49 protein-coding genes (2 of these 49 running past the window's edge) are annotated in these 57,303 nt (G+C 61.6%); 24 read left to right on the top strand and 25 right to left on the bottom strand.

Annotated elements, in window-relative coordinates; translation table 11 throughout:
• The 6 genes from CZ345_RS14160 to CZ345_RS14135 form a co-directional block, all read right to left on the bottom strand.
• Window positions 1–323, bottom strand: the 5' end (the start) of a protein-coding gene (locus tag CZ345_RS14160; protein WP_077073738.1) for a prephenate dehydrogenase/arogenate dehydrogenase family protein. Its footprint begins 514 nt before the window's first position; only the first 323 of its 837 coding nucleotides appear in the window; the start codon lies at window positions 321–323; its stop codon lies off the left edge, out of view.
• The gene (gene aroA, locus CZ345_RS14155) at window positions 320–1,639 is read right to left on the bottom strand and encodes a 3-phosphoshikimate 1-carboxyvinyltransferase (protein ID WP_077073737.1); all 1,320 of its coding nucleotides are present in this window, start codon (window positions 1,637–1,639) and stop codon (window positions 320–322) included. Before aroA ends, CZ345_RS14160 begins: the two co-directional genes overlap by 4 nt.
• Window positions 1,640–1,642: 3 nt before the next feature.
• Window positions 1,643–2,785, bottom strand: coding sequence for a prephenate dehydratase (pheA, locus tag CZ345_RS14150; protein WP_077073736.1), 1,143 nt, complete (start codon window positions 2,783–2,785; stop codon window positions 1,643–1,645).
• Window positions 2,786–2,787: 2 nt separating this feature from the next.
• Entirely contained in the window at window positions 2,788–3,759 is a 972-nt protein-coding gene (locus CZ345_RS14145) for a 3-dehydroquinate synthase II family protein (RefSeq protein ID WP_144277410.1), read from the bottom strand.
• 14 nt (window positions 3,760–3,773) lie between these two features.
• Complete coding sequence (locus CZ345_RS14140; RefSeq protein WP_077073734.1) at window positions 3,774–4,580, bottom strand: 2-amino-3,7-dideoxy-D-threo-hept-6-ulosonate synthase; 807 nt, start codon at window positions 4,578–4,580, stop codon at window positions 3,774–3,776.
• Between the two features lie 312 nt (window positions 4,581–4,892).
• Window positions 4,893–5,690, bottom strand: a complete 798-nt coding sequence (locus tag CZ345_RS14135) for a 2-amino-3,7-dideoxy-D-threo-hept-6-ulosonate synthase (RefSeq protein WP_077073733.1) — start codon at window positions 5,688–5,690, stop codon at window positions 4,893–4,895.
• A gap of 564 nt (window positions 5,691–6,254) precedes the next feature.
• Between CZ345_RS14135 and CZ345_RS14125 the strand changes: the two genes are divergently transcribed.
• Genes CZ345_RS14125 through trpA form a run of 6 tightly spaced genes read left to right on the top strand, consistent with a single transcriptional unit; the run spans window position 6,255 to window position 12,719 of the window.
• The gene (locus CZ345_RS14125; protein ID WP_077073731.1) at window positions 6,255–7,676 is read left to right on the top strand and encodes an anthranilate synthase component I family protein; all 1,422 of its coding nucleotides are present in this window, start codon (window positions 6,255–6,257) and stop codon (window positions 7,674–7,676) included.
• Window positions 7,657–9,243 (top strand): anthranilate phosphoribosyltransferase, encoded by a 1,587-nt coding sequence (gene trpD, locus CZ345_RS14120; protein WP_077073730.1) that lies wholly within the window; start codon window positions 7,657–7,659, stop codon window positions 9,241–9,243. The genes CZ345_RS14125 and trpD overlap by 20 nt, the downstream gene beginning before the upstream one ends.
• On the top strand, window positions 9,240–10,058 hold the full coding sequence (locus CZ345_RS14115) for an indole-3-glycerol-phosphate synthase (protein WP_077073729.1): 819 nt from the start codon (window positions 9,240–9,242) through the stop codon (window positions 10,056–10,058). Before trpD ends, CZ345_RS14115 begins: the two co-directional genes overlap by 4 nt.
• Window positions 10,048–10,737: a phosphoribosylanthranilate isomerase gene (locus CZ345_RS14110; protein WP_077073728.1), complete on the top strand. Its 690-nt coding sequence runs from the start codon at window positions 10,048–10,050 to the stop codon at window positions 10,735–10,737. Before CZ345_RS14115 ends, CZ345_RS14110 begins: the two co-directional genes overlap by 11 nt.
• Complete coding sequence (gene trpB / locus CZ345_RS14105; protein WP_077073727.1) at window positions 10,734–11,903, top strand: tryptophan synthase subunit beta; 1,170 nt, start codon at window positions 10,734–10,736, stop codon at window positions 11,901–11,903. Before CZ345_RS14110 ends, trpB begins: the two co-directional genes overlap by 4 nt.
• Window positions 11,904–11,948: 45 nt before the next feature.
• On the top strand, window positions 11,949–12,719 hold the full coding sequence (trpA, locus tag CZ345_RS14100; protein WP_077073726.1) for a tryptophan synthase subunit alpha: 771 nt from the start codon (window positions 11,949–11,951) through the stop codon (window positions 12,717–12,719).
• Window positions 12,720–12,775: 56 nt separating this feature from the next.
• Here trpA and CZ345_RS14095 read toward each other — a convergent pair whose 3' ends face one another.
• The 6 genes from CZ345_RS14095 to CZ345_RS14065 form a co-directional block, all read right to left on the bottom strand.
• Window positions 12,776–14,251 carry a histidine-type phosphatase gene (locus CZ345_RS14095; RefSeq protein ID WP_077073725.1) on the bottom strand — a complete coding sequence of 492 codons (1,476 nt, stop codon included), beginning with the start codon at window positions 14,249–14,251 and terminating at the stop codon, window positions 12,776–12,778.
• Between the two features lie 72 nt (window positions 14,252–14,323).
• Window positions 14,324–14,653 carry a ferredoxin-thioredoxin reductase catalytic domain-containing protein gene (locus CZ345_RS14090; RefSeq protein WP_077073724.1) on the bottom strand — a complete coding sequence of 110 codons (330 nt, stop codon included), beginning with the start codon at window positions 14,651–14,653 and terminating at the stop codon, window positions 14,324–14,326.
• On the bottom strand, window positions 14,631–15,059 hold the full coding sequence (locus CZ345_RS16345; protein WP_162274982.1) for a glutaredoxin family protein: 429 nt from the start codon (window positions 15,057–15,059) through the stop codon (window positions 14,631–14,633). The genes CZ345_RS14090 and CZ345_RS16345 overlap by 23 nt, the downstream gene beginning before the upstream one ends.
• Window positions 15,060–15,185: 126 nt before the next feature.
• A complete protein-coding gene (locus tag CZ345_RS14080) occupies window positions 15,186–16,685 on the bottom strand; it encodes a small ribosomal subunit Rsm22 family protein (RefSeq protein WP_077073723.1) in 1,500 nt (499 codons plus the stop codon).
• 179 nt (window positions 16,686–16,864) lie between these two features.
• A complete protein-coding gene (locus CZ345_RS14075; RefSeq protein ID WP_077073722.1) occupies window positions 16,865–17,725 on the bottom strand; it encodes a zinc metalloprotease HtpX in 861 nt (286 codons plus the stop codon).
• Window positions 17,726–18,232: 507 nt separating this feature from the next.
• A complete protein-coding gene (locus CZ345_RS14065) occupies window positions 18,233–19,117 on the bottom strand; it encodes a histidinol-phosphatase (protein WP_239446701.1) in 885 nt (294 codons plus the stop codon).
• A gap of 403 nt (window positions 19,118–19,520) precedes the next feature.
• Here CZ345_RS14065 and CZ345_RS14055 point away from each other — a divergent pair, with 403 nt between their 5' ends.
• Window positions 19,521–19,979, top strand: coding sequence for a tRNA (cytidine(34)-2'-O)-methyltransferase (locus tag CZ345_RS14055; RefSeq protein ID WP_077074119.1), 459 nt, complete (start codon window positions 19,521–19,523; stop codon window positions 19,977–19,979).
• 222 nt (window positions 19,980–20,201) lie between these two features.
• On the opposite strand, the gene CZ345_RS14050 is transcribed toward CZ345_RS14055, so the two are convergent.
• Entirely contained in the window at window positions 20,202–23,348 is a 3,147-nt protein-coding gene (locus tag CZ345_RS14050; protein ID WP_077073719.1) for a hypothetical protein, read from the bottom strand.
• 435 nt (window positions 23,349–23,783) lie between these two features.
• Between CZ345_RS14050 and CZ345_RS14045 the strand changes: the two genes are divergently transcribed.
• Entirely contained in the window at window positions 23,784–24,464 is a 681-nt protein-coding gene (locus CZ345_RS14045) for a septal ring lytic transglycosylase RlpA family protein (RefSeq protein ID WP_083717481.1), read from the top strand.
• 516 nt (window positions 24,465–24,980) lie between these two features.
• Here the strand turns inward: CZ345_RS14045 and CZ345_RS16765 are convergent.
• Complete coding sequence (locus CZ345_RS16765; RefSeq protein ID WP_144277371.1) at window positions 24,981–25,370, bottom strand: hypothetical protein; 390 nt, start codon at window positions 25,368–25,370, stop codon at window positions 24,981–24,983.
• Here CZ345_RS16765 and CZ345_RS14040 point away from each other — a divergent pair.
• The gene (locus CZ345_RS14040) at window positions 25,339–26,100 is read left to right on the top strand and encodes an SDR family NAD(P)-dependent oxidoreductase (protein ID WP_204224308.1); all 762 of its coding nucleotides are present in this window, start codon (window positions 25,339–25,341) and stop codon (window positions 26,098–26,100) included. The two genes, CZ345_RS16765 and CZ345_RS14040, sit on opposite strands and share 32 nt — an antisense overlap.
• A gap of 227 nt (window positions 26,101–26,327) precedes the next feature.
• On the opposite strand, the gene lpxB is transcribed toward CZ345_RS14040, so the two are convergent.
• The 5 genes from lpxB to cobA all read right to left on the bottom strand — a co-directional run bounded on the left by lpxB (window position 26,328) and on the right by cobA (window position 31,272).
• Window positions 26,328–27,443 carry a lipid-A-disaccharide synthase gene (lpxB, locus tag CZ345_RS14035; RefSeq protein WP_077073717.1) on the bottom strand — a complete coding sequence of 372 codons (1,116 nt, stop codon included), beginning with the start codon at window positions 27,441–27,443 and terminating at the stop codon, window positions 26,328–26,330.
• Window positions 27,444–27,451: 8 nt separating this feature from the next.
• Window positions 27,452–28,384 carry a nucleoside recognition domain-containing protein gene (locus tag CZ345_RS14030; protein WP_144277370.1) on the bottom strand — a complete coding sequence of 311 codons (933 nt, stop codon included), beginning with the start codon at window positions 28,382–28,384 and terminating at the stop codon, window positions 27,452–27,454.
• A gap of 164 nt (window positions 28,385–28,548) precedes the next feature.
• Window positions 28,549–28,989, bottom strand: coding sequence for a hypothetical protein (locus tag CZ345_RS14025; RefSeq protein WP_077073715.1), 441 nt, complete (start codon window positions 28,987–28,989; stop codon window positions 28,549–28,551).
• Window positions 28,990–29,077: 88 nt separating this feature from the next.
• Window positions 29,078–29,752 carry a phosphoribosylglycinamide formyltransferase gene (gene purN / locus CZ345_RS14020; protein ID WP_077073714.1) on the bottom strand — a complete coding sequence of 225 codons (675 nt, stop codon included), beginning with the start codon at window positions 29,750–29,752 and terminating at the stop codon, window positions 29,078–29,080.
• A complete protein-coding gene (gene cobA, locus CZ345_RS14015) occupies window positions 29,749–31,272 on the bottom strand; it encodes a uroporphyrinogen-III C-methyltransferase (RefSeq protein WP_077073713.1) in 1,524 nt (507 codons plus the stop codon). The genes purN and cobA overlap by 4 nt, the downstream gene beginning before the upstream one ends.
• Window positions 31,273–31,624: 352 nt before the next feature.
• Between cobA and CZ345_RS14010 the strand changes: the two genes are divergently transcribed.
• The 8 genes from CZ345_RS14010 (at window position 31,625) to CZ345_RS13970 (ending at window position 41,377) form a co-directional block, all read left to right on the top strand.
• Window positions 31,625–32,542 carry a respiratory nitrate reductase subunit gamma gene (locus CZ345_RS14010; protein WP_077073712.1) on the top strand — a complete coding sequence of 306 codons (918 nt, stop codon included), beginning with the start codon at window positions 31,625–31,627 and terminating at the stop codon, window positions 32,540–32,542.
• Window positions 32,543–32,558: 16 nt separating this feature from the next.
• Window positions 32,559–34,154, top strand: coding sequence for a (Fe-S)-binding protein (locus CZ345_RS14005; protein WP_077073711.1), 1,596 nt, complete (start codon window positions 32,559–32,561; stop codon window positions 34,152–34,154).
• 586 nt (window positions 34,155–34,740) lie between these two features.
• Window positions 34,741–35,481: a sulfite exporter TauE/SafE family protein gene (locus CZ345_RS14000; protein ID WP_144277369.1), complete on the top strand. Its 741-nt coding sequence runs from the start codon at window positions 34,741–34,743 to the stop codon at window positions 35,479–35,481.
• Between the two features lie 564 nt (window positions 35,482–36,045).
• Complete coding sequence (locus CZ345_RS13990) at window positions 36,046–36,996, top strand: Tim44 domain-containing protein (protein WP_077073708.1); 951 nt, start codon at window positions 36,046–36,048, stop codon at window positions 36,994–36,996.
• Window positions 36,997–37,296: 300 nt separating this feature from the next.
• Window positions 37,297–38,037, top strand: a complete 741-nt coding sequence (locus CZ345_RS13985) for a DUF4851 domain-containing protein (protein WP_077073707.1) — start codon at window positions 37,297–37,299, stop codon at window positions 38,035–38,037.
• 250 nt (window positions 38,038–38,287) lie between these two features.
• On the top strand, window positions 38,288–40,273 hold the full coding sequence (htpG, locus tag CZ345_RS13980) for a molecular chaperone HtpG (RefSeq protein ID WP_077073706.1): 1,986 nt from the start codon (window positions 38,288–38,290) through the stop codon (window positions 40,271–40,273).
• A 17-nt stretch (window positions 40,274–40,290) separates the two neighbouring features.
• Window positions 40,291–40,638 carry a DsrE family protein gene (locus tag CZ345_RS13975; protein WP_077073705.1) on the top strand — a complete coding sequence of 116 codons (348 nt, stop codon included), beginning with the start codon at window positions 40,291–40,293 and terminating at the stop codon, window positions 40,636–40,638.
• 244 nt (window positions 40,639–40,882) lie between these two features.
• Window positions 40,883–41,377 carry a (R)-mandelonitrile lyase gene (locus CZ345_RS13970; RefSeq protein ID WP_083717479.1) on the top strand — a complete coding sequence of 165 codons (495 nt, stop codon included), beginning with the start codon at window positions 40,883–40,885 and terminating at the stop codon, window positions 41,375–41,377.
• A gap of 128 nt (window positions 41,378–41,505) precedes the next feature.
• Here CZ345_RS13970 and CZ345_RS13965 read toward each other — a convergent pair whose 3' ends face one another.
• The 3 genes from CZ345_RS13965 to CZ345_RS13955 form a co-directional block, all read right to left on the bottom strand.
• Complete coding sequence (locus tag CZ345_RS13965; protein WP_077074116.1) at window positions 41,506–42,627, bottom strand: MBL fold metallo-hydrolase; 1,122 nt, start codon at window positions 42,625–42,627, stop codon at window positions 41,506–41,508.
• 91 nt (window positions 42,628–42,718) lie between these two features.
• On the bottom strand, window positions 42,719–43,366 hold the full coding sequence (locus tag CZ345_RS13960; RefSeq protein WP_077073704.1) for a flavodoxin family protein: 648 nt from the start codon (window positions 43,364–43,366) through the stop codon (window positions 42,719–42,721).
• A gap of 299 nt (window positions 43,367–43,665) precedes the next feature.
• Window positions 43,666–44,790 (bottom strand): NAD(P)H-dependent flavin oxidoreductase, encoded by a 1,125-nt coding sequence (locus tag CZ345_RS13955; protein ID WP_077073703.1) that lies wholly within the window; start codon window positions 44,788–44,790, stop codon window positions 43,666–43,668.
• A gap of 386 nt (window positions 44,791–45,176) precedes the next feature.
• Between CZ345_RS13955 and CZ345_RS13950 the strand changes: the two genes are divergently transcribed.
• The 5 genes from CZ345_RS13950 to CZ345_RS13930 all read left to right on the top strand — a co-directional run bounded on the left by CZ345_RS13950 (window position 45,177) and on the right by CZ345_RS13930 (window position 51,048).
• Entirely contained in the window at window positions 45,177–46,187 is a 1,011-nt protein-coding gene (locus CZ345_RS13950) for a PhoH family protein (protein WP_077074115.1), read from the top strand.
• Entirely contained in the window at window positions 46,174–48,645 is a 2,472-nt protein-coding gene (locus CZ345_RS13945) for an HD family phosphohydrolase (RefSeq protein ID WP_077073702.1), read from the top strand. Before CZ345_RS13950 ends, CZ345_RS13945 begins: the two co-directional genes overlap by 14 nt.
• Window positions 48,642–49,124, top strand: a complete 483-nt coding sequence (gene ybeY, locus CZ345_RS13940; RefSeq protein ID WP_077073701.1) for an rRNA maturation RNase YbeY — start codon at window positions 48,642–48,644, stop codon at window positions 49,122–49,124. Before CZ345_RS13945 ends, ybeY begins: the two co-directional genes overlap by 4 nt.
• 99 nt (window positions 49,125–49,223) lie before the next feature.
• Window positions 49,224–50,165, top strand: a complete 942-nt coding sequence (gene era, locus CZ345_RS13935; protein ID WP_077073700.1) for a GTPase Era — start codon at window positions 49,224–49,226, stop codon at window positions 50,163–50,165.
• A 169-nt stretch (window positions 50,166–50,334) separates the two neighbouring features.
• Window positions 50,335–51,048 (top strand): YggS family pyridoxal phosphate-dependent enzyme, encoded by a 714-nt coding sequence (locus CZ345_RS13930; RefSeq protein ID WP_077073699.1) that lies wholly within the window; start codon window positions 50,335–50,337, stop codon window positions 51,046–51,048.
• Window positions 51,049–51,153: 105 nt separating this feature from the next.
• On the opposite strand, the gene CZ345_RS13925 is transcribed toward CZ345_RS13930, so the two are convergent.
• On the bottom strand, window positions 51,154–51,912 hold the full coding sequence (locus CZ345_RS13925; RefSeq protein ID WP_338039511.1) for a TrmH family RNA methyltransferase: 759 nt from the start codon (window positions 51,910–51,912) through the stop codon (window positions 51,154–51,156).
• A gap of 156 nt (window positions 51,913–52,068) precedes the next feature.
• Here CZ345_RS13925 and CZ345_RS13920 point away from each other — a divergent pair, with 156 nt between their 5' ends.
• Complete coding sequence (locus CZ345_RS13920) at window positions 52,069–53,961, top strand: LysM peptidoglycan-binding domain-containing protein (protein ID WP_077073698.1); 1,893 nt, start codon at window positions 52,069–52,071, stop codon at window positions 53,959–53,961.
• 15 nt (window positions 53,962–53,976) lie between these two features.
• Window positions 53,977–55,668: a signal recognition particle-docking protein FtsY gene (gene ftsY, locus CZ345_RS13915; RefSeq protein WP_077073697.1), complete on the top strand. Its 1,692-nt coding sequence runs from the start codon at window positions 53,977–53,979 to the stop codon at window positions 55,666–55,668.
• Between the two features lie 944 nt (window positions 55,669–56,612).
• Here the strand turns inward: ftsY and CZ345_RS13905 are convergent.
• Window positions 56,613–57,008: a DUF6672 family protein gene (locus tag CZ345_RS13905; protein WP_083717475.1), complete on the bottom strand. Its 396-nt coding sequence runs from the start codon at window positions 57,006–57,008 to the stop codon at window positions 56,613–56,615.
• On the bottom strand, window positions 57,005–57,303 hold the end of the coding sequence (locus tag CZ345_RS13900) for an ABC transporter permease (protein WP_077073695.1). 814 nt of this gene lie beyond the right edge of the window; only the last 299 of its 1,113 coding nucleotides appear in the window; its start codon lies off the right edge, out of view; the stop codon is at window positions 57,005–57,007. The genes CZ345_RS13905 and CZ345_RS13900 overlap by 4 nt, the downstream gene beginning before the upstream one ends.

Raw genomic sequence — 57,303 nt, 5'->3', positions numbered from 1 at the left:
CCGAAAAGCGGGTGCGTGCCCACCACGGGGCCGTCCCACAGCCGTTCCATGTGCCGCATGGGCAGTTCCTTCACCGAGGTGATGTCGGAAAGAATGGTGGAAGGCTCCATGAAGGGCAGGAGCTTTTCTATGGTTCCGGCAATGGCCGAGGCGGGGATGCACAAAATGACGGCGCGCGCTCCCCGGCAGGCTTCCTCCATGGCCGCAGGCTCATAGGGAAGATCCAGCCCCACGGGAGAAAAGGCCGGACTCTGCCCGAGCCTTTCCATGAGCATGGCCCCCATGCGGCCGCGGCAGCCTGCGATGACGATGCGTTCGCTCATGAAAGGGCGCTCCACACGTTCCAGAATTCGGGGAAGGATTTGCGGACCACGGCGGGGTCGTCCACCGCCACGCGCTGCCCCCGGCCGAGTCCGAGCAGGGAACAGGCCATGGCGATGCGGTGGTCGTTGTAGGTGCAGAATACCGTGCCTTCCGGGATGGAGGGCACATCCGGCCCGAGGCCGTGCACGGTGAGCGCGCCTTCCTCTTCCTCGCAGCGCACCTTCGCGCGGGCCAGCTCCGAGGCGCAGGCGGAAATGCGGTCGCATTCCTTGATTCTGAGGTGGGCGATGTTTTCCATGCGCGTTTTTCCCGAGGCGAAGGCCGCGACCATGGCCACGGTGGGCACGAGGTCGGGGCAGTCGCCCATGTCCACGGTGATGCCGTGCAGGGGCGCGGGGCTGACCAGAATGCCGTCGTCCCGTACGGTGATATCCGCGCCCATGGCGCGCAGAATATCCAGAATGACGCGGTCGCCCTGCAGGGAATCGGGGCGGAGATTGGTGACGAGCACGCTTTCTCTGCCCACGGCTCCGGCTGCGAGCAGGTAGGATGCGCCGGACCAGTCACCTTCCACGCGGTATTCGCCGCTTTGGTACGCGCCGGGGCGCACGCTGATGCGGAGCTTCCCGGGCCGGGCATGTTTCACGCTCTTCCACGGCGTCTCATGCCAGTCTTCCCCCTCTTTTTCCTCCACCATGAAGGAAATGCCGAAGTCCTCCAGCACCTGCAGCGTCAGCCCCACATAGGGCCAGGATACCACCTTGGAACCGCTGAGCGACACACGGAGCGTTTCGCGGCAGAAGGGAGCGGCGAGCAGCAGCCCGGAAAGGAACTGGCTGGATTCGTCGACGCTCATGCTCACATCTCCCCCGCAAAGCCCTTCGGTGGAGAGAAGAAGCGGGGGATACCCTTCCTTCCGTTCAAATTCGATATGTGCGCCGAGGGCGGAAAGAGCGTCTGCCAGTGCGCCGATGGGCCGCTCATGCATTCTTTCCACGCCGTGAATGCGGAATTTTCCGCGCCCTGCGGCCAGAACGGCGGTGAGCAGGCGGCAGGTGGTGCCCGATTCCCCCACATAGCAGCTTACGGAAGCGGAGCTTCCGCCCGCAGGGCCGTGTTCCATGCCCTGCACGTTCCAGCTTCCGCCGCCCAGATCTTCCAGCACAGCTCCTGCGGCATGGAGTATTTCGCGGGTGCGCTCAAGGTCGGCGCTGGAAAGGGCGTGATGCACCAGGGAGCGGCCCTGCGCCAGAGAGGCGGCGATGAGCATGCGGTGGGAAACGGACTTGGAGGCCGGGGCCTTGAGCGTGATCATGAATCAGAATCCTGTGGTGTTTGCGGTGGAATCGAGACGGGGCCCTTCGGGGTAGCAGCCCAGCACGCGCACGAAGGAGCAGCCTGCGCGAAGATCGTTGACGAGCTCCGTGCATTCCGGGGAGGAAAGGTCGCATTCCACATCGGCGAAGAAGATGTAGTCCCAGCAGGCGGCGCCCTTCAGGGGGCGCGATTCGAGCTTGGTCATGTTCACCCCGTGACGGGTGAACACGTTGAGCACCGAAGCGAGGGTTCCGGCCCTGTTGGGTACGGTGAAGAGCAGGGAGGACTTGAACGGCGCGTCCGCCGGGGCACGGCGGGGCACGGCGGAATTTTCACCCGCGGAAACGAGCACGAAGCGCGTCCAGTTGGAGGCGTCGTCCTGAATGTCGCAGGCAAGGCAGTTCATGCCGAGCTTTTCCGCCATGCTGCGGTGGCCTATGGAGGCCGCGCCCTCCTCGGTGGAGGCCTTCCATGCGGCGGCCGCCGTGGAATCCACGGAAACAAGCCGCGCCTGCGGAAGGTGCGTGCGCAGCCATGCGGCGCACTGGCCCAGCGGCTGGGGATGGGAGTACACGGTTTTCACCTGTTCAGGCTCCCTTTCCCGGCTGAGCAGGCTGTTGGAAATGCGGGAATAGAACTCGGCCTGAATGGTGACGTTGTACTCGGAGAACAGGTCGAAGCTCTGGGCTATGGTTCCGTGTATGGAGTTTTCCAGCGGAATCACGCCGAAGTCGAACTGCTTCAGCATGATGCCGCGGAATATTTCGTTGAAGTCGCGGCAGGGCGTGAATTCCATGGCTTCTCCCATGAAATCCACGGCGGCAAAGTAGGAGAACGTGCCCTCCGGCCCGAGATAGGCCACGGAGCAGTTCTTCTGCAGAGAGCGGGAGGCGGAGAGAATGGCACGCCAGATGGAGGTGACGTGTTCCGCCTTCAAAGGCCCTTCGTTGCGTCCGGCGAGCCTTTCCAGAAGCAGTGTTTCCCGCGCAGGGTCGAACACCCTGCCCCCGACCTGCCTTTTTGCCTGACCTACGGCGAGGCTGAGCCCCGCGCGCCGGTTCAGCAGTGTGAGAAGCGCGGAGTCCACCTCGTCGATTTCCTCGCGCAGTTTTGCAAGACCGGGTATCTGGAAAGGCTCCGCCATGACTATTTCTCCTGAATGTCTTCTTTGATGCGCATGCCGAAGTGCCGCCCTGCTTCATCGGTACGGCAGAGCACCTTGTCGCCCGGCTTCAGGCTCACCACGCTCACAGGGGTTCCGTCCGGCGCGGTAAGGCGTATGGTTTCCGCATTCTGCAGGAAGACCGCGCCCTTTTTGTCGCCGCATACGGCTTCCACCAGAAGCATGGGCCGCACTTCTATCTTCACTCTTCCGGCAACGGCCAGAGTCGTGGCTCCGGTATGATCCACCACCAGCATTTCCCGGCCCGCCTCCACTTCGGAAAGGTAGGTCGTCGTATCATTGGGAAGGCGGATGTAGGCATGCACGGCCCCGGCATTCACCCGGAAGGGACGGGAGGCCACATATTCGTTGTGCTCCGTTTCCGCATGCACAAGGAAGGTGAAGGCGCTGGAATTGCCCACCAGCATGCCCTGACCGCGGTGCAGCATGGACATGGTGTCGATGCATACGCGGTGCCCGAGTCCGGCGGGTTCCACGCGGGTGATCACGGCTTCCTGAAGTTCTTCGTGTTCCCGGCTCGTCTTGCAGCGGGAAACGATGTCCTTGAGGTCGCCTATGGCCTCGGGCAGCACCACGATGCCCTGCACCCCGCGCTGAAGAATACCCGCCGCAAGCACGGCTTCCTCAAGATTGCCCGCTTCGGCAACGACATGGGGGCACTGGGCGAGCAGGTTCTCCACGGGGATGATTTCCCATCCGCGGGCGAGCACCGCCTGCGTGCCGGCGAGAAGTTCGTCGCGTATGGCTTCCTCGTCGGCCTTGGTGGACATGGAACGGGAGGGCATGTCCTCTTCCGCGATGACCGCGGTGCGGGAAAGCTGGGAGACGGATTCCACCTTGTCGGCGGGGACGATGACGCCGTCCACGCCGGATTCCAGGGCGAGGGTCACGTCGCTTTTGCTGAAGGGCACGCTTTTGAAGTAAATGTTCATGATCCGTTTTCCCCGGCTTATTTGTCTTCGCCCACGATGGCCATGGCGTCGTCCACGGAAGCGCCGGAATGCACGATGGCGTTCATGGCGCGCATGAGATCCACGCGGCGGGGATGCTCGAACACGTTGCGGCCGATGGAAAGGCCCGCGCCGCCCGCGAGCAGGGAGTCGTGCACCATCTGCAGAAGCTTGCGCGTGGAGTCGATGCGTTCGCCGCCGGCAATGAGCACGGGCGCGCAGCAGCATTCGGTGACCTTCTGGAAGGTTTCCGGGCTGCCGGTGTAGGAAACCTTCACGATGTCGGCACCGAGTTCCGCACCCACGCGGGCGCAGTGGGCCACGATGTCCACGGCGAAGCTGTCGCGGATGAGGCCGCCGCGGCCGTAGAGCATCATGAGAAGGGGCATGCCCCAGCGGTTGCAGTGATCGGCGATGACGCCCGCGGTGTAGAGCATTTCCTTTTCGTTGGGGTCGCCGAGGTTGAGATGGATGGAAACGGCGTCGGCGCCGAGGCGTATGGCCTCTTCCACCGTGCCCGAGAGCACCTTGGTGTTGCCGTTGGGCGAAAGCGCCGTGGATGCGGTGATGTGCATGATGAGCCCGAGGTCGGCGTTGGCATCGGCACAGCCGGAAGCGCGGATGAGGCCCTTGTGCATGAGCACGGCGTTGGCTCCGCCTTCATTCATGTCGTCCACGGCCTTGCGGATGTCCACCAGCCCGTCGGGCGCGCCGATGGTCATGCCGTGATCCATGGGAACTACGATGGCGCGTTTGGTTTCGGGATTGAAAATGCGGGACAGTCTTTTCTTGGTGCCGAGTTCCATAATGCGTTCCTTCTTTTGAACGTTGGGGGCTGCGTGGCGGCGAATATTCCATACAAAAAGGGCCGCCGGCTTGTTTCGCCTGCGGCCCGAAGTTTGCAATCAACAGTTGTCAGCAACCCTTCCGACCACAGGACCCGGTAAAATAAAAGTAAAAACCAAAGCGGAAAGCCGTGGTTTCATACTGGGCGGTGGCGAAAGAAAGAGTACGCATAACAACAACCATACTGAGTTTAAAAATTTACTAATCCCAGAAAAAGAATGCTGTCAACAGGAAAATGGCGGAGGAAGAAAACTTTTCTCTTCCGGACGCCGTTATTTCTCGCCCATGATCTCGAGAGCCTCTTCCACGGAGGCTCCTTCGTGCACCATGGCGCGCAGCCCGTGCAGCAGTTCCACGCGGCGGGGGTGTTCGAACACGTTGCGGCCCACGGAAAGGCCGGAGCCGCCCGCCTGAAGGGAACCGTGCACCATTTCCAGGAGCTTGCGCGTGGAATCGAGCTTCGGCCCACCCGCAATGAGCACGGGCACGCCGCAGTCTTCCACCACGTCGGCAAAGCTTTCCGGATCGCCCGTGTAGGGCACCTTCACGATGTCGGCCCCGAGTTCCGCGCCTACGCGGGCGCAGTGGGCGATGTTGCGCGGATCGTAGCTGTCCACGTCGTGGCCGCGAGCGTACACCATCATGAGCAGAGGCATGCCCCACAGGCTGCATTCCTTGGCCACCCTGCCCGCGTCCGACATCATCATGCTCTCGTCGTCGTCGCCGAGATTGATGTGAATGGAAACGGCGTCGGCCCCGAGGCGCACGGCTTCTTCCACGTCGCCCACGAGCATTTTCCTGTTGGGCCTGCGCGAAAGACTGGTGGAGGCGGAAATATGCATGATGAAGCCGAGGCGCATGTGCGATTCGTATTTCGCCTTGTGGATGAGCCCCTTGTGCAGCAGCACCGCGTCGGCCATGCCTTCATCCATGTCCTGCACGGCCTTCGCCATGTCGCGCAGGCCGCGGGGCGCACCGTCGGACACGCCGTGATCCATGGGAACGATGATGGCGCGGCCGGTTTTGGGATTGATGATGTGGTTGAAACGTCTGAGAGCGCCGACTTCCATGGAAAAACCCCTTTGCAGGCGCCGGGCGGAAATAAAAAAGCCGCCGGCGGTGTATGCCTGCGGCTTGATAGTCCTGTACGGAAAAAATCAGCACAGCCCGCCGCAGAGCCCGGGATAATAATACGCATGGCACCAGCAACCGAAGCTGCTGGCGAAGGTAAAGGAGCCGGGGCGGTAGGAACTGAGCATGATGTTCACCTTTTTCCTTTCCATAGCTCCGGTTCGGAAACGCTGTCAAGCACCGGAAGAAAAAAGTCCTTCTCTTCGCGCCGGTACGTTTTCGTACCGTCCGGAAAAATGTTCCGCCGTGCATTGACAAAAAAAAACACCTTGCATACACAGAAAAAAAAGCCCGTTTTTTCGCGGGCCGAGCATATTTCAGGAGTGTCTATGTCCGTTTTCGCCCTCACCGTATCCTTCGCCGGTCAGTGGTGGTGGCGTACCCCTCTTCAGGGAGAGGTGCGGTCTTAGCGCGTATCCTGTGCCTGCGAGCATGGAAGAAGCCGATGCCGTCCCCTCTCCGGGGGCGGCATTTTTTTATGCATCAAAAACAAGGTCATCGACATGAAAGCCAACACGTTTCCTCTTCGAGTGCGTCAGAGCGTCCGCCGGCTTCCGGCGGATATGGACACGCCCATCAGTCTCTTTCTCGGCATGGCCGGGAAGGGGCACGGCATACTGCTGGAAAGCGCGGAAGTGGACGGACGATGGGGACGCTACAGCGTGCTCGGCTTTGACATGGCGTTTTTTCTCTCCTGCCGCAGGGGGCGGCTCGTCTGCCGCGTGGAGGATGAGCGCTTCGCTCCCCTGATGGAGTTCGACGGCATGAACTTTGTGGAAGGGCTGCGCCGCATCATGCGTTCGCTGGAAATTCTGCCCGATCCGCAGGCCGCGAATCTTCCGCCCATCACCCGTTCGCTGTGCGGTTACTTCGGCTTCGGCATGGCGGGGCTCTTCCAGCCGAAGGCGGCGGAATTTCTTCCGCCCGAGGATGCGGAATGCGTGCTCTGCCTGCCCGGAACGCTTCTTCTTTTCGACCACATGTACAACCGCCTTGCCGAAGTGAGCCTCGGCGAGCACCGCGAGGTGGGCAGCGGGCGCGATCCGGGTCTGTGCACCGTGCCCGGCAGGGAAGAGGACTATGAAAAGGGCGGCGAAGAATACGAGGCCGCGGTGGAGCGCATACGGGAAATGCTGCGTGCGGGCGAAGCCATACAGGTGGTGCCTTCCATGCAGTTCAGCACGCCCTTTGAAGGCGACCCGTTCTCGCTTTACCGGCGCATGCGCAGCGAAAACGCCTCTCCCTACATGTTTTTCATGCGTCTGCCGGGCGTGACGCTCTTCGGTTCCTCGCCGGAAGTCATGGTGCGCTGTACGGCGGGAAAGCTCCTTTCCGCGCCCATAGCCGGAACGCGGCGCCGGGGCAGAACCGTGGATGAGGATGAAGAGCTTGCCGCCGACCTTCTGGCCGATCCCAAGGAAAGGGCGGAACACATGATGCTGGTGGATCTGGCCCGCAACGATCTCGGCAGCATAGCCCTGCCCGGCAGCGTGGAGGTGGAGCGGCTCATGATGGTGGAGCGCTTTTCCCACGTCATGCACCTGACAAGCCGCGTTACCGCGGAGCTGGAAGAAGGGCTGGACGCCGTGGACGTGCTTTCGGCCACCTTCCCGGCGGGCACGGTAAGCGGCGCGCCCAAGCTGCGCGCCATGGAAATCATCTCCTCGATGGAAAAGGTTCCCCGCGGCCCCTACGGCGGATGCATAGGCTGGCTCGGCCTGGACAAGGACGGCGTGAATCTCGATACCGGCATCACCATACGCAGCATGTGGGTCAGAAACGGCCGCCTGTACTGGCAGGCGGGCAGCGGCGTGGTACACGATTCCACCCCCGCTCTGGAATGGAAGGAGGTCTGCAACAAGTCGGCCATCATGCGTCAGGCATGTTTTACCCCGGGAGAATTCCATGTTCCTGCTTATCGATAATTACGATTCCTTTACCTACAATCTGGTGCAGGCCTTCTGCCGCCTGGGGCACAGGCCCCGCGTGGTGAAGAACGACGATCCCGGTCTGGTGGCGCTTGCCAACGATCCTTCGCTGCGCATGGTCTGCATTTCCCCCGGGCCGGGTCATCCTTCAAAGGCCGGGTACTGCCTGGAGTTTCTGCGGCAGCTCAGTCCCCGCATTCCGGTGCTCGGCGTATGCCTCGGTCATCAGATACTGGGGCTTTACGCCGGAGCGGAGGTGACGGCGGCCCCCGTCATCATGCACGGCAAGACGTCGGAAATCGTGCACGACGGCAAGGGCATCTACCGGGGTATGCCCAACCCCATGATCGTGGGACGCTACCATTCCCTTGTCATACGGCTGGACGACGAGCACAGGAATCCGCTTCTTTCGGTATCGGCGCGCGGGCCTCAGGGCGAGGTCATGTCCATAAGCTTCAGGGACCGTCCGTGGGTGGGCGTGCAGTATCATCCCGAATCCATACTCACGCCGGACGGTCTGCGCCTTCTGGAAAACTTCCCCGGCAGTCTCCTGCCCACGGTGCACGCCGCGCCCACCATCAGTTCCATTCTGGAATCCGTATCCCGGGGGCGCGACCTGACGGAGGAGGAAGCGGAAGTGGCCTTCGGTTCCATGCTGGACGGCACCATGACGCCCGCGCAGGCCGGGGCCCTGCTCATGGGCCTGCGGATGAAGGGCGAAAAGCCTTCCGAGCTGGCCGCCGCCATACGCATCATGCTTTCCCGCGCCGTAAAGGTGCCGGGCGTGCCGGAAAAGTGCATCGACATCGTGGGTACCGGCGGCGACGGCAAGCATTCCTTCAACTGTTCCACGGCCACGTCGCTCACTCTGGCGGGCATGGGATACCGTATGCTCAAGCACGGCAACCGGGCGGTTTCCTCCACCTCCGGCGCGGCGGATGCCCTGGAAGGACTGGGCATTCCCATGGAAAAGGACCCGGACGCCATCGTGGAAATGCTGAAGGAGCGCAACTTCGCCTTCCAGTACGCCCCCTATTTCCACCCGGCCTTCGCCAACGTGGGGCCGGTACGCAAGCAGCTCGGTATGCGCACCATGTTCAACATGCTCGGCCCCATGCTGAACCCGGCCTGCCCCGACTACCTCATGATGGGCGTGGGCGACCCGGAGCAGGTGGATCTCATTGCGGCCACGCTTCAGCGGCGTCCCTTCCACAAGGTGGCGGTGTTCAACGGGGCGGGCGGCTACGACGAGCTGACCACCATGGGGAAAACGCGCATCGTGCTCATTACCGACGGCGTGATGGATGAAATGGTGTTCGATCCTTCCCTTTACGGTTTCGTTCCCTGCGAGCCGGAAGATCTGGAAGTGCGCGACAAGGAGGAGGCCACGGCCGTGCTCAAGGAAATTCTGGCCGGTCGCGGGCCCCGCCCCATGCGCGACATGGTTGTGGTGAACGCGGCCTTCGCCATCTACATGCTGGAGGAAACGAAGAGCCTTGAAGAATGCGTGGCCATGGCCCGGAAGGGCGTGGAGGAAGGCGCAGGCATGAGGGTATTGTCATGACGGGACTGGAACGCTTCATGGATGCCAAGAGGCGGGAGGTGGAGGAACTGACGCGGCAGGGAACGGAGCAGATTCGGCCTTGGAACGGGGAACGCCCCTCCTTTTCCCGCGCTCTGGAGGCGGGCGGCGGGCCGCTCGCCGTGATTGCGGAATACAAGCGCGCCTCGCCCTCGCGCGGGGTGATATGCGAGTCTCTGGAGCCGGAAGACGTGGTACGGCAGTACCGGGAGGCGGGAGCTGCCGCCGTTTCCGTGCTGACGGAGGAGCGCTGGTTCCACGGGCACATTTCCTACCTTGCCCGCATGGCGGCGGCCATGGAGAAGCGCGGGGGAAAAAGGCCGCCTCTTCTGCGCAAGGATTTTCTTTTCCACCCCGCGCAGGTGGACGCCACGCTGGCTACGCCCGCCTCGGCGCTGCTGCTCATCGTGAGGCTCACGCCTTCGGCCCGTACGCTGCGCGACCTGCGCGAAAGGGCGGAGAAGGGCGGCATGGAAGCCGTGGTCGAGGTGTTTGACGAGAAGGATCTCGCCCTTGCGCGCGAAAGCGGGGCCCGCATCATTCAGGTAAACGCGCGCGATCTTGCAAGTCTCAAAGTGGACAGAAGCGCCTGCCTCCGCCTTATCGAAACGTGCCCGCCGGAACGCGGGGAACTCTGGATTGCGGCAAGCGGCATGGGGTGCCGCGCCGACCTTGAGCAGGCCGCGCAGCGGGGCTTTTCCGCCGCGCTTGTAGGTTCGGCCCTCATGGAAGGGGGCAGACCCGGCGAGGCGCTTGCTGAGCTGCTCGGAAAAGGGGAGGTGCGGAATGCGGATTAAAATCTGCGGCATGAGCAGTCAGCGCGCGGTGGATGCCGCGGCGGAGCTCGGCGTGGAGTTCTGCGGCTTCGTGTTTCATGAAGCGAGTCCGCGCAACGTCACGCCGCATCAGGTTTCGGCGCTGGATACGCACGGCATGAAGCGTGTGGGCGTTTTCGTGCGGCAGAGCGCGGAAGAGATACGGGATATCGTGCGCCTTGCACGCCTTGACTATGTGCAGCTGCACGGCTCACAGAGCGCGGATTTCGCCCGGGCCTTTCCGGCGGAGAGCGTCATCCGCGTACTCTGGCCGGCAGGCTGCGCCTCGCGGAAGGAGCTTGAGGAGAATATCGCCGCCTTTGCCGGAACATGCGGCTGCTATCTTCTCGATGCGGGCATGGGCAGCGGCAGGGAACTGGACTGGGGGGCGCTGAGCGGACTTCGCTTCCCGCACCCGTGGTTTCTTTCCGGCGGGCTCGGTCCGGAGAATGCGGCGCGGGCTCTGGGCCTCTGCACGCCGGACGGGCTCGACTTCAATTCGAAACTGGAAACCTCTCCCGGCGTGAAGGATGAATCGCTCATGACTCAGGCCGTGGAGAGGGTGCGACTGTGGGAAGCCGCCGGAGGCGGCGCAGGCTCCGCAGAGGCGGAGCGTTCGGCGGCCTGCGCCGTGTGCGGGCCGGAAGGAGATACGCTGTGAGAAAAGGATATTTCGGAGATTTCGGCGGCTGCTTCGTGCCGGAGCTGCTCATGCCGCCGCTGGTGGAACTGGAAGAGGCCATGGCCTCCATACTGCCCTCGCGTGAATTTCAGCAGGAACTTCAGGAGCTGCTGCACGACTATGCGGGCCGCGAAACGCCGCTCACCTTCTGCCCCTCGCTGTCGGCGGAGCTGGGCTTTGAGCTGTGGCTCAAGCGCGAGGATCTGCTGCATACCGGCGCGCACAAGATCAACAATACCCTGGGGCAGGCGCTGCTTGCCCGCCATATGGGCAAGACGGCCCTCATTGCGGAAACGGGCGCGGGGCAGCACGGCGTGGCCACGGCTGCCGCGGCGGCAAGGCTCGGCATGAAGTGCACCGTGTTCATGGGCGCGGAAGACGTGGAGCGGCAGTCGGCCAACGTGCGCAGGATGCGCCTCATGGGCGCGGAAGTGGTGCCTGTGGAAAGCGGTTCCCGCACGCTGAAGGACGCCATCAACGCCGCTCTTCGCGCGTGGATATCGCTTCAGGGCAGCACGCATTACTGCTTCGGCACGGCGGCGGGGCCGTATCCCTTCCCCGACCTCGTGCGGGAGTTTCAGAGCGTCATCGGCCGCGAGGCCCGCGCGCAGATGCTGGAGAAGACGGGGCATCTGCCCGACGCCGTGGTGGCGGCCGTGGGCGGCGGTTCCAACGCCATAGGCATGTTCTCGCCCTTCGTGCCGGATGCCCCGGTGCGTCTCATCGGCGTGGAGGCAGGAGGCACGGGAGAGGAAGGCTGTATGCATTCGGCGGCCATCAATCTCGGCCGTCCCGGCGTGCTGCACGGGGAATACACCATGCTGCTTCAGGATGAGGACGGGCAGATTCTGCCTTCCGGTTCCATTTCCGCCGGTCTGGATTACCCCGGCGTGGGGCCGGAACACGCGTATCTCGCCGCCTCGGGCCGCGTGAAATATGCGGTGGCCTACGACGACGAGGCCCTTGCCGCGTTTCAGAAGCTCTGCCGGGCGGAGGGAATACTCCCTGCTCTGGAATCCTCCCACGCGCTTGCCTATGTGCTTGCCCATCCCGAAGACTTCGCGCCGGAAAGCCGCGTGCTGGTCAACCTTTCCGGCCGGGGCGACAAGGACATGGACATCGTGGAAAAGGCCCTCGGCCTTTAGCGCATGTTGCGGTTAAAAAAAAGCGGCACGGCCGCGAGGTGAAGTATGCATATTCTGGAAAAGAAGATTCGCGCCGCCAACGCGGCGGGCCGCACGGCGCTCATTCCCTTTGTGACGGCGGGTTTTCCTTCACGGGAAAGATTCTGGGACATTCTCCGCGAGCTTGACGAAAACGGTGCGGACATCATGGAAATAGGCGTGCCTTTTTCCGACCCCGTGGCCGACGGCCCCGTGGTGGCGGAAGCTTCGCAGCGGGTGTTGAATGACGGCGTGACGCTCCGCGGCATTCTGCAGGGACTCAAGGCGCGCAAAGGCGGGTTCCGGGCGGGCATCGTGCTCATGGGGTACATGAATCCCTTCCTTCAGTACGGTCTGGAAAGGCTTGCCCGCGAAGCGGAAGAGGCGGGCGTGCACGGCTTCATCGTGCCGGATCTGCCCTATGACGAGGCCGGACGGGTACGGGAGATTCTCGCCGCGCATTCTCTGGCGCTCATCCCTCTTGTGGGGCCCAATACCCCGAAGGAGCGCATGAAGCTCTACGCCGATGTTTCGGAAGGCTATGTGTATGTGGTTTCCGTCATGGGGACCACGGGCGAGAGGGATCGCCTGCCCCCGGAGGTGCCGGAGGTGCTCTCGCGCGTGCGCGGGGTGTTTGCCCTGCCTGCGGCCCTCGGCTTCGGCCTGCGTGCGCCGGAGCAGCTTGCCGCCCTGCCCGGAAAGATACGTCCCGATGCGGCGGTGTTCGGCAGCGCGCTGCTCAGGCACATCGACGGAGGCGGCTCTCCTGCGTCGTTCCTGCGTATCTGGAGAAGCTGAAAAACGTATGCCGCGCCCGGGCGCGGCATACGTCATGCCGGTTCAGAGGCGTTTTTTCAGTTCTTTTGCGCGGCAAAGAGCAGAGCCGTCCTTACGGAAAGTTCGCTTCCCGCCATACCGCGCACAAGCAGGAGAAAGTCCTTCAAAGGCAGGGCCGGGCCTGCGGGAGTGTCCGCGTATGCTCCGGGCAGGAGAAGCGGCGCCTCATGCAGGGCGGAGGCTCGCATGGCTGCGCTGTCCGTACTTAAAAAGGCGCTCAGGCGCTGACAGAGGAAGGAAGCCTGCACCATACGGCCCTGCGGCGTTTCCCAGAGCCTCAGCGCCAGCATGGAACCGGGGGGCGTGCTGTCCGCAGGGAAGGGGCCGTTGTTCCAGTGCAGGTTCAGAAGCCCCGCGATATTGACCATGTTGGTGTCGTGCCCGGAAAACACGACAAGCTTCGCCTCGTTGGCCGCCCTGACGGGCGATTCCCCGGCAAGGGCCTCCGCCATGAGAACGAGCAGGGGCATGCCTTCCTGTCCGGCCACGGCGGGGAATCGCTGCACGGCGCTCTGCACCTTCGTGTGCACGGGCAGAAGGCGCAGCGCCGTATCCGGGTTGACCATGATGATCCCGCCTTCCTCCATGGGGGCGGCCTCCCATCGGGAGAGAGGCGGAAGAACGGCGACGCCCGGTCTGTCGGAACGCGGGGCGAGAATGATCTCTCTTGCCTTGATTTCCACCGGCGTACCCGGCCCCTGAGGCAGCGGATCGGGAATCTTCGTCGCCAGAGACTGCGCCTTTCCGGGCCATTCCAGACTTTCCAGCAGCAGAATTTCCGCAAGGGTGGAGGCCGTGGCCAGGCCTCCGCTCAGGGAAACGCTTTCCGGCCGCCCCGCTTCGGGGAAGTGCAGAAGGGTGGGCATGTCCGCAAGCGTGCAGGAAGGTACGCCGGGTATGCACATGGCCGGACTCCTGCCGAGTACGGAGGAAAGTTCCGCCACGCTTTTTTCCGTGCTTCTCTGTACGGCGGCAATCTGCCTTTCCAGCTCCCGCCGTTCCTGCACGGAAAGCTGCGGGGAAGGCAGAAAGCCGCTTTTCACGGGATGAAATACGGGATCGCGGCGGGCATGGCCGGCATTCACCTCGAAGCCGCAGCCGGGGGCAAGGCCTTCCAGCATGGCGCGCGCCGTGGCAAGGGTGCGTTCTTCGTTGTCGGCATAGAGGAACACGCTGCCTTTTTCCGGGCATTCCGAGGCGGGCAGAAGCCCGTCGAAGGCAAGGTCTTGACGCATGACCTCCCATTCCGCGCGGATGAGGGCTGCGCCCCTTTCGGTAAGATGGCCGGGCGGCGTGTTCCATGCAGGCCAGGCGCGAGAACTCCAGGAGGCGAGCGTTTCCGGCGACTGCGTGGGCGGGCGTACGCCGTGGCGGCTCAGGATTACGGTTTTGACGAGGCGCGCGTTCTGCGCGGGCGCATCGCCGGCGGGGGAGGGAGAGGGAAGGCAGAGAAGAACGGCCGCGAGAGCGGCGGACAAGAATATGCGGCGCATACCGGCTCCTTTTTCCGTGTATGGAAAAAGTATGGCATCCGCCGCATGACAGGGCAAGGATTTTCGCTGTTATTACAGACCGCGGGAAGGATCGCGCCGTTCTTCCACTTCGGGGAAGAAGTCCGGGTCGTCCTTATGTTCCTCGGAAACGTAGAAGGAGCAGAAACACGCCCCGTATTCGGCTATGTCGGCATCGCGGTACACGCAGGGACAGATGATGTCGCTGTCCTGCTGCCTGTCGGAACAGGCAAGGCGGCAGGGGCAGCACATGTAGCCGTAGCGCTCCTTGTTGGCCAGCAGGCTTTCCGCCGTACCGAGGCAGTGTTCATGATCGGCGTGAAGATAGTATCCTTTGGCTGCGGCCCCCTTGGCCAGACAATCAAGCAGTTGTTCCGGCGTCATGGATCAGTGCCTCCTGCATGAGCTGTTTGCGGAACCCGACAATCACCTTTCCGCCGGGCACGAGAATGGTGGGGAAGGTTCCGCGAGGATTGTAGGTACGCACTTTTTCCATGAGGTCGGAACGCTGCGAGCCGGAATACTCGTCCAGATAAATGACGATGTAGTCGACGTTGTTGGCATCCAGGAATTTCCTGGTGTTCTTGCAGTGCTGGCAGGTGGTGAGAGCGTACATGATGGGCTTTTCGGAGATGGGGTTCATCCCGAGAGCGTACAGTTCAGGATCCCCCTGAGGACCCTTTTCTTCCGGGGCCTCTTCTTTGACGGGGGCGTTTTTCTTTCTCAGAAAAAGAACCGCGATAACGGCGACGACGGCGATGGCGGCAATGATGGCGATGGAAGAATTCATGGGTAGTCTCCTTACGAGCATGAACCCGGTGCTGTCCGGGTGAAAAAAGTATGCTCCTTTCCCGAAAAAAAGCCAGAGGCAGGGGCTTTTGTTTTGCAAAAAAGTGCCGGAGAGGCGGCGCGCACCTCAGCTTCCGCTCTTTTTTCCGCCTTTGGAGAAGCCGCGGGAGCCTTCACGCCTTTTTGGGGAATCTTTCTTTTGGGGGAAGGGACTTCCGGCGCGGTCTCTTCTTTCCGTTCTTCCCCTCCGGGCGAAGGGGGCGCTTTCGCGTCCGGGAGGGAAGGGTCTTTTTCCCCGTTCCTCGTTCCGCCGGGGAATCCGTCCGGCTTCCTCCAGGTCAAGAATGACGGCGCGGGATTTCATGTCGCGTTCCCTGGTGGGGAAGGCCGTGCACAGTGCGCCGGGCGGCAGGTGTGAGGACGCGGGGATGAGGCAGAGTCCGGGGGAGGCGCAGGCATAGCGGGCGCGGCCCGGATAGCCCGGCACCACGAAGGCGTCGGAAACGATGCGTGCCCGTACTCCTGCCCGGGGGCGGGAATGTTCTTCGGGCGACAGTTCCCCGTCTTCCAGCTTTCTGAGCGAAAGGAAGGAAAGACTTATGGAATCCTTGTCCAGTCCGGCCCTGGCGGAAAGGGCGCGCAGAGACTCAGGCGCGCCTTCCGCCGGGGCGTTGACGTGGCACCATGCGGTGGAGCGCCGGTCGAGCATGGGGCATCGGCCCGCATGGGGGCAGGGGGAAAGGGGCTCGAACAGCGGCGGGAGGCCGAAATCCTCGTCCTCATCCTCCATGTCGTCGTCCTCGTTCATGAAGCGCCGCCCGGCCTGCTCCTCGCGCAGGGCGAAGGCGGTGAGGTCGTCGTATTCCGATTCCTCCTCCACGCCGCCGAGGGCGCTTTTGCGAAGGTGCGCGATAAGGCGTCCGCCCTGGCGGGTTCCCGGTTCCACGGCAAGGATACGCCCGTCTTCGCCGAGCATGTCCCAGAGGCTTTCCAGAAGTTCGCGCATGCGTTCGCCCATTCTGTGGCCGGGTCTGGCGCGGCGTTCCTCCATTTCGTTGAGAACGTTGCCCATGCAGGCCAGCCACAGCGCTCCGGGTCTGGCATACAGGCGGCGCGGCGCGAGAGAAACGGAGGCGCGCATGGTGCGGATGGTCCAGAGGTTCTTTTCTCCGAGCGCATCGCTCAGCTTTTCGAAGATGTTGCGGCCGAGTTCGAGAATGTGGGGCGTGGTGTCGCTCGCCACCACGGTGACGGGGCGCGAACGAAGATCCGGCCGGGATATCCACAGCGCGATGGGCAGGGTAAGCGGGCCGCTGCCCATGTCGAGAATAAGAGGCTCCTCAGGAATGCTGCCGAAGTCCAGACCGGGCAGAAGCGCGGAAAGCCGTACCAGGTTCCAGGGCAGAAAGTAGCGCAGGTACGCGGAAGTAAGCCTCGGCGAAGTCCAGTAGGGGCGGGCAAGGCCGTCGCGTTCCGTGGTGAGCAGGGCGGAAAGATCGCGGCAGGCGAGGGGCAGGTCGCGCCGCTGCTGTCCGGTCATGGGCATGACGGCGTCGAGCACGGGAAAAAGCTGTTCCAGCGCGCGCCTTGCAAAACTGTCGGGTGCGGAAAAAAGAGGAGTGATCATGGGGTATCCTGTGCGGAAAAATAACGTCCGTGGTATGGCTGCAAGGGTGGCGTAAAGCCGGGGGAAAGGCAAGGCGAAAGTGCCCGGAGCGCAAAAAGGGCGGGGCCGGGGAATATCCGGCCCCGCCCTTTGCGGCGGAGAGCTGTTTTTTACCGGAGCGGCCTCTGGGCCGCCGGGCATCAGCCGGGGTAGCGGCCGGTGCGGGCCATTTCCTGCAGGTTTGCGATGCGCTCTTCCATGGGCGGATGCGTGCTGAACATGCGGCGCAGCGATTCCCCGGAAAGGGGCGACACGATGAACATGTTTTCCGTGGCGGGGTTGGCCTGCATGGGAATATGACGGCTGTAGGCGTCGAGGTTGTTCAGCGCTCCGGCAAGGGCCATGGGGTCGGCGCAGTAGGAAGCGCCTGCGGCGTCGGCCATGTACTCGCGGCGTCGGGAAATGGCCATCTGTATGAGGGCGGCGGCAAGGGGGCCGAGTATCATCATGGCGATGGCCGCGAGGGGATTGCTGTTGCCTTCCTCGTCGCGCGCGCCGCCGAAGATCATGCTGAACTGCAGCATGTTGGCGATGGCCGTAATGGCCGAGGCCAGCACGCCCGCCACCGTCTGGATGAGAATGTCGCGGTGGGCGATGTGGGCCATTTCATGGGCCAGCACGCCGCGCAGCTGTTCCGGCGGCAGAAGGCGCATGATGCCGTCGGTCACGGCAATGACGCCGTGTTCCGGGTCGCGTCCCGTGGCGAAGGCGTTGGGAGCCTCCTGCGGCACGATGTAGAGCCTGGGCTTGGGCACGCCCGCCCGGCGGGCGAGGTCGGCCACCATGTCGTGCACCATGGGGGCGTCTTCGGGGGAAAGTTCCTGCGCGCGGTACATGGACAGCACGATCTTGTCGGAAAACCAGAAGCTTCCGATGTTCATGATGACGGCGAACACAAGGGCGACGAGAATGCCCTGACGGCCGCCGAGGGCGCTGCCCATGACGATGAGCACGGCGGAAAGGCCGGCCATGAGAAGAAGGGTTTTAAGCTGGCTGGTCATAATTGCTCCTCGATGTGAACGGCATGAAGGCCTTGCAGGGAAGAATAACCACGCTTTCTTCCTCTGCCAAGGGCGGAAAGCTTGCAAAGTATTGCATGTTGCCTCAGACGGACGAAAAAGCGAAGGAAAAGCCTTTTCGTGCAGAAAACGACAGCGTGCGTTCACAACGCTTTTCTGCCGTGCATGAGGTCATGATGCTCTGTGAGGTCTGTATGTTCCATGCAGAGAAAAGAAACCTTCTTCTTTTTCTCCACAGTGATGCCCGCAATCGGCGGGATTTTTTCCTTTATGCGTTTTTTTTGCCGTACATGTTTTTTTTATTGCGGAAAAAAACATGTTTGTATGGCCGTTTCACGGAAGCTGAGGCGCGGCTCCGTTTTTCCGGGAAAGGCCTTTCCGGGAGAAAGGTCCGTCAACGGGAAAAGGCGGCCTCGGGCCGCCTTTTCCGCATCCGGTTTGCCGCGCCGCAGCCCCTGCACCGTGCAGGCGCTGCGGCGTGTTATAGGTTCAGTCCGTGGTGAAGGGCAGGGACATGACCTCCCCGCGACGGAAGACCATGCTTTCGCGCCAGCCCTCGAAGGCGGCGCAGCGCGCCAGCGCGTCGAAGTTCCAGGCTACCTGTTCGGTGGCGTGGCTGTCGGAAGCGAAGGTGATGGGCAGGCCTATCTGCCGGGCGAGGTGCAGAATTTCCGGGCCGGGATAGATTTCATGGCAGGGCTTGCGCAGACCTGCGGAGGAAATTTCCATGGCCATGCCCGCATCGCGCACGGCGGTGAGCGCGTCGCCGATGAGATCCATGGAGGAGGGCAGGGCGAGCCATCGGCGGAAATCGTCCACGGAAAAAATCTTGATGAGGTCGGGGTGCGCCACAATCTGGAAAAGCCGCGTGTCGGCCATGGCCTTCATGGTGCGGTAGTAGCGTCCGTAGAGGTGGAAGCGTTCCTCACGGTCGAGCTTTTCCCAGTCGCAGGCGGAGGCGTCGAATCCCCAGCGATCCAGAAAGTGGATGCCCGCAATGAGATAGTCGTACTCATGAGCGGCAACCATCTGCCTTATGTAGGCTTCTTCCTTTTCCAGCCAGTCCACCTCAAGGCCGAGCAGAACGGTAACGCCCGAGGCTTCCTGCTCCTTTTTCAGCTCGTCCACCTCGGCCAGATAGGCGTCGAAGGTGGCGGCGAGGTGATCGCGGTATTCGCTGGGATAGTCGTAACCTTCCGGGCGCGGGGAGTGTTCGGAAAATCCCTGTACGAGAAGCCCCTTTTCCCGGCCTGCCTCGAACATCTGACGGACGCTGTCGCGGGCGTGGGAGTGGTTGGTATGGGTATGGAGATCCACGCGGATCATGACATGCTCCTTGATGATGGTGAGAGGAACCTTTTCATGATAGCCCATGACGCTCCGGCCCGCAACGGAGCAGGAAGCCCCCTTCATCCCGGATGGCGACAGGCTTTTGCCGCCCCTCTTGCACAAAGGCGTTCTTGAGGATATGCTCACCGGGTGTTGCCCTTTGCAGGGCCGTTTCCTTTATGCACAGGAGAGCGTCATGGATTACTTTTTCTTCTTCATCGGCATCATTTCGGTTGCTTGCGCCCTCACCTACATCAAGAAGACTTCCCCCAACAAGCACCATTGATGCGTAAGGGGCAACGCCCCTTTTTCCCTGTCGTTTCAGGCGGAGCCGTGCTTTGCCGTCTTTTTTGTCGTCCGTGCTCCTGCGCGGACGTTTTCTTTTGGGCTCATCCGGCACACGATGTGACGCCGCATCGTTCAACAGGCGCGGGAGCGCGTACTCATGCTGCACATTGTTCTTTATCACCCGGAAATTCCGCCGAACACCGGCAACATCGCCCGCCTGTGCGCGGGGACGGGCACGCGGCTTCATCTCATCGAACCCCTGGGCTTTTCCATCGACGACAGGCATCTGCGCAGGGCGGGGCTTGATTACTGGCCGCATGTGGATGTGAGCGTATGGCCTTCGCTGGAGGCGTATCTTGCCGCCGACGGTGCAGGCAGGCGCCTTGTGGCCACCAGCGCAAGGCGAGGGGACGCTGTGCAGCATTTCGCCTTTTCCCCGGAAGACAGCCTGCTTTTCGGCCCGGAATCCAGAGGGCTTCCCCAGAGCGTGCAGGACATGGCGCAGGCGCATGTGCGCATTCCCATAAGGGACTGCATCCGAAGCCTCAATCTCTCCACGTCCGCAGGCATCGTCCTCTATATGGCGCTGGCCCGGGTGGACGGCCTCGAAAACTGGTAGACGCGCCTTTTAAGCGGCGCTTCCGAATCGTTCTCCCGTTCGCGGGCGGATTTCGTGCGAAAGGCTTCCTGCGGGAGAAAGCCTTTTGCCTCCCTGCGGAGCCGGGGTAAAACGTTTCATCGGCCTTTTCCGGGGCCGCAAGCTTTCTGCCCTCCGTTTATAAAAAAGCGGCATACGCTGCGCTTTTTCGGGTGCGCGCAGCCGTTTTTCGTCTGCGGGAAATCAGGCGGCCGATGCCGTCTTTGCCGCGTTCTTTTTCTGCGTTTCCTGCGGCAGGCAGACTTCCTTCATTTTCTTCAGATATTCCTCATTGCGTGCGAGGTAGAAGGAAAGCGGCGCGGCGAAGTTGCGGCCCACAAGTCCGTTGACCAGAAGCTGGCTTACCTCGCGTTCCAGCATGAGTATCTGCTGCATACGCAGCAGCACCACACGTTCGCTGCGGGAGAAATGCCGCATACAGATACGGAAGGCGTAGTTCGCCCTCGGCTGGTAGTACCAGAAATACATGAGATCCAGCGCGTTGATGACCATGTTGAGCCACAGGCGCGGTTCTATGGCCTTCAGCGTCTTGGGCAGGGCGTCGGGCCGGGCCAGCATGGCGGGCACGTTCTTTTCCGGGAAAAGTTCCTCAAGTCTGGCATACAGTGTCAGGGATTCGTGTAGGCGGCTCTTGTAGTCGGCAAGGCGCTTGCGGATATTGCGCTCCCTGTCGGCGATGCCGTCGGCAATGCCGATGACGGTGTCGGAAGCCAGTTTCACCACAAAGGCGGCGGAGCTGTTCAGCGCCTCGGGGCCGCAGCCCGCCAGAGAGAGAAGAAAACCGAGCACGATGTGGAGAAGAAGCGCCAGCGGAAGGGAAAGGAAGGTGCAGAACAGCCCCACCAGAATGCTTTTGGTGGAAAAGCCCCGCAGAACGTGCGTGGTCGCCTTGAACAGGGCGCAGCCCGCGATGAGCACGGTATAGGTGACGAGGGGGGCGTTTGAGGCGTTCAGTCCCAGTCCCTGTTCCAGCACCCGGCAGCGGAGCACGGGTTCCAGCAGCACCACGGAAAGGCCGTTGTACATGAGCGAATCGTACACGGCCGACCAGCTCACATAGTTTTTCCAGTGCAGCACGGAGGAGCGGTGCAGTCCGCCGCTGCCGAGCACGGCCTGAAGGATGTTCCGCAGCCCGGAAATGAGAAACCAGAGCGGCGCGCCGAGCCATGCCAGCCAGCCGGTCTGCGTCATCAGGAAGGAAAGACATGCCGGAATGAAGCCCACCACCACGCGCAGGGCGTTGGCAAGGTTCGTATTCAGGCAGCGCAGCCATTCCAGGGGGCCTTCGGCCTGTTTCTCCTTCGGGCTGAACCCGTTGGTCATGTTGGCATCCGTACCGCCCAGAGTGATGATGTTGCCCTGTATGGAGCCTACGTCGGCGGTGGCGATGCTGCAGTTGCCGTTGTTGCACACAAGGGTGTTTTCCGACACCGGCGTCCATTCCGTGTGCCGGGTCTGCCCCGCATGGCGCAGCCAGGGAATATGGCGCAGGAAGGAGGCCAGCCTCGAAGGTTCCTCCCCTGGAGCGTCGGAACTGTAGGTGATCTGTTCCAGAAGTTCGGTACGCAGCGGCAGCAGAAGATGGGCCGAACGGCGCGGGTCGTCCAGCTCCCGGCGGGCTCTGCGCGGCAGGGTTTCGGGGTAGGCGAGACCCATGCCGTAACGGTGGCCCGGGCGGCTTGTGGAGTCCGTGCCCATGGTGGCGCGGAGCTTGGCGTCCTGGTAGTAGCCGCACAACACGGGAATATTCTGCAGAATGATGCGCAGCTTTCGGATGCGCGGGGATTTGGGCATGTCGGCCGAGTGCAGAGTCGCGCTTCCCCTCGGCGTACTGAAGCTGTCCTCCTCCGACAGCCCGGGGAAGGCGCCGGGCGCGGCCTCCTTGAGCATGGCCATGATGATCTGCTTTAAAAGCGGCACGCTGCCCGCGTTGATGGCGCGCTGCAGCTCGTTGATTTTCTGCAGGTGCTCCATGTCGCCGTTCTGCCAGTCCTTCAGGTTGAAAAGCTCAAGGTGCGTGATGCGGCCCTGGCAGTCCCACAGAAGGTTGAGCACGTCTTCAGCAGTCAGGCCGGCGAGATTCAGCGTGATGCGGCAGCCGCTTTTCAGTTCGCACAGGCGGGTGAGCAGGTGCAGGGGCGTCTGATTCAGAAGTTCGGGGCATTCGGCGGAGTCGCAGGCGTTCTGAAGCTGTGCCGTTTCAGGGAAGAGTTCCGGGTCGTTGAGGCGGGAGAGCACGGCTTCGGTGGTGAACCTGTCGAGTTCTTCAAGTTCCCTGGCCGCCGCCTTCTTCTTTTCCTCGTCCGTTTCGGGGTCGGCCGTCAGTCTGCAGAGCTCCCGCGCCCTGTCCTCAAGCAGCGGAAAGATTTTTTTATGGATGAATTCGGCAAGATGCAAAAGCGAAGCCTGCCCGTGCCCCACGAAAATCATGAATTCGTGGGCGTCCAGAGGCTGAGGCACGGCGTGCAGCATGGGGGCGAGGCGCTGGCGTTCCACCTCGTTCCAGGCGTCGAGCAGGCGCAGGATGCGCTTTTCCAGCCACCGTGTGGCGGCCCGGCCCTCGTTCATGAGGGTGGACATGGCAGGGGAGGAGAGGAAGGCGATGAAGTCGTTGTCGTTGGTGAAGCCGCGCGGAATCCAGATGAGGTCGACGAAGCGGCCGCGGTGCGGGGCATGGAAAAGCAGGCCGATACGCACGGAAATGCCCATGATGGCGGCGGCTCTGCTCAGTTCGCGGGCGGCTTCGGGGGCGACGTAGTTGTAATAGATGACGGTGAGGGAGCGGATGCCCTTGAGCCATGCGTCCATGATGAGATGCGTGGCGTTCTTGCGGCCTTTGGTGTTGGCGTCGTGGACATGGTTGTCGAACACGGCCTGATTCCAGTCCTCGGGCATTTCCAGCATGTAGTAGCGGTGCAGCAGCCGCCGTACCACGGCGTGGCGGCCCGTGGCGGCCTGCCGGAAGTCGTGGGCGAGGCGAAGCTGCGTTTCGAAGTCTCCGTGAGAGCGCACGAGTTCCTTCATGAGCTGCACGAGCACACGCCCCGTGTTGATGCGCAGCGAGGTGCGCGCCATGACGAGCACTTCGTCGCGCAGGGCGGAAAGGGCTTCGAGTCTGTCGTCGGCATGGCCCTGGGAGAGGGTGTCGAGCAGGCGGAGCACCGCCGAGGCCATGCGCATTTCCGCAGGCACGGCCAGTTCCAGAATGCCGGAAGGGCTGAGCTGCGGCATGAGACTCGACCCGTCATCCCGGCCTTTGCTCACCGTTCGGTTGATCATGGTGAGAAGCTGATAATCCTGGGGATCGAAACGAAGCGAACGGTGTGTCATGGCGATACCTGCGGCATGTTTGGGGAGTGATCCATAGTAGTACGACGGGCTCTCCGGCGCAAGCCGCAGGCCCGGCCGGACGTTTCGGAAGGGGCGGAAAATTGCAGTCTCATTCCATGGCGTATGATGCCGTTACAGAAGAAATCGCGTAATTATACAGACCTGCTTGACATATTTTTCGCCGGGTGAGATACTTTTCCCCCTATGAGACATGTATGGGTGTCAAAAACGCCCGGCAAGCGTTTTTGCCCCGAGGTTTTCCCTCCTCCCGAGGCGTCTCGCCGGAAGGACTGTTCGGCTTGCCTTCGCGCATCGGAGCCGCGCTCCTTTTCCGGGAGCGGCCATGAAGGAGGAGGAAAAAGGGCGATTTCCGCTCCACGCAGCCAGGATCGCAGACGGATCGGCGGCGTGACTTCATCTCAACCCGGAGTCTGCATGACATCATCTTCCTACCGAAGTCTGATGGCGTTTGCGGGGGCATGGCTTTTGTGCCTGCTGCTTGTCGCGCCGTCGGCTTATGGCCAGGATGCCTCTTTCCAGTCGGGTGTGGCCTCGTGGTACGGCCCCTGGCATCACGGAAAGTCTACCGCTACCGGGGAAGCCTTCGACATGTTCGCCATGACGGCGGCTCACCGCACGCTTCCCCTCGGCACACTGGTCAAAGTGGAACATAAGGACAGCGGCAAAAGCGTGATCGTGCGCATCAACGACCGCGGCCCTTATGTCAAGAACAGAATTATCGATTTGTCGTACGCGGCTGCCGACAGCCTTGGTCTCAGCGAGACGGGCGTTTCCCGCGTCTCCCTTGAAGTGGTGGGGGACAAGGACGGCAGGCCGCTTTCCCGCTCGCAGGCCTTTTTCGTCAAGCTGCGGGAAACCCAGGTTTCCTACGAAACGGTGGCACAGCAGCTTTCCCGCCTCATCCGCCTGGGATTGTACGACGCGGCGTCCCTGCTGCATACGCAGGACGGCGTCATGGCCATAGGGCCGTACGCCAGTTTTCAGGAATCGCAGGATGCGCTGGTGCGCGTGGCGACGACCCACCCCGGCGCCAGCATCATGCTTGCGGAGAAAAACTCCATGTTCCCGGCCATTCAGGCCGTTGCGGAACGATAGGCTCCCGCCCGTGGAAAAGGCGGACAGCCCCGGCGGCGTGTGAGAGACGCCGCACCAGATGCGCGAAAGCCCCCGGAGCCCTTGCGGCCGGGGGCTTTTTCCGTGTCCGCCTTTTTCCCGCGTTCCGTGTTTTCGGGCAGACCGGCCTTTTCCGGCGCAGGCGCGACCTGCGTCTTCCGGGAAACGCTGCGCATGTTTTCGGCAGGTACCTGCGGGGGGAATTTTTAACAAATAAGGGCGGACCGTCCTTCATGCCTTCCGCGAGAAGATCGTGTCTGCCGCAGAGGGGAATGTGTCCCATGCGGGCCGGGCCTGCCAAGGCCGTTTCATACCGTTTTCCTCGGAAACGTATCGGCACGGAAGCCGAACGTCTTTCTGGGTCGAGGGAATTTTTTATGAAATGATGCGAGCGCGACTTGAAGTAAACATATAAGGCAGACATGTTCCAGACGTAATATATTTTTTGTTTTATGAAGAAAAGCCGCTTCATTTTGTTTTTTGTTAAAAAATGAATGATTATGCCGTGATGATGCGATGAATGTTGATTTGATCGCGGGAAAAAGAAGATATTGATGATGAAGATGTCCCGCGGAAAGGAAAGCATGTGCGGCAGGTATGGTTGATATTTGTTCGTGTCATGTGATAAAGAGAGAAAGGTGATTTTTTGCGGTGAATATATGCCGTAAGGGCGTGTATATGAGTTGCGGCAGTAAGAGTTTCTGGCCCTGCATCTGCTCGTTCGCGACACGGCACATGCTGCGGATGCGTCCGAACTGCTTTTTTCAGGGAGGCGGAAGCCGCCTGCAGCCGCGTCATCGAAGCTCTCTGCCGTGACGGAGAAATAGGACCTGTACAGAAGTAAAGGAGAATCATCATGAGCGAGATGAGAAAAACGGTATTCATCACGGGCGGCTCCACGGGCATAGGCGCCGCGTGCGTTCGCAAGTTCACCCGGGAAGGGTGGAACGTGGCGTTTATGGACATCAATGGAGAAGATGGAACGAAGCTTGCCCAGGAAACGGGGGCGCTGTTCATTGAGGGAAGCACGCGCTCCCGTGAAGATCTGGACAGGGCCGTCGCCGCTGCGTGCGGGAGATTCGGCGGGCTGGATTCCGTTGTGGCCAATGCGGGCATTCATCGCTGCAACACCATGCTGGATATCAGCGAGGAAGAGCTTGACCTTATGATAGACACCAACATCAAAGGGACGGTGCACACCCTGCGTGCCGCCGTGCCCTGCCTGCTGGAGCGCGGGGGGAGCGTGGTCATCAACGCTTCCGATCAGTGCTATGTGGGCAAGCCCAACAGCTTCGGCTACGGTCTGACCAAGGGGGCGCTGGGGCAGATAACGAAAAGTCTGGCCATCGATCTGGGGCCGAAGGGCGTGAGAGTCAACGCCGTATGTGCGGGCACCATACGCACGCCGCTTACGGAAAAGCTGTTCCAGAGTTTTGCCGACATCACGCATGGCGGCGACGCTTCGGCCTACTGGCGCACGGAAGCGGGGCTGTATCCGCTGGGCCGAGTGGGGGAAGCCGGAGAGGTGGCGGAACTCATGTATTTTCTTGCCTCCGACGCGGCAAGCTTCATGACTGGCGGTCTTTATCTTGTGGACGGCGGCCTTACGGCCGGCTGACGGTCCGGCAGATGTGGGGAAAAAGCCCGTCGGCGGTAGCCGTGCGGGCTTTTTTCTTCTCCCATGCTGCGGAGTCTGCTCCCGTTTCCGCATCTCGCAGGCACATACGGAAAAAACGGCCTGCGCAAAGCGGCCGGTGCGTTGCCGATGACGTGTCGACCGCAACGGCCCGGGGCTGACCTGCCGGGCGTGTTTTCCGGGAAGGGGCGGAAGCGTTTTCCCGCGTCTCAGGCCAGTTCCTTCCACAGGGCTTCGGCGGCGCGTTTCGCGCTGCCCGGCTTTCCGCATTTTTCGCGGAGCTCGTCAAGGTCGCGCCGTATGCCTTCCAGTATTTCGGGTCGGCTGAGCCATTCTTCCATGCGCGCGGCCAGAGGCGCAGGATCGGCGTCCTTTTCGATATGTTCGGGAAAGACGGTACGGTTCATGATGAGGTTGGTCAGGCTGATCCACTTCACCTTGAGCACATGCAGCGCAATCTGGTAGGAGAGGGGAGAAACCTTGTAGGCCACAAGCGTGGGCACTCCGGCAAGGCCCGTTTCCAGCGTCGCCGTGCCCGATGCCGCCATGATGCAGGGGAAGGTGCGCATGAGACGGTAGCGGTCCCTGCCGTCGTGCATGACGAGGGGCACGGGAGCCTTCCAGAGGGAACGCAGGTATTCCTCGGAAAAGCTGGAAGCGCGTATGCAGTGAAATTCCAGTTCGGGAAAGCGCTCTGCAAGAAGGGCCGCCGCGCCGGAAAAGGCGGGCAGCAGCGATTCCACTTCCTTTCTGCGGCTTCCGGGCATGAGGCCGATGCGGTTCTGCACGGGCGGGACATCCCTGATGGACTCGTAATCCACAAGATCCACCAGCGGGTTGCCCACATACGTCACGTCCATGCCGTGTTCACGATAGAAGTCCACCTCGAAGGGCAGGATGGAAAAGATGCGGCGGACATGCTCTTTCAGAAACTTCACGCGGCCCGTGCGCCATGCCCAGACCTTGGGCGGAATGAAGTAGTAGACCGGAATGCCCAGGCGGTGGGCGATCTTCGCCACGCGGAAGTTGAACTCCGGCGCGTCGATGAGCAGCACGGCATCGGGGCGTAGGCGCTCCATTTCCCGGCGTATGCGTCTGAGCAGGCCGAAGATGCGCGGCAGACTGGTGATGACCTCCACAATGCCCATGACGGAAAGCTGCTCCACGCGGAGCAGGTTTTCCTGTCCGGCCCGGGCGAGGTTGTCGCCCCCCATGCCCACGACGCGCAGCGCGTCTTCGGGCGCGTATTCGCGCAGGGCGGAAAGCAGCGCTCCGCCCTGAAGGTCGCCGGAAAGCTCTCCGGCATTGATCCACAGCGTTTTCATGGCGCTCCTCATGGTCTGGACGCGGCGAAGCGTTCCAGAGCGGGGTAGAAGGCGTTGATGAAGGCTCCCATGACCAGCGTGAACAGGAGCCGGAAGCCCAGAAGACCCCACAGACTTCCACCGACCAGGGCGAGAAGTATGGTGTCTTCGATGAGGGAATGGGAAAGGCCCAGCAGGGAAACGGAGCAGAGCACGTCGCGGCGGGAAAGGGAACCTTCCTGCGCGCTTTTGATGAGTATGCCGCTGCCGTAGAGCAGGCCCATGGTGAAGCCGATGAGAATGATGGAAACGGCTTTTGAGGATACGCCGAGAAGGCGCAGCGCGGGGCCGAGCAGTCTGCCCAGAAATTCGGAAATGCGCAGCGTATCCAGCACCTTCTGCAGAAGCATGACGGCGCAGATGATGGCATACATCTCCATGAGCGTGATGATCTGCTGCATCAGCCATGCCCCGAGGTCTGCCGTGGGTTCGGCGGCGAGAAGAATGTCGGCCTTCTGCTGAAGAAGTCCTGCGCCGTCGAGAAAAAGGTGGAGCAGAAAGGCGGCGAGAATGCCGGAGAAAAGGCGCAGCGCCAGTTGGAAGGACATGGATGCGCCGCACTGCCCGGCGATGCGCACCTCGAGGATGAGGCTGTGGGCGATGAGCACCATCACGCCGAACACCGTCATCTGCGCCACGGAAAGATCCGGCAGTTGCGGCGAGAGCGAAATGAGCACCATGAGGCCGGAATACATGCTGACGAGAATGCACGATATCCACGCAAGGCTCATTTCCGCAGGAAGTCCCACCAGATCCATGACGGGGCCGAGAGGTATGGACAGGTACGGAATGAGTCCGCTTTCCTCCAGAATCTTCACGATGACGACGATGGGGATGAGAAAGCGGAAAATGCCGAGAGCCACCTTGTGCCCGTCGCGCCAGCAGTCGACGATGTTTTTCAAAAGGGCGTTCACCTTCACCTCGCCGTTGAACGGCAGGGGCCCCGGCGCAGAAGCCTTCTTCTCCGCAGGCTTCGCCTGCCGTCAGCACGAACGCGGTGTGCGCGCTGCGGAAACGAACCGTACGGAGAAGGTGGAGGCGTTGCGCGGGGCCCCTGGGGCAGAGACTATTTTTCGCGGTCGAGGTAGCCGTAGCGGGCGGCGACGCCCTCGGTGCGGCTCACGATGCGGTCGACCACGGCGTCCACGGTGTCGGGCGTGACGATGCCGAGATCGCGCACCAGGTAGTATTCCATGGAACCTTCGGAAAGGGCGAGGGTCCACACCACGGCGTACACGGAACCCACACCCGGGCGGGAGGGGAATTCCGCAGCGGTGGAAAGCAGAATGCGGAACTTCGCCTCACGGACGGGGCTGGCGGGATTGGCGCTGTTGATCTTGCTCTGCAGGCGGGAGAACAGCGTGACGCCGATGGCGTCGTTGCCTTCGAATTCCACGATCACGGGAGTGCGGCGTTCGGTCCTGCGGGCGTCGTCCGCAGCAAGGGCCGTGGAGGCGCACAGGCAGAATACAAGGGCGCACAAAGCAAAAAGTCGGGAAGCTTTCATAGAGAACCTCCGGCTGCGGGGCAGCCGTGTCGGGCGCGGAAAACCGCGCGAAGTGAGCCGGGCGCGGGCGCCCGGAAGCGCAGCGCGCTTAAAAGCCCTCTTCCAGGGGCGGCCACACGAGCGCAAGTTCGGGCTGCGGGGCAAGGGGCCTCGAGGCCGGTTCAAGCAGCATACGGCGGCCTTCCAGATGCAGGCGGCCCTCGGCGAGCCACTCAAGAGCCTGCACATAGATGCGGTGCTCGAAGACGTGGATGCGGTTGAGCAGCTCCTCGTCGTTTTCCTCCTGCCTTACGGGAAGCGTGGCTTGTATGATGATGGGGCCGCCGTCCATGACGGGGTCGACCACATGCACGGTGCAGCCGCTGAACTTCGCCCCGTATTCCCATGCGTCGCGCGCGCCGTGCGTGCCGGGAAAGGCGGGCAGCACGGCGGGGTGCACGTTCAGAACACGGTTCGGGAAGGCGTCGAGAAAGGCGGACGTGACGAGGCGCATGTACCCGGCAAGGGCCACGGTGTCCACGCCTGCGGCAAGAAGTTCCTCCACCACGCGCCTGTCGTAGCTTTCGCGGTCGGGGAAGGTTTTATGGTCGAGGCACAGCCGGGCGATGCCGTGCTTTTCCGCGCGCTCCAGAACCTTTGCGCCGGGGCGATTGGAAATGATGATGCGTATGTCCGCATCAAGGCGGCCGGCTTCGGCCGCGTCGATGATGGCCTGCGCGTTGGTGCCGCTGCCCGAAGCGAGAATACCGAGTTTCAGGGTCATACCGCGGCTCCTTGGCGGGCGAAGGCGGCGCACACGGCGTCCACCAGCGCGGGAATGGTGAACTGTTCCGGCTGAATGTCGACGTTCATGCCCATCTCATGCATGGTCTTCGCCGTAACGGGGCCGATGGCCGCAAAGCGTACTTCGGGGTGTTTCTGCAGCGTTTCCATGGGGATGGAGGCAAGGAAGTTCCGCACCGTGGAGGAGGAGCCGAAGGTGACGCAGTCGAGTCTGCCTTCTTCCAGAGCCTTCATCACCTCTTCGCGGTTTTCCTCGGAGGGCACGTTCTCATAGGCGGTGATGACGTCCACCTCCGCTCCTGCGGCACGCAGGGCTTCGGGGAGAACCTCCCGGGCTTCCCTGGCCCGGGGAAGCAGCACTCTCTGTCCCTTCATGCCGAGCTTGAGCATGGCCTCGGCCACGCCTTCCGCCACATAGGAGGAGGGCACGAGGTCGGCGTACACGCCCATGGCTTCCACGGCCTTTGCCGTGGCCGGGCCTATGGCGGCCACCTTCACGCCGTGAAGCGCTCTGGCGTCGAGTTTCAGGGCGTGCAGACGTTCGCGGAAGAAGCGCACGCCGTTGACCGAGGTGAACACCAGCCAGCCGTAGCGGGAAAGGTTGGCCACGGCCTCGTCGAGTTCGCCGTAGTCCCTGAGCGGGCTGATGGTAATGGTGGGGAACTGTATGACGTGCGCGCCCTTGCGGGCGAAGAGGGCCGCGCTTTCGCTGGCCTGTTCGCGGGCGCGGGTGACCACGACCGTGCGGCCGAACAGGGGCTTTTTCTCGAACCAGTCGAGCTTGTCCTTGAGGCGCACCACGTCGCCCACCACGATGATGGAGGGGTTGGTGAAGCCCTCGCGCACGGCCGCGTCGGGAAGATCGGCCAGCGTGGAGGCGAGAGATCTCTGGCGGCTGGTGGTGCCCCAGTGCACCAGAGCGGCGGGAGTGTCTTTGTCCATGCCGGAGGCGATGAGTTTTGCCGCGATGTCCGGCAGGTTCTTCATGCCCATGAGAAAGACCAGCGTGGAGGCGCTGCGCGCCAGGGCGTCCCAGTTGTGCACGGAACCGGGCTTGGTCGGGTCTTCATGGCCGGTGATGATGGTGACGGAGGAGGACCACGCACGGTGCGTGAGCGGAATGCCCGCATAGGCGGGGCCCGCTATGGAACTGGAAATGCCGGGCACTTCCTCGAAGGGTACGCCCGCGTCCACGAGTTCCTCGGCTTCTTCTCCGCCGCGCCCGAAGATATAGGGATCGCCGCCCTTGAGACGCGCCACCACCTTGCCTTCCTTCGCCTTGGCGATGAGAAGCCTGTTGATGTCGCCCTGCTTCATGGCATGATTGCCGGCGATCTTGCCAACATAGATGAATTCGGCGTCGGGCCGGGCCAGAGCGAGCAGCTCGTCGCTCGCCAGATAATCGTACACGACCACGTCCGCTTCGGAAAGCGCCTGCCTGCCTTTGCAGGTGAGCAGGCCGGGGTCGCCGGGGCCTGCGCCTATGAGATAAACGTACATCCGTCCTCCATGGCTTGAATTCAGGCGAAGTGTACTTATTAAAGGGGGAGGGAGCAAGACTTTCCTCCCGGGGCCGTCTCTGTGCGCTGTGACCTTGTGAAAGTTCTTGTGAACTCGGACTTGTTTTTTTGCTTTTTTCAGGGTAATCTTCACCAGCTTTCCTCCGGTGCGTCCCCGCGCCGGTCCTGCCGCCGGAGCTGTGGCCTCTGTCAGACGGAAGGGAATGATTCTTTCCCTTTTTTCCTGCGGCCGGGCTGCAGAGGGCGGTCTGGAAGCTTGGTGCGGAACTGATGACCGGGAGAACGGTTCCGGTCAGGATGCAAGATGGCGGACAACGCGACAGGAGACAACCATGAGCATCTTTTTCTACTGTTTGGCCTATGTGGCCGTTATTGCCTTTGTGGCCGTCGCTCTGATGAAGATCATCGGCTACCTCAAGAAACCTCAGCATCTGCGCTGGGAACTGTATCCCGTGGCGCATGAAGACCCTGAAAAGGTCGAATACGGCGGCAGCTATCTGGAAAACACCGAATGGTGGAAGGACAAGCACCGCAGCTGCATGGTGGGCGCCCTCAAGGGCTTCCTCATCGAAGCTCTCTTCCTCAAGGCCGTGTGGGAACACAACCGCACGCTCTGGGTGCGCACCTATCCCTTCCACATCGGTCTGTACCTGCTCATGGGCGCCATGGGCATGACCGTGCTCGCCGCCATCGGCATGCTTGCCGGGGCTGAAGGCTTCGTGACCTTCTGCACCGCCGTCACCGTGATCTGCGACGTGCTCGGCTTCGCCGGTCTGCTCTTCGGTTCCGTCGGCCTCATCCAGCGCCGCATCTGCGACAAGGGCCTTCGCAAGTACACCACCAACGAACACTTCTTCAACCTCGGTCTGTTCGGCGTGTACGGCCTGTTCGGCCTCATGCTCTGCCTGTGGCACGGCGTGTACGACTTCGCCCTCATGGGCAACAGCTTCATCTACGGCATGATGACCTTCACCGCCATGGAGCTGACTCCTCTGTACGTGCTGTACCTTCTGGTCGGCTTCTTCATGTTCTTCTGGGTTCCCTACAGCTTCCTGGGTCACTTCTTCATGAAGTATTTCACCTGGCACGACATCCGCTGGGGCGACGCTCCCACCATCAACAACCCCAAGCTTCAGAAGCAGCTGGCCAACAACCTGAACCTCCCCGTGAGCTGGCGTGGCCCTCACGTTCAGGGTGACGGCAAGAAGACCTGGGCAGAGGTCGCCACCTCCAACCCCGACGAGAAGTAGGATTAAGGAGCCGCACATGAAAACTTCGCAGGAACTTACCTTCAATGACCTCTCGACGGAAGAAGGGATCCTCACCACGGTCGACGTGAACACCCTTCGTCCCATGCCCGTCGATTACCAGACCTACCCCTGGAAGGTCATTACCGACGCTCAGAAGCAGCAGTTCTGCTGCCTGCTCGACGACATCAACGTCCTTCTCATTCCCGTGCCGCAGACCAAGGCCGAAGAGGAAGAACTGGTCAACCGCTTCCTCGACGGCGTGCGCAAGCTCTTCACGCCCGAGAACAACTGGACCTGCCTCGCCATGCTGGACACCACCATGGACTACTGCGCCCAGTGCAACTCCTGCTCCGCGGCCTGCCACCTGTACGAAATGTCCGGCGAACATGAAATGTATCGTCCGAACTTCCGTTCCGAGCTGTTCCGCCGCATCTACAAGCAGTATGTGAAGAAGGAACCTCTGGCCAAGTGGCGCTACGGCGACATCGACCTGAACTGGAAGACCGTGGTCCGTCTTGCCGAACTTTCCTACCGCTGCAACCTGTGCCGCCGCTGCGCCCAGGTCTGCCCCATCGGCGTGGACAACGGCCTCATCGCCCGCGAACTGCGCAAGCTCTTCAGCCAGGAATTCGGCTGGAACCCCCGCGAACTGCATGAAAAGGGCACCAAGCTCCAGCTCGACGTCGGTTCCTCCACCGGCATGAATCCCGACGTGGTGAAGGAAACCGTGGAATTCATCGATGAAGACTACGTGGAAACCACCGAGTACGAATTCAAGACGCCCTGGGACGTGCCCAACGCCGACATTCTGCTCATCCACAACGCCGGTGAAATGCTGGCCTGGCCCGACAACATCGCGGCCTTCTCCCTCATCTTCGAAGCTGCCGGCCTCTCCTGGACCCTCAGCTCCGAAATCGCGGGTTACGACTCCGTGAACTACGGCGTGTTCTACGACGACGTGCAGGCCGCCCGTGTGGCCATCAAGCACGCCGAAGCCGCCAAGAAGCTCGGCGTCAAGAAGATCGTGCTCGGCGAATGCGGCCACGCCCACAAGGCCCTCACCGTCATTGCCGACCGCATCCTGCCCCCCGACCTGAACATCCCGCGCGAAAGCTGCTTCCCCGTGCTGCGCGACATCGTGCTCGGCGGCCGCCTGAAGCTCGATCCCAGCCGCAACAACTTCCCCGTGACCCTGCACGACCCCTGCAACCTCGTGCGCCTCATGGGCGTTGTGAAGCCCCAGCGCGACGTTCTGCACGCCATCTGCCCGCAGTTCCGTGAAATGACGCCTCACGGCGTGGAAAACTACTGCTGCGGCGGCGGTTCCGGTTTCGCCATCATGACGCGTAACAACATCAACGAATGGCGTATGAACATCACCGGCCGCAAGAAGATGGAACAGATCTGCGGAGCCTTCAAGGACTGCCTCGGTCCTGAAGTCAAGAAGTACATCTGCGCTCCCTGCTCCAACTGCAAGGGCCAGATCCGCGAACTGCTCGAACAGAACAACCTGCTTGAGAAGAACGGTATGCAGTACGGCGGCCTTGTCGAACTCATCGTCAATGCCATGACCGATGTGAAGCCCGGCTTCATCAAGTGGGAAGAAGAATAACCCTTTGAAAAAGAACCGGAGCGCGGCGCGCTCCGGTTCCGGGGGCGGAAGTTTCGGCTTCCGCCCTTTTGTTTTTAAGACTCTCGGGCAATTTGTTTCTGTTGTTTCCTGTTCCGGGAGAGGAGCTTTACGCATCGGGCTGGCGGCGGAACCTGCCGCCGGAAGCGGAGGAGGGCATTTTTTTCGGAACAGCCGCAGGGCAAGACCCGGGAGAGCGCATTCCGTCAAGAACCTGCCGCCTGCCGGAAAGGAGTTCTCTGAGGGCGGAACATGTTTGCTGCGCCGGGCCTTCAGCGCGGAAGAGAAAAGCGAAGCGGAAAAAGACGATTTTTGCACGTATCGCCCTGGTTCTGCGGAATTTTTGCATATATGCCCCCCCCCCTTTTTTCCTTCGGGGAATCTTTTCATAAAACTTTCTCCGGCCTTTCCGCCTTCTCTGGACAGGGGCAATACGGCGGAGTATAACGGCAGGCGGAGTGTTTTCTGCAGCATCGCATGCGGCATCGTCTGGGCTGATGCAGGGCATTTTTCCGCGACGCTTGCTTCAGGCCTGCGCCCGGCTCGACATTTTTTGCGGGGGGCTTTTATGGATTTTGTCTGGACCTGTTTCATGGTTGCTCTGGGCTGGTTCTTCGGCGGCATCGTCGGAGGGGCCACCGGCATAGGAACCATCATGATCGCCATGCCGCTCGTGACGGTGGTGCTTTCGCCCAGCGATGCCGTGCTGGTTTCCTGCCTGGCAGGTATGTTCGGTACCGTGCATCTGGCCTATTCCTATCGTAAGGCATGCAGCTGGAAGGATATCCGCGATCTGGTCATCGGGGCCGTGCCCGGCTGCGTGCTCGGCGCGCTGACTCTGCGCATCGCCTCCATGCAGGCTCTTCAGCTCATGGTCTGCGCCATGCTTGCCTGCTTCATTCTCATGCAGTGCTTTCACCGCTTTGCCACCTACCGCCTGCCCGATTCCACGATCATCGGGCTCATCGGCGGCCTTGTCAGCGGCTTCGTCAGCGGTTCCGTGGCCATGGTGGGCGCGCCGCTCGGCATCTATGTGCTTATGAAGCACTGGTCACCCGACCGTGCGCGCGGCAACATGAGCGTGTTCTATGTGTTTACCGGCGTGCTTTCCGTGGCCTCTCAGGCGGTGGCCGGGCTGTATACGGTCACGCTCTTTCAGGTGTCGATTGCCGCTTTTGCAGGCTGCCTTGTGGGGCAGATCTTGGGCGTTCGCATAGGCAGGCACATCAATCAGAAGGTGTTTCAGCGCATCGTGCTGATCTTCCTTGCCATTGCGGCCGTCATTCTCTTCATCCGCGCCATGGAGTAGCGCCTTCGGTGAAGATTCCGCCATGTTTCACCGCGCTTTTCCAGCCGTATGCAGGCTTGAGGAGCGCGGCTTTTTTTTGATGTAAAGCCGGTATGTTGTGCGCCTTTCGGGCGCATGTTTCTTTTTTTACCCCTGCCTTGACGGCATCGGCCCTGCGGTGCCGGCAAGGCGTAAATGCATATATGGAGCTCTTGTACGATACCTGAGAAGCATGCGCCGTTTTTCCCTGTTTTCCTGTCTGATCATGATGCAGTATCATAAGGTAGGGGAAGGGAATATGTGCTTTTTCACTTACTGTTCAGAAAGTGCGGATTTTTATTCACGGAAAGCTATCGTCACTTTTATGTTCATGGGAGCAGTTTTCTTTCTTTTTGTTTCGTTATCTTGCACAATCTGTACGGAAAGAGTTCTCCGTGGAGGGAGCGTGCAGTCTTTTTCCGCTCCCGGGCAGGAAAAGTCCTTCTTTCCCCCTTCCCATTTCTGCTTTTCGTGATTATGGTCATCTTGACTGTCCCGGCTCGCCGGCATGGCGTGTCGGGCTAACCCATCCTATGAGGAAAAAAAATGAAAAAATGGAAAGCCCTTGCCCTCTGCGCCGCCTGCCTCGCTACGCTGACCCTCGCCGCGCCTGATTTCGCGGATGCCGCCCGCCTCGGCAAAGGGCGCAGTTTCGGCAGTTCCTCCATCATGAGCCGTCCGGCCACGCCTCCGTCCGGGGCGTTTCAGGGAGGTTCTTCTTCGGTCAATCGTCAGGCTCCCCTTGCCTCCAGCCGCGCCGACGGCGGCGCAGCAACCATGACCCGTAACAATACGGGCCTGTTCGGCGGTCTGTTCGGCGGTCTTCTTGCCGGTACCATGCTGGGTTCTCTGCTTGGCGGCCACGGTATGGCAGGCGGCATGGTGGGCGGCCTCATGAATCTTATTCTTCTCGGCCTTCTCGTGTACTTCGGCGTGCGTCTGTTCCGCCGTTTCCGCGGCGCGCAGGAGAATTCCCGCAACGAGCGTGAAGTGCCCCGCAGCATGAACTATCAGGATACTCCGGCAGACTCCCAGCCCTACGCCCAGAGCGGCGGCGCATGGGACGGTCTGCGTTCCGAACCGCAGGCCCAGGCGGCTCAGGCCTCCCAGCCTGCTGCCGACATTCCCGCCGATTTCGATCAGGATGAATTCCTGCGCGGCGCCAAGGCCGCCTATACCCGCCTGCAGAGCTCGTGGGACCGCCGCGACCTCGACGACATCGCCAATTTCGCCACGGAAGACGTGATGCAGGAGTTGCGCGAACAGGCCAGGGAAGACCCGAACCCCGGCAAGACGGAAATCCTGCTGGTGAACGCCTCCATTCTCGAAGTGCGCGATGAGGGCGATCTGCGCCGTGTGGCCGTGTATTTCGACGTGCTCATGCGCGAAGATCAGCGTGCCGCCCGTCCCGAACAGGTGCGCGAAGTCTGGCACTTCGTCTGCTCTCGCAAGGAAGGCGACAGCTGGAAGCTCGACGGCATACAGCAGCTTTCCTGATGCGTTCGGCCGCCTTTTCCGGCGGCAGGACGACATCTGTTCCCCGCCCGGGGAAAGAACATGTTCAGAGCACAAAGGGCGGCTCCTTTTGGGGCCGCCCTTTCTTCATGCCCCGGAAGGAATGCTCCTCCCTGTCTCCGGGTTCTGGAGCACAGGCTCATGCAGGGCTGCGCTATTTTCTGCAACAGGGCATGATTACTCATGCTTTTTCATGTGTTGTCGTCTTCTTTTTCCGTACTCTTCTGCTAGGCTGGCATTCTGCTTCGGATGAACCGGGGCGGAAAAAACGGAGTGTGTACGATGAAACACATGCTTGCTGTGCTGGCTTTTCTGGCTGTGGCCATGCCTTCCGGGGCGTTTGCGCAGTGGTCGGTGCTGCGGGGGGCCGGGGATCTTGCGTCGTTCGAGTCCACGGCAAGGCCCACGGTGGCGGTCAAGCCCTCGCCCGACTTTGTCACGGTGGCGCAGGGGAAGATGACGGTGGCCCTTTCCATGGACCGTTCCCGGACCGATACCGAGGCGGGCATGGTCTGGTACTGCCTGAGTGCGGGAAAGAACGCCCAGCTCGCCGTGGCGCTGGCCGACGCCGGTTCCCGCTACTGGGCGCCCGGCATTGCGGCGACCAATCTGGAATTTCTGCCCGTACTGTACAGTTGCGGTTCGGACAGACCCGGCAGCGTGACGCAGCGCGTCTTCATCCGTCCCGTGCATCTTGATCCGTGGATGAAGGCCTTTGCCGGGCACGATGCGGGCTGGAGAGCCGATACGCTGGTAAGCCAGTATGTATGGATTCTGAACAACGGCGGCGAAAAGCTGGTGGTGGAGTACCGGGAACCTCTGGCTACGGAAAAGTGCCCCATCGTGGAGGATGCCTTCCTGCGTGCGTTCGTACAGAGAGCCGATACCGCGTTTTCCGCCAGATTCGGGAAGAACGGCGACATTGCGGCATCGTCGCTCACTCCTTACGAATGGAACAGAAACGACGTGTCGCCCCGACTTCTCGGGGCGGTGCTCGGCACCACCATGGAAAGGCCGTTTTAATGCTTCCGCGCGGGCGTGCGCGAGAAGGTCTTCCTGCGCGTGACTGACGGGAGAGGGAGAGCTTCCCCCGGCTTCTCCTGCGAAACAGAGGGAGAGAAGGGCGTTTTTTTCCGGGACGCTCTTTTTTCCCTCTTCGCTCTTGACTTTGGCGTTTCGCGTCTTATGTGACTGTTGGGCCCGGAAAACGGGCCCTTTCTTCAATGATCCCCGGGCCGGGAACGGCCGACGGAAACATATCAGGAGGCCACACATGGCGGAAACCACGCATCAGTTTCGCGCGGAAACGTGCAAGCTGCTCAACATTCTCACCCATTCTTTGTACACCAACCACGAAATCTTTCTTCGTGAGCTTCTTTCCAACGCGTCCGATGCGCTGGAGAAGGTGCGTTTCCTCCAGACCACGGGCGGCGAAGTGCGCGATCCTGACCTGCCGCTGGAAATCCGCATCACCGTGGACAAGGACAACCATGTTCTCACCATTGCCGATACCGGCATAGGCATGACGGAAGAGGAAATGGTGGAGAACCTCGGCACCATCGCCCATTCCGGTTCCGAACAGTTCCTGCGTGCCAGAGAGGCGGAAAAGGCCGCCGCGCCCGCCCAGGATGAGGAAAAGAAGGAAGAGGCTCCCGCCGACGGCGAGGAACCCATCATCGAACACGATGATACCCGGCCCGACGACGCCTCCCAGATCATCGGCCGCTTCGGCATCGGCTTCTATTCCGTGTTCATGGTGGCGAAGAAGGTGGAAGTGACCTCCGTTTCCGCCAGGGGCGACGGTACCGCCCATGTCTGGACTTCCGACGGAACGGGCAGCTTTACCCTGCGTGCGCTGGAAGGCGCGGAAGCCGAAGGCCTGAAGCGCGGCACCGGCGTGAAGATCTTCCTGCGCGATGATGCGCACGAATATGAGGAAACCTACCGTCTCGAAGGGGTGATCCGCAAGCATTCCAACTTCCTGCCCTTCCCCATCGAGCTGGACGGCAAGCGCATCAACACCACGGCCGCCCTGTGGAGGGAACCGAAGTTCTCCATTACGAAGGAACAGTACAACGAGTTCTACAAGTTCCTGACCTACGATCAGAAGGAACCTCTGGACGTCATCCATTTCTCCGTGGATGCCCCCGTACAGTTCAACTGCCTGCTGTACATTCCCGGTTCGGCGGTGGACGTGTTCGATGAACGCAAGGACGAATGGGGCCCCGACCTCTATGTGCGCCGCGTGCTCATCGACCGCCACAACAAGGAACTTCTGCCCAACTACTTCGCCTTCATGAAGGGCGTGGTGGATACCGAAGACCTGCCCCTCAACATTTCCCGCGAAACGCTGCAGGAAAACGTGGTGCTGCGCAAGATCGCCCAGACCATCACCCGTCAGCTTCTCACCCACTTCGAGCGCATGGCGAAGAGCGATCCTGAAAAGTACGAGGCCATGTGGAAGCTGCACGGCAAGTACATCAAGTTCGGCTTCGACAGCTTCCAGTACCGCGACCGCGTCGCGCCGCTTCTGCGCTACTACTCCACCGCGCAGGAAGACAAGCTCACCAGCCTCGACGACTACATTTCCCGTATGAAGCCCGACCAGAAGGAAATCTGGTATGTGGCCGCCTCCTCCATGGAAGCGGCGAAGGTGAACCCGCATCTCGGCCAGTTCCGCCGCAAGGGCGTGGAAGTGCTCTTCCTCACCGATCCCGTGGACGAGTTCGCGCTGGAAGCCATCATGGAATATCAGAAGCACCCCTTCAAGTCCGTGGAACTTGCCGAAGCGGGCGCGCTGGATGCCTACCCCGACGTGGAGAACGCGGAACCGAGGCCCGAACCCCTTTCCGAAGAGGAAAAGCCGGAACTCGACGCCCTCATCGCTGCGGTGAAGTCCATTCTGGGCGATCAGGTGAAGGACGTGCGAGCGGCCACCAAGCCCATCGACGGTGCGGCCTGCCTCGTTTCGCCCGACGGCATGAGCTCCTCCATGGAAAAACTCATGCGCGTCATGCAGAAGAGCGACGGCATTCCGCAGAAGATTCTTGAGCTCAACCCCGACCATGCGCTGGTGCGCGCCCTCATGCGCATCTGCAGGAGCGGCGAGAACGACGAGACCTTCAAGGATATGGTGAACGCGCTCTTCGACGGCACGCTGCTGCTCGACGGATATATGAACGAACCTTTCGCCATGGCGGAACGCAGCATGCGTCTGCTCCGTCAGGCCGCCGGCTGGTATTCCGATCTGCGCAAGTAAACGCAAGGAGAACGCCCATGTACTACGACCTCATCATCCATGTGGACGACAACGACAAAGGCCGCCTGAACCTGGCCTTCAACAACGTGGCAAACTATAAGGCCGGCCTTCCGGGCGAGGAATTTTCCGTTGTGCTGGTGGCCAACGGCCCGGCGATTCAGCTCTTTACCCGCGACAACGCGGAACTTGCCGAACGCGGCAGAAAGCTTATGGCCGAAGGCCTTTCCATCAGGCTGTGCAACAACGCCATCAAGGCCTTCAACGTGCCCGTTTCCGAGCTGTGGGAAGGCTGTGAGGTCGTGCCTGCTGGCGTGGTGGAAATCGTGAAATTGCAGCGCGAAGGCTTCGCCTACCTGAGGCCGTAGCGCAAGGCCCGCAAGGGCCGCGTCTTCCGTCCGTGGCGGCGGAAGACAGTTCCGCAGGGAGGGAATGTTCCCTTCCTGCATAAAAGGCGCCGTTCGTATTCTTAAGAATGCGGGCGGCGCCTTTCGTGCCGCGAAAGCAGGGGCACAAGAGAAAAAGGCAAGAATAAAAGAGTATTGCATCTGTTTTATACGGCCCTGCCCGGCTATATGTTTCTTATGGACATATAGATATGGAGGAATACCCATGAAAAACACCGTGACGAGAATGCTGTTCGTACTTTTTGCCGCCACCGTCGCTTTTCCCGGGCAGGCTCCCGCGTCGGAAACGGGCAGAGCGCAGACCATCATACGCAACGGGGAACAGGCCGCTTTAAAAGGCTCGGCGCAGTATTTCACCGGCAATGTGCGCATCGATCCGCTCTATCCCGCCAACGGCGACATGCGCTCCAGCGGAGGCAGCGTCACCTTCGAACCGGGAGCGCGTTCCCACTGGCACATCCATCCCGTGGGGCAGGCGCTCATCGTCACTTCCGGCGTGGGCCTCACGCAGGAATGGGGCAAACCCGTGCAGGAAATCCGTCCCGGCGACGTGGTGCTCTGCCCCGTGGGGGTCAAGCACTGGCACGGAGCTTCCCCGAACAGCTCCATGACGCACATTTCCATCTGCGAGGAGAAGGAGCCCGGCAAGGTGGTGGAATGGCTGGAAGAAGTGACGGACGAGCAGTACAACGCAAGGTAGCTGCGGAAGGATGGCGTGTTTTCCCCGCCTCGGGCAAAGCGGCGCTTGAAGCCGTTGCCGGACAATGAGAATAAAAAGCCCTTCCCAAAGGAAGGGCTTTTTACCGGTGCATCAGAAAAGGTTTGAGTTCAGGCATCGCCCGGCGTTTCCCACCAGCGGGGGAGTACGGGAAGCGGCGTTTCCAGACTTACGGGCCGACCGATGACGGGGGTGAGCAGGGGCATCCGCGCTTTTTCTGCCGCAGCATATGCGCGGCGGAAGGGCTCGTCCCACGGGTGATAGGCCAGGGCAAACCTGCCCGTATGGGCGGGAAGCATGCTTTTGGCCCCGAGGTCCACGGCGGCCTGCACGGCTTCTTCCGGCGTCATGTGGATGTATTTCCAGCTTTCGTTGTACTGGCCCGAATCCAGAAGGGCAAGATCCACACCGGAAAAGCGCCTGCCCATGTCGGCAAAGTGCGGGCCGTATCCGCCGTCGCCGCTGAAGAATATCTTGCGCGAGGGCGTTTCCAGCATAAATCCCGTCCAGAGGGCCTTGTTCCGCGTAAGGGCGCGGCCGGAGTAGTGGCTTGCGGTGGTGACATGAATGCGGAGATTGCCGTTTATGTTCACCACATCGCCCCAGTCCGCCTCGCAAATGCGCGCCTTGTCGAAGCCCCAGCGCAGAAAATGCGCTCCCGTACCCAGACCGCATACCACAAGGCCTGTGCGGTCTCTGAGCTCGGCGACGGTGGCATATTCAAGGTGATCCCAGTGATCGTGGGAAATGAGCAGGCAGTCGATGGGCGGAAGGTCGCGCGCGGAACAGGGCGTGGAGCCGGGGAAGGCCGGCACGCTGAAGGATACGGGCGAGGCATGGTTGCCGAGCACCGGATCGATGAGCAGACGCCTGCCGCCGAGCTGCAGGTAGAAGGAGGAATGCCCCAGCCATACGAGCGTGTCCCCGGAGTGCTGAAGCGCGCGAAAATCCGGCTTCTGCGAGGGGACGCGGCGGGGCTGGACGTCGGATGCCCGCTTTTTCAGAAGGAATCGGAAAAAGGTTCCGGCAAGGGAGCTTCCGTCGCTCAGCACGGGCCGGGGAATGAGGTTGCGAAACTCCCCGTCCACATAGTTCGGCGAAGCCTTGATGCGCAGAAGCTCCTCGCCTTCGGGCAGCGCGCCGAATTTTTCCTGCCCGAGAAAGGCCGCTCCGCCCCCGGCTCCGAGGGCGAGAGCGGCTGCTGCCGCGCCAAGAAAGGTTCTTCGTTTCACGGATTCTTCCTTTTTGCGTATCTTTTCGCCTCGCTGGTCGCGAAGGCCCGGGCAGCCGGGGAGGCCGCCCGGTTGCGTCATGGCACGGTTTTTACAGGCTTTTGCCGAGAGCGCAGGCCTGCCCGGGGTAGGGCGTGCGTTCCACGGCTCCTGCCGGCCATACGCCGGGGGCGATCACCCGCCCGGCGTCCGTCCAGCCCAGGTATTCCAGAAGCACTTCGTAATGGGTGAGTATGGGGCTTTCGTTTCTTGCGGAATGGTTGGCGTAGGTCATCATGAGCACGGCCTTCTTCGGTGTGTGAAGCAGGGAGCTTATGGCATAGAAGCGGTCGATGACGGCCTTGAGCTGGGCCGACATGCCGAAATAGTACATGGGAGTGGCGAAGGCCACAACATCCGCGCGGAGGATGCGCTCGCGCACGAAGGAAAAATCGTCCTGAAACACGCAGGGGCCGTTCATGCCGCAGCTGTTGCAGGCCGTGCAGGGGTGCACGTTGTGGAATGCCGCGTCGAAGCGCTCCGCATGGTGTCCCGCCTCGGTGACGCCCCGGATGAAATGATCGGCCAGAATGGCGGAATTGCCGTTTTTCCTCGGACTTCCGGTAAGTACCAGGATGTTCATGGCTCCCCCTGTGGAGTTTTCCCCCGCCCGGGCATGGGAAAGGGGCTGGGCTGTTGCGGCGAGGAGTGCGCCTCCCGCCGCGGCGAGAGAATGTTTGAGAAAGTCGCGTCGTTTCATGTTCCGTCCTCGGTTTTGAGGGGCGCAGAATGGCGTGCGGCGTTTTTGCCGCGGAAAAGGCGCATCTTGCGCGGGTTCTGCCGCATCCGGCAGGGACAGCGCCTTTTTTACGGTGATAGTCCCGGCCAGGGGGAAAAGAGTAGATACGATCCTTTCGTTTTTTTGCCCGATGTTCTCGGCCTCTGCGGTTTCGGGCATTTTTCGGGGAAAAAGAAAACGCCGCCCGTAAAGGCGGCGTTTTCTACTCAGGAGGATTGGTACGCCCGCGCCCCGGGAGAGAAGGGCGCGCGGCGCACGAATCAGGCCAGGGAGGGCTGCGCTTTCGCGCCCTCCACACATTCCTCGTATTCCCTGCGCAGCGTTTCCACAAGCTCATGCACGGAAACGATGCTCTTCACGCGGCCTACATTGGAACCGCAGAACACGAAGCCCTTGTCGAGGTTGCCCTTCATGGCGTTGATGAGGGCGGAAGAGATGCAGTAGGGCGTGGTGGCAGGATCGCAGGTCTTGATGCAGTGGAACACGCATTTGAAGGGCTTTTTCTTTCCTTCGCGGGCGGCGCGGATGAAGGAGTTGTCCAGCGCGCGGCCGGGCATGCCCACGGGGCTGTGAATGATGGTCACGTCTTCTTCCTTTGCGTCCACATAGGCCTGCTTGAAGCGTATGTCTGCATCGCATTCCTCCGTGGCCACGAAGCGGGTGGCCATCTGCACGCCGGAAGCGCCGAGGGAGAGCATCTTCGCAATGTCGGCGCCGCTGAACACGCCGCCGCCCGTGATGACGGGAATGGCGCGCCCGGCCTTGTCTTCCAGGGCCCTGGCGGCGTCCGTCACGCCGGAGACGAGTTTTTCCAGAGCAAAGGCTTCATCGAAAATATGCTCTTCGGCAAAGCCGAGATGTCCGCCGGCCTTGGGGCCTTCCAGCACGAAGGCGTCGGGCAGAAGGCCGGTCTTGGCCATCCATTTCTTGGCGATGATGGTTGCGGCGCGGCCGGAAGAAACGATGGGCACGAGCTTGGTGCGGAATTCTTCCTTCTTCTGTTCGCAGGTTTCCTGAAAAATCTTGGGCAGATCCATGGGCAGGCCCGCACCGGAGAAGATGACGTCGGCGCGGGATTCGATGGATGCCTTCACCATTTCGGCAAAGGTGGTGAGCGCCACCATGATATTCACGCCGATGATGCCCGAAGTGGAGGCTCGCGCCTTTTCGATTTCGCGGCGCAGGGCGCGGACGTTGGCTTCGATGGGATTGGAGGCCACGTCGGGTTCACGCATGCCCACCATGGCACCGGCAATGACGCCGATGCCGCCTTCCTCGGCTACGGCCGAGGCCAGACGGGAAAGAGATATGCCGACGCCCATACCGCCCTGGACGATGGGCGTACGGGCAATGAGATCACCGATTTTCAGCGCGGGAAAAGACATGGAAAGAACCTTACCTCCGGCCTCCGGGAAAAGAGGCGGATTTATGGGGTTTAGGAAAACACTCATCCGAAAAAGTGGGGCCAGTGTAAAACCGCTTTTTTATTATGACAAGGGGGGGGAAAAATAACATTTATTACCGGATAAGCGTTATTACCCGTCACTTCAAAGACTTAGTTGCAATTTAAGAAATATTTTCCCGGAAGGAGGGCATAATTTTTTATCCGGTGTTTTTTCCGGGCGGAATTTTCCGGGCGGAAAGGGGCACGGAAAGGGCGGGGAAGGGCGTCTTTTCGAGCAGCCGGGGGCGCTTATGGACTCTTTGCCGGTTTTGGCGTAAGAGGAAAGGCTGCGCCGCGCATACGTGCGGCTTCACGGAAAACCAGGATATGCGTGTGAAATCGTCCTTTGCGGAAACGCTGGCCTTTGACGACGCCGGGCTGGCCAGCCAGCTTTTCGGCCCCTTGAACGCTCATCTGGAGCTTATTGCCGACGCCTCCGGCGCGGATTTGCAGACGCGGGGCACGGAACTTACCGTCAGCGACCCGCGCCCGGAACAGCGCGAACTTCTGCTCAATCTTTTTACGCAGGGCTACGGGCTTCTGCGCAGCGGCCACACCCTGCGGGGCGAGGATCTGCTCCAGGGCTACGAGGAACTTCTGCGCAACCGTCATGCCGACATAAGCAGAATGTTCCGCGAGGCGAGCGTCATCGTCTCCCCGAGAAAGAGCATTCTCGCCCGCAACACGGCGCAGCGGCAGTACATGGAACTTCTGCGAAAGAACGAACTGGTGTTCGCCACCGGCCCCGCAGGCACGGGCAAGACGTATCTTGCCGTGGCCATGGCCGTTTCCATGCTTTCCGCCAAGCGCGTGAAGAAAATCGTGCTTACCCGGCCCGCCGTGGAGGCGGGGGAGCGGCTGGGCTTTCTGCCCGGCGATATGGAAGACAAGGTGAACCCCTACCTGCGCCCGCTGTACGACGCGCTGAACGACATGCTCGGCCCGCAGGGCTTTGCCCAGAAGCAGGAATCGGGCGTCATCGAGGTCGCGCCGCTGGCCTTCATGCGCGGCCGCACGCTGAACGACGCCTTCCTCATTCTCGACGAGGCGCAGAACACCACGCGCGAGCAGATGAAGATGTTTCTTACCCGCATGGGCTTCGGCTCCCGCGCCGTCATCACCGGCGACGTGACGCAGATAGACCTTCCGCCCGTGAACAGGGCCTTCCTGCGCGAAGGCGAAAAGGAAGGGGAAACCCGTTCCGGCCTTGTTCACGCCCTGAAGGTGCTTGAGGGCGTGCGCGGCGTGGCCGTCCATCATTTCCACAGTTCCGACGTGGTCCGCCATCCGCTGGTGGGCCGTATCGTGGAAGCCTACGATCGGTATGAAAAAAACTAGGAAAATATCTCCTGTCAGCGTTTCCCAGCTTCTGGGGCATTCCCGCTCCATGTTCATGCACCACCATCACGACTGGGGGCTGGTTTCCCTGGCGCTCGCGCTCGCGCTGGTTTCTTTGCTGTGCGCGGTGCAGCCGGGGCGCACGGCACGGGTGGTCTATCCCGCAGGGGAAATAGCGGCTCATGACGTGGTTTCGGACAGGGATCTTCTCGTGGAAGACCCGCAGGCCACGCAGCAGCGGCGCGACAGGGCGCTGGCGCTCCAGCCCATGGTCTTCGACATCGACAAGAAGGGCATCGAGCGTTTCCGGCAGGAAAGTCTCGGCCTGCTGGACGAGATCAACAGGCGCGGGCTGGACGACGCGGGCCTGGAAAAGGTGCGCCGGGCCTTCAACGAACGGCATCTTTCCGACGTGTCCTCCTCCGCCTTCCGCCTGCTTTCCGCCTCCTATGTGCAGGAATATCTGCTGAACACGCTCATTCCGTGGATGGAGTCCTCCCTTTCCAACGGCGTCATCGCCGACATGCGCCAGCTTTCCAATACCGACAACGCAGCCGTGGTGCGCGATCTGGACAGCGGTACGGAAGTGCTGCGCACGCAGGCGGGCGGCCTCAAGGACATACGCATGTTCAAGGTCGCCCTCGGGCGCAAGCTCCGCGCGGAGGAAAAGCTCAATTCCCGCGCAAAGGTGGTGCTGCAGGAGGTCATGCCCCTCATGGTGGTGCCCACCCTGGCCGTGAATCAGGAAGTGACCAGCCAGCGCAACGAGGAAATGCTCGCCGCCGTGGAACCTGTGTTCTACAAGGTGCAGACCGGGGAAGTGCTGGTGCGCGCGGGCGACATAGTGACCCACGAGCAGCAGATCAAGCTTCAGGCGCTCTTCCGCGCCACGCCCGGCGTGGTGGACTGGCATGTCTTCTTCGGCTGTCTGGTGCTCGGCTTCTTTCTTCTGCTAGGGCTCTTCATCACGCCGAGCGGCAACAAGGGCACGGTGCTGCGCACCAAGGATCAGAACCTCATCGCACTTCTGCTCGTCGTGTTCTCTCTTGCCGCGTGGTGCACCATGTATCTGCTGGTGGCCGTGGCCTCCACGCCCATCGCCCATATTCTTGCCTTCGCCTTTCCCGTGGCGGGCGGCACGGGCCTTGCGGCGCTCATTTTCGCCGCGCGGCGCTACTGCACCGTGGGGCTCATGCTTTCCTTCTTCGCCACGGTCATTTTCCGGGGCGACATTGCGCTGTTCTTCTTCTACTTCATGTCGTCCATGACCAATACCTGGCTTGTGCTGCGTGCGCAGAACAGGCAGGATGTGGTGTGGGGGAGCCTGCCCCTGCTCTTGTGGATGCTCATGACGGGTTTCGGTGCGGCGCTGTTCATCCATCTGGAATGGGCGCAGCTTCCCGTGCTTCTCGCGGCGCTGTTCTGCAATGCCATAGGTTCGCTTTTCCTGCTCTTTGCCCTGAGCCCCGTGCTGGAAATGCTCATGGGATACACCACGCGCTTCCGCATGATGGAGCTTATGAACCTTGAGCATCCTCTGCTTCAGGAACTCATGATGACGGTGCCGGGCACCTATCATCATTCTCTCGTGGTTTCCAACCTTGTGGAGGCCGGGGCTGCGGCCATAGGAGCCAACAGCCTGCTGTGCAAGGTGGGGGCGCTCTACCACGACATCGGCAAGATTTCCCGGCCGGAATACTTCGTGGAAAATCAGTTCGGCGGGCCCAACCCCCACGACAGGCTTTCCCCCGCCATGAGCGCGCTCATTCTCTTCTCCCACGTCAAGCAGGGCGCGGAACTTGCCGAGGAATATCACCTGGGCCGTGAGATCACCGACATCATCGTGCAGCATCACGGTACGCGCGGGGCCATGTTCTTCTACAACAAGGCCCTGCAGATGGGCGAGAACCCGAGGCTTCAGGACTATTCCTACCCCGGGCCGAGACCGCAGAGCAAGGAGGCCGCCATCGTCATGCTGGCCGACTCCGTGGAAGCTTCGAGCCGCACTCTGGTGGACCCGACCCCGGCGCGCATCCGAGCCCATGTGACTAAAATCGTGAAGGGCGTGTATGCCGAAGGTCAGCTCGACGAGTCCGACCTCACCTTCCGCGATCTGAACAAGCTCATCGACAGCTTCGTGCGCATCATCACCGGCCTTTTCCATCAGCGCATCGCCTATCCCGAGGAAAAGCCCGAGCAGCACAAGAACCGCCAGAAGACGGAGGAGGGCAGGAAGGAGGAAGCCGAGGAGCTGAAGATGGAATGGGTGGTCGGCGCTCCCGGCGGCGCCTGCGCGGACAAGACGCGGGAAAAGGGCGCTGCGGAAGACGCTGCGAAGGATGCCGGAACAGGGGAGAACCGGGCTGCGGAGCAGGGGAAAAACGCCGGATGTGCGGAGGAAAAAGCCCCTGCCGCCGGTGCAGAGAACGGCGCGAAGAACCCGGAGAAGAGAGCATGAGCCGGCTCTGCGTGGAAATGCGCGCGCCCTGCCGTTTCTGCAGGAGAGAATGGCTTTCCTGGCTTTCGGCCATGCACGAGGCCGCCTTCGAGGCGGGGATGCTGCCCGGGCAGGAGAACGGGCCCCGCGCCGGTGAGGATACGGGGAATCTGCCTCCCCAAGAGGGGCGCATCCAGCTTATCGTGGCATCGGACGGAGATATCGCTTCCGTGAATCTGCGCAATCTCGGCTGTTCCGGTCCCACCAACATTCTGAGCTTTCCCGGCGACGACGGGGAAGTGGGCACGCTTTTTCTCAGCGCCGATACGCTGGAGAGGGAATGCGTGCTCTACGGGCAGAAGGCTCCCGTCCATGCCGTAAGGCTGCTGGCCCACGGCATGGGGCATATTCTGGGCTTCGACCACAGCCCGGAAATGGACGAGTTCTGCGAGTATCTCGCCTCCCGCGCTTCAGGTGACGGCGCGGATATTGAAGCTTGACGTTTCCCCTCCCTGTGGTTCAATCTGTAAAGCCCCTTTCGTCACAGAATGGCGCATCGAGCCTTTCCGCGCCGCTACCTTGCATATATTGGAGAAAACATGGCCAGAATAGAGAATGAACACCGTTGCGGATGGGTCGCCCTCATGGGGCCGCCCAACGCGGGCAAGTCCACGCTGCTCAACGCCCTTCTGGGACAGAAGATAAGCATCGTGACTTCCAAGCCGCAGACCACGCGCAGCCGCGTGGTGGGCATCATGTCGGAACCGGGAGCGCAGGTCATCTTCATGGATACCCCCGGCGTGAACCACTCCCGCCAGCAGCAGCGCGGCCACCTGAGCAAGATGATGAGCCAGGCCGCATGGCAGAGCATGGCCGCCGCTCATGCGGTGATGCTGGTGCTCGATTCCGACCTGTACATCCGCAGGCCGGAATTTCTGGAGCGCGACATACAGTCGTTGCGCGACGCCCTTGCGGACGACGACCGCCCCCTGCTCGTGGTGGTGAACAAGGTGGACCTTTTCCACGACAAGTCGCGCATGCTGCCGCTTCTCGTGAAGCTTCAGGAATACTTCCCCAAAGCCGAGGTCTTCCCCATGTCCGCCCTCACCAAGGACGGGCTGGACGAACTCAAGAAGATCATTGCGGGCATGATGCCGGAAGGCGCTTCCCAGTTCCCGGAAGATCAGCTTTCCACCTCGCCCACGCGTTTTCTCGCTGCGGAAATCGTGCGTGAGAAGGTGTTCGAGCGCCTGCGTCAGGAAGTGCCCTATACCACCGCCGTGGACATCGAATCGTGGGAAGAGGAGCCCGAGCGCGACCTCACCATCATTCACGCGGTCATCTTCGTGCAGCGTCCTTCGCACAAGGCCATGGTCATAGGCCGGGCCGGAGCCACCATCAAGGAAATAGGCACGGACGCCCGCCGCGACATCCAGAAGCTCATCGGCGGCAAGGTGCATCTGCAGCTTTTCGTCAAGGTCAAGGACAACTGGGCGGAAGATACCGAACTTCTGCACGACCTCGGGCTGGAAGAGGATTAATCCTTCCGCCGCGCGCTTTTTTGTGCCGGAATTCCGGCATGGAAGGCATGTCCGGCGTGTCGCGGGAGAAGCGCGGGCTTTTTTCGCATCTTCAAGCGTCGCCGTTCGCTGGAGTGACGGCGTGTTCACTCATCAATGCGCCCCGGAAGGGGCGGGAGGCCGGTCGGATATGAGTCTGCTGGAAGAACGCTGGAGGGCCGTGCTGGACGGCATGGCCGAATCCGTACGCAGTTCCGGCCGCGAGGCGGGCAGTGTGCGCCTTGTGGCGGTATCGAAGTTTCACCCCGCAGCCGACATCGCCGAGCTCTGCCGCCTGGGGCAGCGGGACTTCGGGGAAAACTACATACAGGAAGCCCGCGCCAAGCAGACGGAGCTTGCCGGTCTCGACATACGCTGGCATGTCATAGGCCCGGTGCAGACCAATAAGGCCAGGGATGTCGCGGGGCGCTTTTTTCTGCTGCACACGCTCGACCGCGCCGACCTTGCGCGTGCGCTTCTGCGCCGTATGCCCGAGGGCGGTACGCAGGATGTGCTTCTGCAGATCAATATCGGCGAGGAGCCGCAGAAATCCGGCGTCGCGCCTTCCTGTGCGGAAGCGCTCTGCGAGGAACTTCTGCAGGGCGGACTCGTTTCCGCCGAAGGGACGGGACTCTGCCTGCGCGGTCTCATGTGCCTGCCGCCCCGCTGCGGAGAAGGGGAGGAGGCCCGTCCCTATTTCGTGGCGCTGAGGAAGCTGCGCGACCGCCTTTCCGCCCGCACGGGGCTTGCCCTGCCGGAACTTTCCATGGGCATGTCCGGCGACTACCGGCAGGCCATAGAGGAAGGTTCCACCATGATCCGCGTGGGAACCGACATCTTCGGCCCGAGGCCGGTCAAAGTATAGGCTTACGGATTTAAAAACGGAAAAAGGCTTTGAACGTCATGTTCAAAGCCTTTTTTATATGAAGTTGCCCCGGAGCATCCGGGAACATGCCTCCGTGAGCCTGCGTTACAGCTCCAGCGAGCGGGCGAAGCAGGAAATGAGTATGGCCCCGGCCTGCGCCACGTTGAGGGAATCGAAATCGCGGCGGAAGGGGATGCACAGGCTGCAGTCGCAGTGCCTGAGCACTCCCGGGCGCACGCCCTTTTCCTCGTTGCCGAGCACCAGCAGCGCGGGAAGGGGCAGTTTCTCCACCAGAGGATTCACGCTCTCTTCCACCTTCTGCGCGGCGCAGGTGACGAAGCCCGCCTTTCTCGCTTCCTCCACGGCGCGGGAAAGGTTGACCACCTGCGTGATGGGCAGACGCTCCAGCGCGCCTGCGGCGGAACGCCGGGCCCCCGGCCCGAGGAAGGCGCTGTTGTGCCTGGGAAGGATGAGCCCGGCCCCGCCCATGGCGAAGAGCGTACGGGCCAGCGTGCCCACGTTGCCGGGGTCTTGCACCTGATCGAGCGCCACCATGAGCGGAAGAGGCGCATGGGCGGCCTGTTCCAGAAAGGTTTCCCAGGGCATGAAGGAGGCCTCGCGCAGCCTGGCGACAACGCCCTGATGTCCGGCTCTGTCCGCCATGCGCACGAGGGTTTCGTCGTTCACCAGGGAAAAGCGCACGCCGTATTCGCGGCACAGGTCCAGCAGACGGGCGCTTTCCGCCCCTGTGCGCCCCTTGCGGACGAACACCATGTCCACTCTTTCAGGTTCGCGTTCCAGCAGTTCCAGCACGGGTTTCATGCCCGGCAAAAGATTTTCCCTGTCGTTGTCGTTTCTCATCATTGGCCGTTATTTCCCTGGGATGGCGTTTAAAAAACCGCGGGGGGCCGGTGATAGCGGATTGAATCCCGGCGCTTTTCAAGGTATCCTTACCCGTTCCTCAATGGCTGGTATCCTGCTTTTGGTCGAGATGCAAGTCCACAACGATGGAGTGAAGATATGAATATGGGCAAACTGTGCCGCCTTCCCCTTCTGGGAATGGCGGCGCTGGTCATCCTTTCCGGTTGCGCGAATCAGCAGAAGGTGGAAAGCCCCGAGCTTCTTTCCGCCGAAGCCAGGGAAGAGGCCATAGATTTAGGATCCCTTTCCTCCCTCTCCGCTGCGGAGAAGAAGGCCTACGCAAGCACTGCGAAGCTGGACAGGAATCTTTCCCCGGCCATGGAAACCCAGGTGCGCTACCATTTCATCAAGTATTCCCGGGAACGGCGCGGCACCATGGAAAATTTCCTGCGCAACAGCATCCCGTACCTGAACTATACCAAGAGCGTGTTCCGTTCCCGCGGGCTTCCCGAAGATCTGGCCTACCTTGCCTATCTGGAAAGCGGTTACAACCCCGTGGCCGTTTCCCGTTCCAATGCCGTGGGCATGTGGCAGTTCATTTCCTCCACGGGCAAGGCCTACGGCCTCCGTCAGGACTGGTGGATGGATGAACGCCGGGACCCGTACCGCTCCACCGAAGCGGCGGCAACCTACCTTGCACGCCTGTACGACATTTTCCACGACTGGCATCTTGCCGTGGCTTCCTACAACGGGGGCGAGGGCAAGATAGGCCGCGCCAAGCAGGCCACAGGTGCGGATAAGCTGCATGAAATCATTCAGAAAAATCATAAGCTGGATGACAATCTGCAGCTTCGCGAGGAAACCATGCTCTATGTTCCGCGCTTCCTCGCCATTTCCAAGATCATGCGCAACGCCGACACGCTGGGCCTTCAGCCCTCCGCTCCCGATGCCGATCATCCCGTGCTGGTTCCCGTGGCCGAACTTACGGCAAAGCCCGCCACCGACCTTGTGGAGCTGAGCCGTCGCCTCAACATGAGCTGGAAGGACTTTCTCGCCTACAACCCGCACGTTCTGCGCTCCATTTCTCCCGCCGGTCGTTCCTGTTCCATATATGTTCCCAAGAACAAGGAATCTCAGGCCCGGGCTCTTCTTGCGGGCAAGCTTTCCGGCGCGGGCTGGCGTTACTATACGGTGGCCCGGGGCGATTCTCTGGCAAAGGTGAGTTCCCGCACCGGCGTTCCCGCCTCCATCATCAGCCAGCTCAATCCCGGCAAGCTCAAAAGAGGGCAGACGCTCCGCCTGCCCGCAAGCGGCAGAAATCTTCCCGCCGTGCGGCCTTCCGCTCCGGTGAGGGATACGGCCATCGCCTCGGCTTCTCCGCGCAAGAGCAAGAGCGGGAACAATCACGCTCAGAACGCTCTGGCCGAGCTTCGCGGCAAAAGCGGCTCGAAGTCGCTTCCTTCCACCTACAAGGTGAAAAGCGGCGATACCCTTTTCTCCATCGCCAGACAGTACGACATGGAACTCGGGGATATTTATGCCGCCAACGGCGGAGCGGACAAGCTCAGCACGCTGCGCGTGGGGCAGGTCATCCGCCTGTCGGCTCCGGCTCCGGCTGCGGTGGCGTCACGGTCCGTTCCGGCAAGAGCCTCCTCTTCCGCACGCATGGCCTCGCATACCGTGCAGAGCGGCGAAACCGCCTACGCCATTTCCCGCAAGTACGGCATTTCCTTCCAGGAGCTTTGCGAAGCCAACGGCGGAGCGGACAGACTCGGCAGTCTTTCTCCCGGTCAGCAGCTGAAGATTCCTTCCGGCAAGAGCACGGCCGTGGCCGCCGCGCCCTCCCGTTCCCGCACCGTGGAAAAGGCTCCCGCCAAAAATTCCCGCAGCACCGTGACGGCGGAAAACTACTGCGTGCAGAACGGCGAAACCCTGTGGAGCATTTCCCGCAAGTTCAACATGAAGCCCACGGAACTTCTGGCGCTCAACGGCATGGATCAGTCCACCCGCGTCAAGGTGGGCGATACCGTCAAAGTCATTCGTCATAAATAACATCCTGAGGTGAATATGGGATTTTTCTCCGCAGTCAAACGATTCTTTTCCGGCGGTTCGCAGCCCGCGGAAGAGGTGAAGCAGAAAGAAGCGCCTGAAGAAAGCCCGAAGGACGAAGGCACGGGCCCGGCCGGGGAAACGCCGGAAGAACCGGCCGACAGCGAGCCCGTGCAGCCCGCCCCCGAAGCTGAGGAAGCTGGGCAGCCCGAGGTTGAAGAAAAAGCGCCGGAGGACGAAGAGGCTGCTCCCGCAGCGGAAGCTCCCGCGGAAGAGGCTCAGGCCGAAGCGGCGGAAGAAGCGCTGCCCGAGGCTTCCCCCCGGGAGGAAGAGCCTGCGGAAGAACCCCTTGCCGCCCCGGAGGAGGAAGTCCGGGAAGAAGTTCAGGATAAAGCCCCTCAGAATGCCTCTCTTCCTCAGGAGGAAATGCTTCCTGCCGCGGAAAGCGGAGAAGAGAAGGGGGAAGAACCCGCAGCTTCCCCGGCCTTTGCCCGTTCTCCCGAAGAGGAGGCTCTTGCCCTTGCCCTGCGTCAGGCCGAACCGAGACTTTCGGCATGGCTTGCCGTGGTGCTCGACGGAGTGGAGGAAGAGGGCGATCTTCTGTGGTCCCGCCTTTCCTTCCTGCTGCGTGCGCTGGAAACGCCTGAAGACGAAGCCCGCCTTTTTCTGGACGATTTCAGGAACTGGCTGGAACGCATGGAATATCACTGGCTGGAGGATTTCCGCTCGGAACTGCAGTATCGCCTGGCCCTCGCTCTGGATATGGAAGACGAGGAAGACGAGCGCGATCGTCTTTTTGCCAAGCTGCAGAGCGGCCTCGAGCGTACCCGCGCCCGCTTCGGGCAGGGGCTTGCCGCGCTCATGTCCGGCCATTCCGCGCTGGATGCGGCCTTCTGGGATGAGATGGAGGAACTCTTCATCATGGCCGACATGGGGGCCGAACCTTCCCTGGCGCTGGTGAAGCGGCTGAAGGAACGCGCCCGCGAAGGCAGCGTGACCACGCCCGAAGGCCTCATGCCCCTTCTGGAAGAGGAAGTGGAAGCCATCTTCAAGGCTCCCCGCCGCATTGCGGCCGTGAACCCGCCGGAAGTCATCCTTATGGTGGGCGTGAACGGTGTGGGCAAGACCACCACCATCGCCAAGCTGGCCTACCGCGCCCGTATGCAGGGCAAGAAGGTGCTCATTGCCGCGGCGGATACCTTCCGTGCCGCCGCGGTGGAGCAGCTGGAAGAGTGGGCAAAGCGCGTCGGTGCGGACTTCCATGCCAAGGGCATGGGGGCCGACCCCGCGGCAGTGGCCTTCGAAGCCATGGACAAGGCCCTGAAGGGCGGCTATGACGTTATTTTCATTGATACCGCGGGACGCCTGCATACCAAGTCAAACCTCATGGACGAGCTGCACAAGATACGCATGGTGGTGGAGCGCAAGCATCCCGGCGCACCGCACCGCACCATTCTGGTCATCGACGCCACCACCGGGCAGAATGCCCTGCAGCAGACGAAGATGTTCAAGGATACCAGTGGAGTGAACGAGATCATCCTCACCAAGCTCGACGGTACGGCCAAGGGCGGCGTGGCGCTTGCCGTGGCAAGCCAGTTCGAGCTGCCCATCACCTTCATCGGCCTTGGGGAAAAGATGGAGGATCTGCGTCCCTTCGATGCACACGATTTCGCCCGCGCCCTCCTGGGCAGGGACGAAAAACGGGCCTGAGACAGAACATGAAAAAACGCCGGCGCTCTTCGGATCGCCGGCGTTTTTGCTGTTAAAGCTCCGGGCAGCGTCTGCGGAAAGGGCCGGATAAGGGACTCGGGACAGGCAGAATGCCGTGCCCGCGTTCCAGACCGTCGCCGTGTTTTGCCCCCGGCCTGCCTATGCGAAGCCTGACCGTACATCGGCATATGCTCTCTGCGTCCGGCTTCGCGTTACGCGCGGGGGCTGGGAAGGCACGGCCTTTGTGTGCGGCATGTCGTCTTGCGGGGAAGGCGGTAGAGAGGGTTCTCCGGGACAAAGAGCGGGGCAGAAAAACGGAATGGTTTTACGCGGAACAGCCCGTTGCCGGAGGTGGGGAAGAAGGATATGCCGCCCGGCGTCCTGCTCCGGCGGGACAGGAGGAGGCGTCATGGAGATGGGGGCTGTGGGCAAAGCGTATTCCCGGTACGGACAGGTTTGCACGCCGGAAGGGAAATTCTTCCCGTCTTCTGCGGAGCTGACCCGGCAGGAACATGCTTCCCGGCACAGTCGATGTACGCAGAAGACTGCGGCGCAGCGCCTGTACAGACTGCGGGAAGAGCTTCACGGCATAAGCGACCTGTGCGTCGGCCGGAGGCCGGGGGGGGAGTGCGCCGCGGAAAGGATGTTCCGGAGGGCGCAGGAAAAATCTTCTTTGCCGATCGGGGCATGTTTTTTCCGCGTTTTCCTCTGCGGCGAAATGGCTTCCGCATCTTTTCCCCCGCATGGCCGTCTGTGCGCCTGAGCGGGTGTTTGCGGCCCTTTTTTACCGGAAATGATGCCCAAGATGGGCAGCGGAGCCGAAACGCCTTTCCGTGGCGGAGGGCGTTTTTTTGCGCTATCTGGCCGTTCTCCTCCGGCAGAGACAAAAAAAACTCCCCGGGCGTCTGTCCGTCCGGGGAGCGTTGCTTTGGGGGAAGGGGAGATTACTTCGCCTTCAGCCAGTATTCGGCCACGTTGAGTTCCAGCTTTTTGCCGAGTTCCGCGATGCTGAACTGTACGGTGCGGCTTTCCATGGGCTCGTCGTTTTCATCCAGCAGGGCAATGACCATGGTGTGCTTTCTGCCCGTGGCATCGCCGGTACCGCTGTCGTCTTCCAGCAGAAAGACCGGGTCGTTGCCGTCGATGAACACTTCCACGGCTTCAAGGGCGGGGTAGTCCTGTCCGTCCTGTCCGGTGAAGGCGTAGTTGCCGAGGAGAACCTTGTAGGTTTTACCCTGATCGTAGCACCATGCGCCGAGACAGATGAGAAGCGCTACAAGGACGCAGTTGACGAGGATGTGCTTGAGTATGATGTGCCTGCGGCTGGGGAGCTCTTTCATGCGGCGCCTCCGGCATTTCCGCGCAGAGCGGCGCGGGCGCGTTCCCTGTCGGCATGGCGGCGCCAGGCGTGCAGCACCAGCGCGAGGGAAATGATGGCGTAACAGACGAACACGCGGAAGTATTCGCCTATCTGCGCGTCGCCCACCAGGTATTTGCCTGCCATGGGAGAAACCACGAACATGAGGTGGAAGAGCAGAACACCCGTGAACACGTTGAGGATGGAGGCGCGCGCCACGGTGGCGCCGCCCACCAGCAGGGAGGCGATGGCGAACACGCCCGCCTGTTCATGGCTGT

The organism is Mailhella massiliensis (assembly GCF_900155525.1).
In the GTDB taxonomy this organism is placed as follows: domain Bacteria; phylum Desulfobacterota; class Desulfovibrionia; order Desulfovibrionales; family Desulfovibrionaceae; genus Mailhella; species Mailhella massiliensis.
The sequence above is the reverse complement of the archived record's forward strand: the minus strand, read 5'-3'. Positions and strand labels throughout refer to the sequence as shown.

Coding starts and splice junctions, on each gene's coding strand:
- aroA (WP_077073737.1), bottom strand. CDS start 1,639: ATGATCACGCTCAAGGCCCCGGCCTCCAAGTCCGTTTCCCACCGCATG.
- pheA (WP_077073736.1), bottom strand. CDS start 2,785: ATGGCGGAGCCTTTCCAGATACCCGGTCTTGCAAAACTGCGCGAGGAA.
- CZ345_RS14140 (WP_077073734.1), bottom strand. CDS start 4,580: ATGGAACTCGGCACCAAGAAAAGACTGTCCCGCATTTTCAATCCCGAA.
- CZ345_RS14135 (WP_077073733.1), bottom strand. CDS start 5,690: ATGGAAGTCGGCGCTCTCAGACGTTTCAACCACATCATCAATCCCAAA.
- CZ345_RS14125 (WP_077073731.1), top strand. CDS start 6,255: ATGAAAGCCAACACGTTTCCTCTTCGAGTGCGTCAGAGCGTCCGCCGG.
- trpD (WP_077073730.1), top strand. CDS start 7,657: ATGTTCCTGCTTATCGATAATTACGATTCCTTTACCTACAATCTGGTG.
- CZ345_RS14115 (WP_077073729.1), top strand. CDS start 9,240: ATGACGGGACTGGAACGCTTCATGGATGCCAAGAGGCGGGAGGTGGAG.
- CZ345_RS14110 (WP_077073728.1), top strand. CDS start 10,048: ATGCGGATTAAAATCTGCGGCATGAGCAGTCAGCGCGCGGTGGATGCC.
- trpA (WP_077073726.1), top strand. CDS start 11,949: ATGCATATTCTGGAAAAGAAGATTCGCGCCGCCAACGCGGCGGGCCGC.
- CZ345_RS14095 (WP_077073725.1), bottom strand. CDS start 14,251: ATGCGCCGCATATTCTTGTCCGCCGCTCTCGCGGCCGTTCTTCTCTGC.
- CZ345_RS14090 (WP_077073724.1), bottom strand. CDS start 14,653: ATGACGCCGGAACAACTGCTTGATTGTCTGGCCAAGGGGGCCGCAGCC.
- CZ345_RS16345 (WP_162274982.1), bottom strand. CDS start 15,059: ATGAATTCTTCCATCGCCATCATTGCCGCCATCGCCGTCGTCGCCGTT.
- CZ345_RS14080 (WP_077073723.1), bottom strand. CDS start 16,685: ATGATCACTCCTCTTTTTTCCGCACCCGACAGTTTTGCAAGGCGCGCG.
- CZ345_RS14075 (WP_077073722.1), bottom strand. CDS start 17,725: ATGACCAGCCAGCTTAAAACCCTTCTTCTCATGGCCGGCCTTTCCGCC.
- CZ345_RS14065 (WP_239446701.1), bottom strand. CDS start 19,117: ATGGGCTATCATGAAAAGGTTCCTCTCACCATCATCAAGGAGCATGTC.
- CZ345_RS14050 (WP_077073719.1), bottom strand. CDS start 23,348: ATGACACACCGTTCGCTTCGTTTCGATCCCCAGGATTATCAGCTTCTC.
- CZ345_RS14045 (WP_083717481.1), top strand. CDS start 23,784: ATGACATCATCTTCCTACCGAAGTCTGATGGCGTTTGCGGGGGCATGG.
- CZ345_RS14040 (WP_204224308.1), top strand. CDS start 25,339: ATGAGCGAGATGAGAAAAACGGTATTCATCACGGGCGGCTCCACGGGC.
- lpxB (WP_077073717.1), bottom strand. CDS start 27,443: ATGAAAACGCTGTGGATCAATGCCGGAGAGCTTTCCGGCGACCTTCAG.
- CZ345_RS14025 (WP_077073715.1), bottom strand. CDS start 28,989: ATGAAAGCTTCCCGACTTTTTGCTTTGTGCGCCCTTGTATTCTGCCTG.
- purN (WP_077073714.1), bottom strand. CDS start 29,752: ATGACCCTGAAACTCGGTATTCTCGCTTCGGGCAGCGGCACCAACGCG.
- cobA (WP_077073713.1), bottom strand. CDS start 31,272: ATGTACGTTTATCTCATAGGCGCAGGCCCCGGCGACCCCGGCCTGCTC.
- CZ345_RS14010 (WP_077073712.1), top strand. CDS start 31,625: ATGAGCATCTTTTTCTACTGTTTGGCCTATGTGGCCGTTATTGCCTTT.
- CZ345_RS14005 (WP_077073711.1), top strand. CDS start 32,559: ATGAAAACTTCGCAGGAACTTACCTTCAATGACCTCTCGACGGAAGAA.
- CZ345_RS14000 (WP_144277369.1), top strand. CDS start 34,741: ATGGATTTTGTCTGGACCTGTTTCATGGTTGCTCTGGGCTGGTTCTTC.
- CZ345_RS13990 (WP_077073708.1), top strand. CDS start 36,046: ATGAAAAAATGGAAAGCCCTTGCCCTCTGCGCCGCCTGCCTCGCTACG.
- CZ345_RS13985 (WP_077073707.1), top strand. CDS start 37,297: ATGAAACACATGCTTGCTGTGCTGGCTTTTCTGGCTGTGGCCATGCCT.
- htpG (WP_077073706.1), top strand. CDS start 38,288: ATGGCGGAAACCACGCATCAGTTTCGCGCGGAAACGTGCAAGCTGCTC.
- CZ345_RS13975 (WP_077073705.1), top strand. CDS start 40,291: ATGTACTACGACCTCATCATCCATGTGGACGACAACGACAAAGGCCGC.
- CZ345_RS13970 (WP_083717479.1), top strand. CDS start 40,883: ATGAAAAACACCGTGACGAGAATGCTGTTCGTACTTTTTGCCGCCACC.
- CZ345_RS13960 (WP_077073704.1), bottom strand. CDS start 43,366: ATGAAACGACGCGACTTTCTCAAACATTCTCTCGCCGCGGCGGGAGGC.
- CZ345_RS13955 (WP_077073703.1), bottom strand. CDS start 44,790: ATGTCTTTTCCCGCGCTGAAAATCGGTGATCTCATTGCCCGTACGCCC.
- CZ345_RS13950 (WP_077074115.1), top strand. CDS start 45,177: ATGCGTGTGAAATCGTCCTTTGCGGAAACGCTGGCCTTTGACGACGCC.
- CZ345_RS13945 (WP_077073702.1), top strand. CDS start 46,174: ATGAAAAAAACTAGGAAAATATCTCCTGTCAGCGTTTCCCAGCTTCTG.
- ybeY (WP_077073701.1), top strand. CDS start 48,642: ATGAGCCGGCTCTGCGTGGAAATGCGCGCGCCCTGCCGTTTCTGCAGG.
- era (WP_077073700.1), top strand. CDS start 49,224: ATGGCCAGAATAGAGAATGAACACCGTTGCGGATGGGTCGCCCTCATG.
- CZ345_RS13930 (WP_077073699.1), top strand. CDS start 50,335: ATGAGTCTGCTGGAAGAACGCTGGAGGGCCGTGCTGGACGGCATGGCC.
- CZ345_RS13925 (WP_338039511.1), bottom strand. CDS start 51,912: ATGATGAGAAACGACAACGACAGGGAAAATCTTTTGCCGGGCATGAAA.
- CZ345_RS13920 (WP_077073698.1), top strand. CDS start 52,069: ATGAATATGGGCAAACTGTGCCGCCTTCCCCTTCTGGGAATGGCGGCG.
- ftsY (WP_077073697.1), top strand. CDS start 53,977: ATGGGATTTTTCTCCGCAGTCAAACGATTCTTTTCCGGCGGTTCGCAG.
- CZ345_RS13905 (WP_083717475.1), bottom strand. CDS start 57,008: ATGAAAGAGCTCCCCAGCCGCAGGCACATCATACTCAAGCACATCCTC.